Origin of the sequence: Burkholderia thailandensis E264, assembly GCF_000012365.1 — a bacterium.
Taxonomy (GTDB): domain Bacteria; phylum Pseudomonadota; class Gammaproteobacteria; order Burkholderiales; family Burkholderiaceae; genus Burkholderia; species Burkholderia thailandensis.
The window spans coordinates 3,196,026-3,252,362 of record NC_007651.1 but is presented as its reverse complement, the minus strand read 5'-3'; the positions used below and the strand labels follow the sequence as shown (position 1 = coordinate 3,252,362).

Below are 56,337 nucleotides of genomic sequence, written 5' to 3'. Positions count from 1 at the left end.
GCCGTGTCGACGCGCCGGTATGCGAGCGCGCCCGGCCGCTTGATGTGCAGATCGCTGATGTGGGCAAGCAGCATCGTCGTTCCTCGTTGTAATCGTATGGGGTTCGTGTCGTATTCGTGTCTTGTGTCGCCGGTGCCGCGCTTCGCGCATCATGCGCCGCACGGCGCACGGCGCACGGCGCACGACGTACGCCGCACGAGTCGTGCGGCGCGCACCGCGCGCCATGCATCACGCGAGCGCGATGAGTCCCTCGGCCGAGATCGCGATGCCGACCGCCGTTCCGCGCGCGAGATCGACGCGGCCCGGCACGTCGATCACGAGCGCGTCGGGCGCCGCGTGCTCGACCGTCACCCGCGTGCGCTCGCCGAGGAACGCGCAGTTCGCGACCGCGCCGCGCAGCGGCGCGCCCGACGGATCGACGAGGCGCGCGTCCTCCGGTCGAAAGAATAGCTCGCTTGCCGGCGACGCGACGGCGAGCGCGCCGCCCTCGGTCACGAGCGCGCCGTCGCGCCACACGCCTTCGAGCCGGTTCAGCGTGCCGATGAAGCGCGCGACCGCGCGGGACGCCGGCCGATAGTAGACGTCGCGCGGCGTGCCGATCTGCTCGATCTTGCCCGCGCTCATCACGACGATCCGGTCGCCGAGCTCCATCGCCTCGGCCTGGTCGTGCGTCACGTAGACCGTCGTCACGCCGAGCTCGCGCAAGAGCGCGTTCATCTCGCGGCGCAGCGCGTCGCGCAGCTGCGCATCGAGCGCGGTCAGCGGCTCGTCGAGCAGCAGCACGCGCGGGCGAACCGCGAGCGCGCGCGCGAGCGCGACGCGCTGGCGCTGGCCGCCCGACAGCGCATCAACTGGCTTGTCCGCGTGCGCCGTGAGCCGCATCATCGCGAGCAGTTCGTCGACGCGCTCGCGCAGCACGCGCGGCTCGGTCCGGCGGATTCGCAGCCCATAGCCGACGTTGCCGCGCACCGACAGGTTCGGAAACAGCGCGTAGTTCTGAAACACCATGCCGACGCCGCGCTGTTCGATCGGCAGCGCGGTCACGTCGTCGGCGCCGAACGCGATCGCGCCGCCCGCATCGGGGACGTCGAGCCCGGCGATCAGACGCAGCGTCGTCGTCTTGCCGCAGCCGGACGGGCCGAGCAGCACGAGCGTCTCGCCCGCGCCGATCGCGAGATCGAGCGGCTCCAGCACGCGCGTGCCGTGGAAGGTCTTCGCGCAACGGGTCAGGGTGATCGGAACGGGTTCGAGTTTCATCGGCGTGGCGGCGGAAAGAAGCGGCAATAAAGGCAACGATGGAGGCGGCGACGGAACGAAAGAGCGGCGAAGGCGCGGCGTGAGAGCGGCGTGAGAGCGGCGAGACGACGCCGGAAAATCAGCGGCGCTGGCGCGCGCCGTCGCGTGCGCCCGGCGCCTCGACGCCGAGCCGCTGCATCGCGACGAGCAGCGGCAGCGTCATCAGCAGGAACAGGATCGTGTACGCGCTGCCGATTTCGAGGCGCAGCGACGCGTACGTGTCGGCGAGGCCGACGGGCAGCGTCTTCGTGTCGGGCGTGTGCAGCATCCACGTGAGGTTGAATTCGCCGATCGACAGCGTGAGCACCGCGAGCGCGCCCGCGACGATGCCGGGGCGCAGGTTCGGCAGCACGATCGTCGCAAAGCGCGTGACGAACGATGCGCCGAGGCTCGCCGCGCCTTCTTCGAGCGTGCGCAGATCGGCGCGCGCGGCGACGGCCGCGACCGCGCGGACCATGAACGGCAGCGTGAACACGACGTGGCCGACGACGATGAACCACATGCTCGTGCGGAACGCGGCGAAGCCGCCGTACACGCAGAGCAGCGCGAGCGCGGACGCGAGGCCCGGCAGCGCGACGGGCAGCACGAGCGCCTCTTCGATCAGCCGCGAGACGCGGCTGCGGCCGCGCGCGAGCGCGTAGCCGGCGGGCACGCCCGCGACGAGCGTGACGGCGAGCGTCGCGAGCGCGACTTCGAGCGACAGGAACACCGAGCCGTGATATTGCGCCCACACTTCGCCGAGCCAGCGCAGCGTGAGGCCACTCGACGGGCCTCGGAAATAGTTGACCGTGAGCCCGGCGAGCACCGACATCGCGACGGGCACGATCAGGAATGCGCACAGCGCGAGCGTGACCGCCCATTGCGCGGCGGCGAGCCAGTCGAGCGGCGCGCGGCGTGCGCGGCGGACCGCGGGCGGCCCGTCCGGGCCGGCCGAGGCGGCGGGGCGGGCGAGTGCGGCGGCATCCTTCGGGATGGGCGTCATGAGCATGCGCAAAGCGATGTAAACGTTTTCGTCGAAGGGAATTATCGACGGCGTCGATGAAGAACTGATGACGGCGCCGCGCGCGGCGACGGGCCGGGCAGAGCGTGGCGCCAAGCGCGGCGCGGGGTGACGTCGCTTTGGCGGCGCGCACGCGCGTCGATCGCGCTGCGCATCGTCGAATGCTTGCGCAGCGCGATCCCGTGGTTTTAAACGTTTGAATGAAGTGCGCGAGACGGCTTGCGCGGCGATTGCGTCGATGCGCGTCGCGCCGGCGCGGCCGCGAATCGCGCGCATGCAACGGCGGCGCGCTTGCGCACGCGTGCGCCGCATGCGCGCCGCGTCGGCGAAACGGCGGCGAACCCCGGCTTTGAGCGACGGCCGCGGCCGCATGCGCGTCGGCGGGCATCGACGTTCGTCGCGCCATCCGTATCGAGCGCGGCGATCGCCGAGCAATTCGTCTAATTGCCGGTACTCCGGATGTCGCCACGCATGCCGTTACGCTATATTGAGTCGCCGAATGGCGTTCAGGTGTCCGGGAAAAACGGGCCGAACGCCGGGCGCGCCGCACGAAGACGGGTTTGAACACGGCGCGTCGCGCGGCACGTTGCGGGGCGATTGTTGATGGCCAGGCACGAGAGTGGCAACCCCGCTCTTTTTTGTTGTCTACGAGGAGGGAGTGATCGATGCAAGCGATAACGATGGAGCAGTGCAAGCGCATTCACGGCGGCGACAACCTGATCGACGGGACGTTCAACCTGTTGGGTGGCACGTTCACGATCAACAGCAGCTCGCTCAGCACGCTGCTCAACAACGCCAATACGCTCGTCGTCAACGCGAACAACTGGTTGACGAATCCGAAGGGAACGTTGTCGTCGACGAAGAAGTAACCGCCGGCGCGACGCGCGGCCCGTGCCCGGCCCTGGGCTCGCGGCCGCGGCGAGTCGATCCGGCGAGGTGGCCGAGGCGCGCCGTTCCGGCGTCTCGTCCTGACCGAGCCCTGATCGAATCCTGACCGAACCCAGCAACCCAGCCCAGACCCAGCCCAGATCGAGCCGACCCGCATCGGCCCGCATCGGCCGGACGTCACATGCCTCTTCCTTCGCAATGGCGACGATTCTTCCGTCGCTGCATCGTCCTCACGCGGATGCGGCCGTCGCCTGGCCCGTCAGGTTCCGCGCGAGCGCCAGCGCCGCCCACGTGACAATCCCGAGCACGATCGACAAGCCGGCCGCCGTCGCGATGTTGGCGTTCAGCGTGAACTCTGTGTAGATCGTCATCGGCAGCACGTCGAGATCGGTCGCGAGCGTGAATGCCGTGCCGAACGCGCCCATCGCGGTCGCGAAGCAGATCGCGCCCGCGGCGACGAGGCCCGGTGCGAGCGCGGGCAGCACGATGTCGCGCAGCACGTGCCAGCGCGACGCGCCGAGCGAGCGCGCGGCTTCCTCGAGCGACGGATCGAGCTTCGACGCCGCCGCGATCACCGTGACGATCACGCGCGGGATCGAGAAATACAGGTAGCCGACGAACAGGCCCGCGACCGAATACGCGAACACCCAGCGATCGCCGACGAGCTTCTGTGACAGCATGCCGATCAAGCCCTGCCGCCCCGCGAGCATGATCACCATGAAGCCGACGACGACGCCCGGAAACGCGAGCGGAAATGTGAGGAGCGCGATCAGCGCGCGCTTGCCCGCGAACGCGCGGCGCGCGAGCAGGAGGCCAGCGATCGTCGACAGCGCGAGCGTCGCGAGCGTGACGGCGGCGGACAGCGCGAGCGTCGACGCGAGGCTCTTCATGTAGCGCGCGTTCGACAGCAGCGCGAGATAGGCGTCGACGAACACGCCGTTTGCCGACACCCGCACGAGCGAGACCATCGGCAGCAGCCAGAACGCGACGAACACGGCGAGCGCGGGCGCGAGAAGCGCGATGCGCCAGCGCGACGGGAACGTGAGATCGGACATCGTGAAAGCGACTCGTGCGAATGACGAATGACGAATGACGGGCGGCGAGCGACGGCGCGCGCGCCCGTCGCGCGACTTATTGCATCACTTGCAGATACTGCCTGCCGAACGCCGGCTGGCCGGCCGCGAGCTTGCCGAAGTCGACGCTCTTCGCGCGCGCGTACTCGCTCGCGGGCAGGAACTTCGCGGCGACGTCCGCGCTGAGCGCCTGCGCGCGCACCGGCCGCAGATACGCGTTCGCCCACAGCTTCTGGCCTTCGTCGGACAGCACGAAGTCGAGCACCTTCTTGCCGTTCGCGTCGTGCGGCGCGCCCTTCACGAGGCTCATCACGTACGGCACCGAGATCGTGCCTTCCTTCGGAATCACGAATTCGACGTTCGCATGGTCCTTGTACTTCGCGCGATACGCGTCGAAATCGTAGTCGAGCAGGATCGGAATTTCGCCGGACAGCACGCGCGCGTACGCGGTCTGCTTCGGCACGATCGGCGCATTGGCCTTCAGCTTGCGGAACCAGTCGAGCGCCGGCTGGAAATTGTCGAAGCTGCCGCCGAGCGCCTGGTTCACCGCGACGGCGCCCGCATAGCCGACGAACGCGCTCGACGGATCGAGATAGCCGACCATTCCCTTGTACTCGGGCTTCAGCAGATCGGCCCACGAGCGCGGCACCGGCTTGCCGTCGAGCGCGTCCTTGTTGACGAAGAAGCCGAGCGTGCCCGAGTGGATCGCGAACCAGTAGCCTTGCGGGTCCTTCAGGTTCGCCGGGATGTCGTTCCAGTGCGCGGGCTTGTACGGCGCGACGACGCCCTTGTCCTTCGCCTGGACCGCCGACGACACGCCGAGATAGACGACGTCCGCGACGGGGCTTTTCTGCTCGGCGATCAGTTGCGCGATCGCCTGGCCCGAGTTCTTGTTGTCGAACGGCACGCGGATGCCGGTCTTCTGCTTGATCGCCGCGATCTGCGTGGCCCAGTCGGCCCATTCGGGCGGGCAGTTGTAGCAGATCGCGGCGTCGTCCGCGTGCGCGGCGGATGCGCCGAGCGACAGCGCGAGCGACGCGACGGGGAGCAGCACGGCGGCGCACGCGCGACGCACGGCGGCGAGCGGCGAGCGCGAGAGAGGCGAACGGCGGACAGTCACGACAGGTCTCCTTGAATGGGCGAAGCGAGTGGATGCGACGGGAAGCGAAGGCGGGTGTCAGGCGACGCGCGGCGCGCGCGCATCGTGCGCGTCGTGCGCATCGTGCGCCTCGCGAGGCGGCGCGACGGTCGCGCCATCGCGCACCGCGTGCGGCAAGGTGAGCGCGGGATGCGCATGACGCGTGCCGGCGATGCGCTCGGCAAGACGCCGCCATGCGGCGCGGCCGATCTCGCGATTCGGCGTCGCGACGCTCGCGAGCGGCGGCGCGAGCAGCTCGCCGACCGCGAGGCCGTCGAAGCCGAGCACCGACATGTCATCGGGCACCGCGAGGCGCGCGTCGCGCAGGCCGCGGATCACGACCATCGCGAGCCAGTCGTTGCTGCAGAAGAGCGCGGTGGGCCGCGTCGCGCGCGCGCTCAGATGCGCGAGCATCGCGTGCGGCAGCGCCGGCGCGTTGAAGTCGAGCTCGAGCGCGGGCAGCGGATCGAGCCCGTGCTCGTCGAGCGCCTGCGCATAGCCTCGCACGCGCAGCCGCGCGCGGTCCGACGCGTCGAGCGAGCCCGCGAGCATCAGCACGCGCCGATGGCCGCGCTCGATCAGCATCCGCACGCCGTCGTACGCGGCGCGGCGATTGTCGACCGCGACCGACGGGCGATGCGGCGTGTCGTTGTGCATCAGCACGTAGAGCGGGCCGTTGTGGTCCAGCTCGTCGAGGAGCGGGTGCGCGTCGGCATCGGCGACGGTCAGCATCAGCCCTTCGACGCGCTGCGCGCGCAGCGTCTCGATCGCATGGCGCTCGCGCGCCGAGTCGTATTCGGTCGACATCACGATCAGCTTGAAGCCGGCTTGCGCCGCGAGCTCGTCGACGCCTTGCAGGCATTCGGCGAACACGGGATTCGCGAGCGTCGGCAGCACGACGCCGATCAATTGCGTGCGGTCGCTGCGCAGTTGCCGGCCGAGCGGATTCGGGCGGAAGCGCAGCGCATCGATCGCCGCGCGGATCTTCTCGAGCGTCGCGGGATGGACCGTGTGCGGCGCGTTGATCGCGCGCGACACGGTGGCGATCGAAAAGCCGGCGAGCGCGGCGACGTCTTTGATGGTCGGCGTCATGAGCGGGAGGCGGATGCGTGTAAACGTTTTCGTCGACGGGATTATCGGCGGCGTCGATGAAGAACTGATGACGGCGGCAAAGGCGGGTGACGGCGGCGACGTCGGAAGCATGAGTGGCGGCGGGCACGCGATGCGGCAAGGGCGCGGCGATCGGCGACATGCAGCGGCATCGGTATTCGGACGATGCCGATGAGCGAAAGCGATGCGAGGACACGGTCGAGTACATGCGCTCGTTCCGTCGGCGACGCGCACGCGAGCAACGCGGAAAATCCGCCGCTCATCGTGACGTCGCCGGCTCGACCGGCGAGCGTCCTCGGCGCGAGCAGCGGCGCGACATCTCCGGTTTTGGAGCGTGCATGCATCGGCACGCTGGCGCTCGCGGCCGCGTTGCGCGGGGGGCTATGCGATCGTGGCCGAGGCGGCATGCGGCGATACCTCGATAGCGGCGAAGCGGTGAACAGGTCCGGATTGCGCTCGACAGGCCGGTTGCGTGGCCGCAGCTCCATGCCGCGTATCCGCAGTGACGGCACATGCCGGCCGAGGTGCGCGCGTTTGTCGACTTACCTGATCGATGCGGCGAGCGCGCGGCGCAGACGCGGACGGCGCCGGATCGCGCGTGATCGGGCTGCATTTTCGGGGGCGAATCGGAAAGGCGCGCGCGAGCAGTGGTAGAATCGCGTCCGCCCTTGCCGGGGTGATGAAATTGGTAAACATAGCGGACTTAAACGATTGAGTGCCCGGCCGGAAACGGCCGGTGCAGAACCCTTCAAATTCGGCGAAACCCCTGGCGCGCGATGCGCCGAGGCAACGCCGAGCCAAGCCCCGAAGCGGACGGAAGAGCGGCGGCGGGGAAGGTGTAGAGACTAGACGGGGGGCGCCTAACGCGCATGAGCGGCAGCAAGGCTTGTGCGCAATGGCGAAGGCATAGTCCAGCGCACGAACGGCGCCGCGCGGCGCCGGCTTCGAAAGAAGCAGTGTGACGAAAATCCGCCGCCTTAATTGGCTTGCCGGTTCGAGTCCGGTCCCCGGCACCACGAGATTGTGCGGCTCGGTCATTCAAAAAGGCGGAAGCCAGCCGGAAGCCGCCGGGGCTTGAACGTCTCCGCTAATCGGTCGATCTCGACCGCGGCTCCGCTGTCCAGGGCGTCATGCTTGCACGGTTCGTGCCGCGTCGCTGAAATCTCGAAGGTCATTCCCACATTTGCTAGTGCTTGGCACGCGGAAAGGTCGCGTGCCTGAGCGTAGCCATCCCCAAGCGCCCCATCGCCCAAGCGGTGCCGGATGCGAGTCGTCCGCCGAATTCAGGCCGCACGCTGCCGACGGAGTTGCTGGCCGACCGAACCGTGCGGGACTGGGCAACGCCGGTCGGCGTAACCACCGTCGATCGCGCGGCCGTTGATCGCCGCGCGGCCGCCGGACGTTTCGCCAACGCTCGAGCCCGGCGCCCGAATCGCCCGGCGATCGGGCGAATCCTCTTCCTGACCGCCATGGCGCGGCCGAACCTGCGTTGGAGACGCAGGCGCAACGTCAGAACCGATGCCGGATTCCGACCGTCGCCGCGACCTGCGTGTTCGTCGACGATGCCCCCAGGCCGTTGATCGACGCGAAGCCGAGCGCGGCATCGGACGGCACGCCGAATTGATGCTGGTACACGCCCTGCGCGTACACGTCCGTGCGCTTGCTCAATGCGTAATCGGCCATCAGCGTGACCTGATGCCATTTGGGACGGCCGGTGGCCGCGCCGTCGTAGCGGCCGTCGGTGAACGTATAGGCGCCGGCGAACGAAACGGCGGGCGTCAGTGCGTAGCGCGCGTTGATCTCGTAGTTGTCGAACCGCAACGCGCGCATCGCACCGGGCAGCGAAGCGGCGGCGGTATCGTCGAGCATCGTGTGCGTCCAGAGCGCGCCGAGCGTCGCGCGGCCGAACGTATAGCTGCCGCCCGCGCCCATCACGCGCTGGCGCGCGGCGGGAAAGTTCGGCGCGTCGTTGGTCGACAGCGCGCCGTTCGCCGTCGTGCCGCCGCGATTCAACTGCAGATAGGCGGCGGCGAGATTGACCGGCCCGTTGCCGTACGACAGGCCGACGCTGTACGCGCGGTTGCCCGAAAAGCCCGCCTGGTTGCTGAACCCGTACACCGCGCCGAGCTGCATGCCGGCGATCGTCGGACTCGCGTATTTGACTGCATTGTCGATGTAGAACGAATCGTCGATGTTGTCGTTGTCGAACGGATGCGCGGCCAGATTGTTGCCGTCGCCGTTGTTCGCGAGCGCGATCGGCCCGAGGCAGTCGACGACCGAATCGTATTGGCGGCCGAACGTCAGCGTGCCGTAGTCGTCCTGTCGCAGGCCGACATAGGCGCGGCGTCCGAATACGGTGTTCTTGTAGGAAGACGAACCGTTGTTGACGTTGACTCCGCTCTCGAGGCGGAACAGCGCGTGCCATGCGCCGCCTAGGTCTTCGTTGCCGCTCAGGCCGAACACGGTGTTCGACAGCAGGCCGCTGCCTTGCTGCCACGCGCTCTTGCCCGATTGATTGTTCGTGTATGCGATGCTCGCGTCGAGCAGGCCGTAGAGCGCGACGCTGCTTTGCGCGTGCGCCGTCGCGGTTGCGCCGAGCAGGGCGGCGCAAGCCGCGCCGATGACGGGTTTCTTCATGTTGGAATCTTCGAAAGGCTCGATCAAAAAAGAGAACGACGACTGCCAAGCGCGGCCGGCATCCGGTGCGCCGTGTCGAGGTGCGAAACGGCCTGCCGGTTGCCGGCAATGCTTGTCCGGAAAAACGCGCGGATCGAGTGCCCGGCTCAGGCGGCTCGATGGCCGCCGGGCCGTGCGGGGCTCACGCGTCGAATGGCTGGTGCGTGACGCGTGCGTTGCGTTGCGATTCGGCGCGCTCAGCCGGCGGTGAGCCGGATGTCCGCATGCGCGTTGCGCGAGGGGCGAGCGCTTGCGGCGCGCGACGGATCGGGCCGAACTCCGCTTCGGGCAGCGCGTGCATGATCGACGACATCGCATCCGGCACGGACGTCCTCGCCAATTCGAGCTGGAGGCACGCTTGTCCGGTCTTGGTGTCGATGACCGCCGTGTAGATGTCGAGCGCGGCGCCGAGCACCTGATGCAGCAGGCGCCGTACGCGCGGCAGATTGTCGGTGCCGACGCGTATCGACATCAACACGCGATAGTCGGCCGGGGCCGCGCGCACGCGATTCGGCGCCGATCGTTCGCGAGCGGCCGCTCGCGGCGTGTGGAAGGACGGCAGGGCGATCGGATCGAGATGGAAACTGAGCGGCTTCATGTGCGGTTTTTCGCGCGGCGGTGCAGCCCGAGCCACGGAGATTTCGTCTGGAACATGACGGGCATTCTAGGAATCGCCGCGAAGATTCGGTGTATAGAGTGCTTCGTCCGATGAAAAAATCGTGTAAACCGCGCGGGCTTCGATCGTGATCGAAGCCGGCTGGAGGCGAGATGCGAGAGGCGAGACGATCCTCGCGAAACCGGGTCGGCTGTCGCGCCTCTCAAACGAACTCGAACGTGCGCACGCGGCGTTGCCGGGTGCGAGCGAGCGACGCGTCGGCCTGCACGCAGCCGATCGAATCGTCGACGATGCGCGCATCGCGTCCGTTCCGCGTTTTAAGCAATACCGATCCATGCCGAATGACGCGCTCGGATTCGGGCAGCCAGAACGGAACGCCGGGATCGGACTGCTCGGACTGCTCGGGCGTCGCCTTCGCGTCGTGCAGCGAGCCGCTCGCGTAGCCTCTTGCTCGCCATTTGCGCAACACGCGATCGATTTGCGCGTCGAGCGAGCGCTGCTGCTTGTCGGATCGATGGTCTTGATCGAGGCTCAATGCAATCGCGATGGCGATGTCGTCGGCGTCGTGCGACACGAAGATGCTCTGTCCGCACATGCCTCCCGCGGCGTCCGCGATCGCGAACACGTCGTCCTGCAGTTCGGCGTGCGCATCGCGCCACGCGCCGATGCCGACGGCGGGCGCGCCGCTTGTTTCAACCGCGTGCGCGGCGGCCTCGCGCGGACGATGAAACGAAAGACTGACGATCGCGGGCGGCCGCACTTCGTCGTACAGCAGGAAGTAATAGGCGGCGGAGAGGATGGCGATCGGCGCCGCGATGGGGGCGATCGCGCCCATCGCCCCTTCCGACGCATAGGCCGCGACCGCGACCGCGAGCGCCGGAACCGCGAAGGCGAGCAGCTTGCCGGCGAGGAAGCCGAGTGTGAACGGCAGCGAATGGATCACGGGGCGCTTGCGGCGGTTCAGCCATCTGCCGCGAACCGGCCGCCTCAGATATCGCTGGAACAGCAGCGCGACGAGTATCGCGACGAGCGCGATGCCGGTGTAGGCAAAGAGCCTCGAATTGGCGAGCGACATCAATTCGGACATGACGTCGAGCGCAACGTCGTGCCCGGCGTTCGTCGGCGTGACGGACCGGTAATGCGCGACGAACGCGCCGGCGAGATGATAGGCCGCCCAGGCGGATGCGCCCGTCGGCACGAGCCAGTCGAGGAACCAGCGCTTGGCCCAACCGAATCGGCTGGTCTCCAGCTTAGGCAACGGCGTGCGCAGATGGCGATATCTGAAAGCCGACAGCTTGTCGCGCCACGTCGGCGGGGCAGTTTTTTTCATGGTTGGAAGCGGGCGTTGTCGCGATCGTTGGCCGATGTGACGGCGCGGCGGGGACGTGTCGTTTCTCTCGAGCGGCCCATCGAGGTTATCGGCGCCGATCGGAAAAACTGAAATGAGCTTCCGCCCGTGCGAGCGGGCAGTCGGCAAGCGGCCCGCACGCACGCGCGGCGGCACGCTTCGCCGGTGCGACGCCGGTTTGGGGCGCGGCGCGCGTGCCCGTCGCCCGGTCCGCGCCCGCACAACCGCCGATGCGGCCATCCGGTCCGACCGTCCGTGCCGCCGCCTACGACGCGACGACGCGATTGCGCCCCTCGTTTTTCGCGCGATAGAGCAGCTTGTCGGCGGCGCTCAGGATTTCGTCGACGGTGTCGCCGTCGCGCCCGTACTGCGACACGCCGATGCTCACGGTCACGGGCGTATGCGTGCCGTCGATGCCGAACGACGCGTTCGCGATCGTGGTCCGCACGCGCTCCGCGATTCCGCTCGCCGTGTCGGCGAGCATGCGCGGCAGCAGCACCATGAACTCCTCGCCGCCGACGCGCGCGATGTGGTCGTAAGGACGGATCGCGGCAAGGCACTGACGCACGAAGTTGCGCAGCACGACGTCGCCGACCTGATGGCCATAGTTGTCGTTGATCGTCTTGAAGTTGTCGAGATCGAGCGCGAGCAGCGAGAACGCAGTGCCGTCGCGCTTCGCGCGCGCGATTTCCGCCTGCATCTGCTCGATGAACTTGCGCCGGTTCGACGCGCCCGTCAGCGGATCGGTGGTCGCGAGATGCTCGAGCTTCTGGTTGGTGCGCTTGAGCTCCTGCAGCGCGCCCTCGGTGCGCGCCATCGATTCGGCGAGCCGCGCCATCAGATCCTGCTGGCTGTAGACGGTCGCGAACGAGCGGGTCGTGATCAATGCCTGAACGACGCCGAAGCTCAGCATGAAGAATCCGGCCGCGAAGATCGCATGCGCGAGCCACCACATGTGGTTCCACGGCTTGCCGAGAATGAATGCGATCGACGACAGCGCGAACGACATCACCGAGATGCCGTAGACGAGCATCAACGGCGTGCGGATGCGACGCGCGAGCAGCAGCGCGACGTTGACGAGCGACACGATCATCGCGCCGCCCTCCATCGACGCGCGCGTCCACAGATGGCCGGCGATCGGCGAGTACGCAATGGCGGCGACCGCGACGCAGACGAGCACGAAGCCGGCGATCCACGGCAGCCATGTCGACAGCAGCGTGCGACGCTCGGGCGGATCGGCGTTCCTGAAGTACGACAGTTGCCCGACGAGCAGCAGGATCGACATCACGAGGCGCGATGCGGGGCCGTACAGCAGGAACAGCCAGATGTTCTGGTGCGCCATGCCGGTGAACGCGCCGTGCAGCGAGTAGATCAGCGCGAAGCCGAAGAAGCCGAGCGTGAGCCAGCGCAGCAGCGGCTCGCCCGACGACAGATAGCAGCGCCACGTCACGTAGGTGACGAAGAGGCCCTCGAGCGTCGCGGCGGCGATCGCCAGCTCGTGGAACTGATGGTTCTCGAAGACGAGCCGCGGATCGATGAAGAACCGCACGTAGACGATCAGGTACGCCGGCACGAGCGCGAAGCCGATCAGCAGGCATGCGGTGTAGAGCCGGGCGATGATGTTGATTACACGCGGCGATTCATGGGCTGTGAAGACAGTGCTCACGGTAGCCTCCGCAACGCTGTTTCTGGATCGAGATGGGAAATCGGCGCGCAACGCCGGGGGGCGAACGTTGTTGCGTCGGGGCCCGCGCCGCTTGGTTTCGCTATGCGTCTTGTGTGTCGTCTGACGAGAGTATAGGCGTCGCCTTTCGTTTGACAATACGCTCGGATCGGTTCCATGCACCCGGACGGGTAGCCGAAGCGGCCGGCTGTTCAGCTTTGAACAGCACAGGCGAGCCGTGAAATTGGTGATGAAACATTCTCGCGCGGCCTGCCGGGAAGAAGGCGCGCACGCTCGTTCAGGGCGATCGGGGGCGATCGGGACATGCGCCGGGCATGACCGGCGCGGTGCGAAGCGTTGATGCAGCCCGGCGGCGAAATCGGGCCGGCGTGCGCCGAGCCGCGTGCCGGGTCGCGCGCCGATGGCAGGGCGGCCGCATCGCTTCTGTGGGGCGTTCGATCGCGCAAGCGTTCGACGCAGTCGACGCAAACGTGATGTCCCGCCGTTTCGTCTGCGTAGGGTTTTCATAGGTCGCGAAAGGGCCGCTACGCGGAGTCGGCGTGAATATAGTTAATCGATGGACCGGCTCGAATCCGGTGTGTTGGTCGCGGTGGAGGTCATCATGAGCTACAGCCTGGAGGGACGCATACTCGAAGTGTGCGATTGCAAGGTGCTTTGCCCGTGCTGGATCGGCGAGGACCCCGACAATGGCACGTGCCGGGCGACGGTCGCCTACCACTACGACAAAGGCATGATCGACGACGTCGATGTGTCGGGGCTGACAGTTGCGTTTGCCGCGTTCGTGCCGGGCAACATCCTGCAGGGCGACTGGCGCGTGATCATCTTCATCGACGAACGTGCGGGCGATGCGCAATTCGAGGCGCTCGCCGCCGTCTATCGCGGCGAACGCGGCGGGCCGCTCGCGGATTTCTCGAAGCTCTTCGGCGACATTGTCGCGATCGAGCGCGCGCCGATCGATTTCGACGTGCGCGACGGCCGGGGCTCGCTGAAGGTGGGCAGTACCGCCTACGCCGAGCTCGAACCGTACCTGGGGCCGACGGGCGAACCGACGAAGCTCGTCGAGAGCATTTTCTCGACGATTCCCGGATCGCCCGCGTTTGTCGGCAAGGCCGGCACGTTCCGCATGCACGAACAGAAGCTCGGCATCGATCTCGACCTGAGCGGACGGAACGCGATCCAGGGTTTCTTCACGTTCAGTTCGTGATGCGTATTGGCGCGAAGCGCCGTTGTGCATCCACGAAGCGCGCATCGTCATGAACGCGACTTCGTCGCGCCGCGTGTTCGTGCCGCTCGCGATCGCGTCGATCGCCGCGGCATGGGGCGCATTGTGGATATGGGGTAGCAGCCCGTATGCGCGCTTTCTCCATCCTGTCGACTGGTCCGCAACGAATCTCGCCGGGTTGTGCCGGCTGATTCCGGCGGGAGGCGCGATCGTGCCGGCGGCGCTGCACGTTGCGGCGTGGCTGCTGATGATCGTCGCGATGATGCTGCCGACCGTGCTGCCGCTGCTGCGAACGTTCGAGCGCCTGACGGCCGCGCGGCCGGACCGCAACCGGCTGATGCTGCTCGTCGCGCTCGGCTATCTCGCAGCATGGAGTGCGTTCGGGCTCGTCGTTCACGCCGGCGACGCCGGCCTGCACGCGTTCGCGCGACGCACGCCGTGGCTCGCGTGGCATGGATGGCTCGTCGCCGCGATCGTGCTGGCGCTGGCGGGCGCCTATCAATTCAGCCCGCTCAAGTATCGCTGCCTCGACAAATGCCGCTCGCCTCTGATGTTCGTGAGCGAGCAGTGGCGGGGTAAGCATCCGCGGCGGGACAGCTTCACGCTCGGCATGCGGCACGGTCTTTATTGCGTCGGGTGCTGCTGGATGCTGATGTGCCTGATGTTCGCGGTGGGCGCGGGCAGCGTCGGCTGGATGCTCGTGATCGGCGCGGCGATGTCGGCCGAGAAGAACCTGCCGCATGGCCGGCGGCTGAGCGCACCGCTCGGCGTCGCGCTGCTCGGATGGGCGGCGTCGATCGCCGTGGCGGGCGTGGGCGCGACGTGATGCACGGCGCCGGCGCATCCGGTCATGCAAGCCGGCGGCCGGTTGACGCGGTGGACAACGCATGTTCGACCGCGCTCCCCCGTTGTCTCGATTTCGGGTAGCCGCTGCCGGCGATCGAGGCCGGGCATCGACGAACGGCACGGCGGCTCGATGCTCGATGCGCCGACGTGCCGACGTGCCGCAGCAGCGGCCGCCCCCGTCGGAAGCCCCATCGGCGAGGGCGCGATCCGGCACGCGGTTCGTCCGGCGAAGAAGACGGCCCGCGGCATCGCGCGCAACGCAGATGCTCGGGGAGCCGAACGAAGCGAATCCGCGCCGCCGTCGCGTCTATTCCGGCTTCTCGGCGGCCTTCGCGAGCATCAGGTCGCCGATCGCGTCGCCGCCGCACGCCTTCAACGCTTCGCCCGCGCCGCGAATGTCGCGCGCCTCCTTGTTCTGGCCAAGCTTGCATTTGCCGGCGAGCCGCGTGATGTCGATCTGCAGGCCGACGATCGACTGCAGCATCGCGTCGATGTAGTCGGTCGGCGCGTCGCCGATTCTCCACGGCGCGGGCTGCGCCGCTTCGTGCGTGCGCGTGAGGCGCGCGACCACGCCGCGCACGAACGGCTCGTCGTCGCGAACGGCGATTCGTCCGTGCGCGTGAACGACGACGTAGTTCCACGTCGGCACTTGCCGGTGGGATTCGTGCTTGCTCGGATACCAGTTCGGCGAGATATAGGCGTCGCCCGCGCGGAACACGACGAGGACTTCGTCGCCGCTCGACACCTGTTGCCAGACGGGATTCGCGCGCGCGACGTGCGCGCGCAGCACGCCGAGCGTTCCGTCGCCCGGCGCGAGGTCGAACGGAATGTGATTCGCATCGAGCCCGCCGGCGCCATGCGTGATCAGGATGCCAAACGGGTGCTGCGCGATCAGCGCGTGCAGGACGTCGGTGCGGTTTTCTTCGAAATGGGCGGGAACGTACATGGCGGCTCCGCGGTCGGGCTGCGTTCGCGCAGCGCATCGAGGTTAGACGATGCGGCTATTGTCGCCTCGAACGGGTTTATTCTGCAGAGCCGGTTGAGCCGGTTGAGCCGGTTGAGCCGGTTGAGCCGGTTGAGCCGGTTGAGCCGGTTGAGCCGGTTGAGCGGTTTCCGGTGATCCGGAATGATCCCGAGATGCGCCCGCATCGTCGGAATGCCGTCGCTCGGTGACGTTCGGATTCGTGTCGACGAGCGACGGCGCCCGCGCCGGATCGTGCACGCGCGCCCAGCGCTGCGTGCGCGCCCAGCGTTGCGGTAGCGTGTCGCGCGGCCGTGGTCGAACGATATCGCGTGCAGCATTGCGTCCTCCGGCCACCAGGACAGCACGTCGCTGCCGTCGAAGCGGCCGCGCAGCGGATTGGGCCCGTTGCGCACGAGCACGCCGTTCGGCTCGCGCGGAATCGCGCCGCTCACCCGCAGGTCGACGGCGTCGATCTCGTCGGCCACGGGCGCCAAGGCGCCCGCATTCAAGTCGATGGTCGTCATGGTGTCGTGCGCCGGGGCGGGTCAGCGGGCGTCGGGCGACGGGGCATCGGCGTCGGGCGACGCGAGCGCGAGCGCGTGTTCGCGCACGTCGGCGGGCCATCCGGCGGTCAGCTCGCGCAGCCGCGCGTCGTCGTTCGCGAAGAGCGCGCGCGACGCTTCCTCGAAGCCGGGCATGTCGCCCGCGATCGCCGACATGAAGTGGTACGCGCGCTCCTGCGCGCGGCGGCTGCGGTCCTTGTGCGCGTGCGAGCGGCGCGCTTCGTCGACGAGGCGGCGCAGCGCGACCGACGCGCCGCCCGGCTGCGTCGCGAGCCACGTCCAATGGCGCGGCAGCAGCGTGACCTCGCGCGCGACGACGCCGAGCCTCGGGCGGCCGCGTCCGCGCGGTTCGTTCGCGAGCGAAGCGACATCGGCGGCGTGGTCGGGGTCGGGCGCGGTTTCGCGGTTCGCGTCGTCCGGCTCGACGGGCGTCGCGGCCGGTGCGTAGCGGGCGGCGACTTCGTCGTCCGAGCCGCGCGTGTCGATGTCGATCGGGCGGCCGGTTGCATTGTCGAAAATCAGAATCGCGCCGCCGACCGCGTCGCTTGCGACGGCCCGCTTGATCGCGAGCGCGACCGCGGGCAACGGACCGGCCGCGTGCCGCCGGTAGCCGTCGAACGCGGTGTGGGAGGGAAGGGGAAGGTTCGTCATCGCATGGGGCCCTTTGATCGCATCCATGCGGCATTTATACCCGGATATAAATTGATGGTCAATAACATCCGGGTAATATTTGTCGATCGGCCGCCACGCCGGCCGGGCGAGGCGCGGCGATCGAGGCGGGCGCGCCTCGATGCCTGCAACGCCTACAGCACCTTTGCCCGCAGCAGCGCCTCCAGCCATTGCGCGAACACCTGAAAACGCCGCGACAGATGCTGGCGGTGCGGATACAGCAGCGTCATCGGCATCGGCGCCGCGCGATGGTTCGGCAGCACTTCGACGAGTTCGCCCGCGCGCAGGTGAGCGTCGACGTCGTACGCGGGAATCTGGATGAGGCCGAGTCCCGACAGGCAGCACGCGATGTACGCCTCCGCGCTGTTGACGGTCACGCGCCCGCGCAGCGCGACGCGCTTCACCGCATCGCCTTCGACCCATTCCCACGGCGCGATGCGCCCGTTCGTCGGCGACGCGTAGTTGACGGGCTGATGGCGCTCGAGATCGGCGGGCGTGCGCGGCACGCCGTGGCGCGCGAGATACGCGGGGCTCGCGACGTTGATGAGCGGCAGGTCGCCGATCGCGCGCGCGACGAGGCCGGAGTCGCTCAGCGTGCCGACGCGCAGCACGCAGTCGACGCGCTCCTCGATCAGGTTCACCGCGCGGTCGGTGAGGCCGAGCTCGACGCTGATCTGCGGGTAGCGGTCGAGAAACTCGGGCAGCGCGGGCGCGACGATCAGGCGTCCGATGCGCCCCGGCATGTCGACGCGCAATGTGCCGCTCGGCCCGACGGTCGAATGGCGGAACAGATTCTCGGTTTCCTCGACGTCCGCGATGAGGCGCAGGCAGCGTTCGTAGAGCGCGGCGCCGTCCTGCGTCGGCGTCACCTTGCGGGTCGTGCGGTACAAGAGCCGCGCGCCGACGCGGCCCTCCAGCTCCTGGATCGCCGCCGATACCGACGAGCGCGGCATGCCGAGCGTATCGGCCGCGCGGGTGAAGTTCGCGCATTCGACGACGCGCGCGAACACGCGAAAGAGGTCAATGCGGTCCATCGACGGCTCCGTGACGATGCGCGACGCGCAACTCGCCCACCGTATCGGATGCGGCGGGCGGCGCGAGCGCGGGGGCGGGCGGAAGGGCGAGCAAGGTCATCGTGGCGGTGAGAGGGGCGCTAAGCGACAATTGGTCGGATTTTATGACGGGTGATGTCAGAATCGATGGCTTTATAAGGATTTTTTGGACTATATCATCCGAAGGCATGCAAGGCCGTATCGGACGGCCTCGCGCGTCGAAACGGAGAGCAAACATGGCAGATCACGGCATCAAGGGCAAAACCGTCATCATCGCGGGCGGCGCGAAGAACCTCGGCGGGCTGATCGCGCGCGATCTCGCCGCGCAAGGCGCGAAGGCGGTCGTGATCCACTACAACAGCCCGGGTACGCGGGCAGACGCGGAAGCGACCGTCGCCGCGGTGAAGGCGGCGGGCGCGCACGCGGTCGCGCTGCAGGCGGACCTGACGACGGCAGGCGCTGTCGAGAAGCTGTTCGCCGACGCGGTGGCCGCGGTCGGCCGCCCGGACATCGCAATCAATACCGTCGGCAAGGTGCTGAAGAAGCCGTTCGTCGAGATCACCGAGGCCGAATACGACGAGATGGCGGCCGTCAATTCGAAGACGGCGTTCTTCTTCCTGAAGGAGGCGGGCAAGCACGTGAACGACAACGGCAAGATCGTCACGCTCGTCACGTCGCTGCTCGGCGCGTTCACGCCGTTCTATGCGGCCTATGCGGGGATGAAGGCGCCTGTCGAGCACTTCACGCGCGCGGCCGCGAAGGAGTTCGGCGCGCGCGGCGTCTCGGTGACGGCGGTGGGGCCGGGCCCGATGGATACGCCGTTCTTCTATCCGGCCGAAGGCGCGGACGCGGTCGCGTACCACAAGACGGCCGCGGCGCTGTCGCCGTTCTCGAAGACGGGCCTGACCGACATCGAGGACGTCGTGCCGTTCATCCGCCATCTCGTCAGCGACGGCTGGTGGATCACCGGCCAGACGATCCTGATCAACGGCGGTTATACGACGAAGTAGGCGGAGCCCCCGGTGGCGGGGGCGGCGAAGCTCGTGGCGGAGTTTGCGCCGAAGCGGACGCCGCCCCGCGTCCGTTGCGAACTCCGCCGCGCCGATCGATGGCGATGGCGCTCGCGGCCCGACGCGGCGCGAGCGCCGGGGCGGCCGATCAGTTCGCGTTGACGTCGTGGGTGGCGGATGGCGCCGCGTCGGCGGTTGCCGTGGCGTTCGCCGAGGCAGGCGCGGGGCCGGCCGCCGGCGCGGCGGCCGGCGTTGCCGCTGGCGGCGGCGTCTGCGCGGCGTCCGCCGGGAACGGCGCGTCGGGCGATATCGGTGACGGCGCGGCGGTCGCTACGGGCGTCGATGCCGGCGCCGGCGCTGGCGTAGATGTCGAAGCGGACATCGCCGCCGCCGATGTCGAGACGGATGTGTTCGCCCGCGCCGGTTGAGTCTGCGATGCGACGGGCGCAGCCGGCGGCGCGATCGACGACGTCGCGCTCGTCGAGGGGGCCGGGGCGAGTTCGGATGCGGGTGCGGGCATCGGCGCCGATGCGGGCGTCGGTACCGACGCCGCCGTGGGCGCCGACGCGGTGGCCGGGGCCGATGCCGGCGCGGCATGCGTCACGGGCGCGGCCGCCGCCGCAGGCGTCGATGCGGCAGAGGGCGAGGCCGCCGGAGCCGATGCCGCCGCCGATGCCGCGGCGGACGCGGGCGCTGCCGTGCCGGCCGACGCCGCTTCGGGCGCGGCAGCGGACGCAGGCGCGGGCTCCGCCGGCGGCGTCGGTGCGGCAGGCGTCCTCAGTTTCATCGGCGCGCCTTCGGCCGTCTCCGCCGGTTCGGGCAGCGGCGCGACGCGTTCCTTCTCGGCCGCCTTGACGGCCGCTTTGTCGCGGCGCGTCGGGTCGATCTTCAGGAAATGGTCGACGAGATTGAAGAAGCGCTCGTAGAACACGCCGGCGGGAATGGTCTCGCTCGCGATCTTGACCATCGCGTCGTCGCTCGAGCCGATCGGCAGCGACAGCGAGCCGAACACGCTCAGGCCGACGCTTGCCGACGTGTTGCTCTTCTTCAGCGAGTAGCGGTCCTGCACCGCGTTCACATAAGCGATGCTCGACGCGCCGTCGACATCCGCGTCCGCGCAGACGACATGAAATTCGATGACGACGTGCGAGTCGTTGCTCGGCTGGAAGTTCTTGCTGCCGTCGACCGCATCCGGGCGCGTCGCGCTCGCCATGTAGCCCTGGCTCAGCAGTGCGCGGCGCGCGGCTTCGCACGTCGCGGCCGATTTTTCGTGGAACGTGCGCGCGTACGGGCTCGCGGTCGCGTCGAACTGTTCCTGCTGATAAAGCGGCTTGGGCGCCGACGTGCAGGCGGACAGCACGGTCGCGATCGCAACGGCGGATGGGGCGAGAAACGGTCGGAATCGGTTGTGCATGACGTCATTCAAAGTGGCGGGCCACGCGCGGCGCAGTCCGGCCCGGGCCGACCCGCGGGCTCGACGCGGCCGATCGGCGCGGCCTCGCGCATGCGGCGTCGGCCGATGCGATGTGGCATGGCGAGCCGGCTATTATAGTTTTTCTTGGTGCGCAGCAGCAGGAACACGCGTCGCGAGCATGACCGGCCAAGACATCGCGGGCGTGCTGGCAGCGCGGCAGACGGGTAAGGGGCGTCGGCCGGGTATTGATGTCGCGACGGGACGTCGCGACGGCGCACACGACGATGCGCCGGCCAGAACCCAGCTCGAAAGGACGACGTCCGCTGAAGCATCGCGAAAGGAGGGCCGCTGGAGGTCTTCGTGCCGGATGCCCTTGACGACGTCGCCGCTGCGGTCGCGATCCCCGAAAGACTCGGAGCGGACGCCCCCCGGCAATTTCGACCGCCGCTCGTGCAACGGGCCGTTCGATTCCGCATTGCACGTGCGGAATCCGTGCGGGAATTCGATGGGCCGATCGAGCGGCCGGGCATGAATGCGCCGCCTGAGGATCAGCGCCATTTGCCGTTGACGGCTTGACGAGCCGCACTGCGAACACGTTCCCGATTCGCGCAGCTGTTTCGCGAATTTCGCGAAGCTGGCTTCGTAGTCGCGGACGGAACGGATGCCGCGCAGCTCTTCGGCGGGCGGCACGTTTTGCGGATCGATGTACTCCTGCACGGGACCTGCACGGGATGGAGCCGGCGGGATGCCGTCTGCATCAAGCGCACGCGGGCGCGAAGCGGCGAACCCGGCTGCTGCGCGAAATCCGCACGGAACTGCTGCTTTCATCGCTCGCGGCGCGACGCTATCGTGAGGCGCACGAGATGTGGCTCGCCGTGTTGACGAGCCGCGATGGCGGAGAATGGCGATAGGTCTGACGAGAATGATGCGAATGGTGTTGTGGAGCTTCTTCGGCGTGCGCAAGGGGGCCGAGCATCAGGCCGATCTCGCGTCGGTGAAGCTGCCGTGGGTGCCGGTGATGGCGATCCTGCTCGCCGCGTGCTTCGGTGGCGTCCTGTTCGCGATCGCGAGGATCGCGACCGCCGTGATGCGCTGAGCGGCGCCCGCCGTCCGCGCACCGGCCGGCGGGCGCGCCGTCGCAGGCGGCGGCGCGCGGCCCGTCAGCGCCGCTTGCGCACGGACGGCTGCGCGACGAGCTCGCCGACGATGCGGATCGCGTCGTCGACGGCGGCGCTCCACGGGTGGCCGAAGTTGATCCGCACAGGCTGGGAGGGCGGTGCGCCGGCGCGGCTGCACATTGTCTTACGCGAGGCGGTAAAAGAAAAGTCGCGCCGGCCGCGCACGCAAGCGGCGCGCTTACAGCCCATGCCTCATCGCGACGCGCAGACGGCGCTCCTCGCTCGCGTGGAGCTTCTTGACGAAATCGCGGCGCGAGCACGTGCCGCCGTCGAGCGCGGCGAGATCGATCTCGAGGAAGAACGCCTCGGGCTCGCGAAACAGAATCTCGCGATACGCGATATCGACGAATGCGCGATTGGATTGGTCGGCCGCCGCGTCGGCCAGCTTCGTCCAGTCCGTCTGCTTGATCGCGTGCACCGCGAAGCGCCGGTGGTCGACGAGTTCGAAGCTCGCGATCTCGAAGCCGGCCGCAATCAACTGGGCCTTCAGCGTCGATTCGGTGAACGCCGTGTAATGAAATTCACCGGCGTGAGCCTGATTGCCGAACAGTTCGTCGGCATAGTTCGCCTGGTCCGCGTAATTCGAATGCTGCTCCATCAGCCGCGCGATACCGAGGAGGCTGGTCGTGCGCAGTTCGAGCGCGCCGCCCGGCGACAGCAGGTCCGCCCATTCGAGCACCACGTTCGCCGTTTCACAGCGCGGGATGTGCTCGAGCACGTCTTTCGCGAGCACTTCGGAGAAATGCCGCCGCGGCAGCTCGCCGTAACCGTTGTCGGAAATCAGGATGTCGGGCTGACAGGCGGGGTCCGTGTCGACGTTCAGAAAATCCGGCCGCTTGTCATACCCGCAACCGATATTGATTTTGTTATGCGATGCAATACCTCGATCGCGGCCGTCCATTTTTCTCCCGATGGGCATGAAATTGGTTGCGGCATTCTACGCCGAAGCGGCAGATATTTGTCATTCTTACGAAATCCGTTCGCAAACATGCGTCGGCGCGCCGGATTACCGTCTCGCAAGGAAGCGGGGGCAAGCATATTTGTCCGCTCTTTTGTCAAGCAGCTCGCCGCCCGCGTTGCATGCCAGCAGCAAAAGAGGGAAACGTCGAATTCACGGGCGAATGGATGCACGAGCGTGAATCGAGGTCTGCATCGGTGGATTTTTCGCTGGACGTGAAATAATCGGGCCGAATGATATGTAATTCGTGCATTGACGCATTGCGATGCAGTCTGAAAAACAAGAAAGTCATGCAATCAAACGTTGGGTATACTAATTTTCTTGAAAAATAGATAAGTCTCCTTCGGGGTAAGGTGGGTGCAGGAAGGCAGATTCCCGTCAACAGTATTTCAATAGAGAGGCGCCGTGAAAGAAAAGTGGCTGGTTATATCGAATTGCCAGACTACTGGGATGATGCTGTCGCTGGCCATGATGTGCCCGGACGTCAAGGTCGACGCGTGCGATTATTGGGGGTTCCAAGCCAATTCGGAATTCTGGCGGCAGCAGATCCCGACCTACGATCATATCGTTGTCAACCCCGAAATTCAGCAATTGGGCATTGTCGATTTTGCGACGATGCCCAACGCGACAATGCTGCCGGCAATCCGGTTTCGCGCTTATCACCCGGATCTGCAAAATGTCTTTCACGATGGAAAGTCGGTAAAAACGCCGCTCGACGACTATCATTCGACGATCGTTTTTGCCGCCTACAAGCTCGGCTGCACGATCGGGCAGACCCGGGCGCTCTTCAACGAGGCGATTTACGACGCGCTTCAGTATTTCTCGCTCTGGGACATCGAGCGCAAGCTCTTTCTCGACATGTACGCGGAGTACGGCTGGGATCTGTCGTCCGAATTGAGCCGGTGGACGCGCGGCAGCGCGTTCATGCACACGATGAACCATCCGAAGGCGCACGCGCTGTACGACGTTGCGCTAATGGTCGCGAGAAAGGTCGCGGGCGATCGCGTCGTCGAATCCGGCATCGTTCCGCACGACACGCTGGTGCAGGCGCCCGTCTACCCGATCTATCCCGAGCTGGCCGAGCGCTTCGGCGCCGGGCGCGGCAGCTACCTGTTCAAGGGGATGAACTATCAGTTGCTGACGCTCGACGCGTTCATCGAAGGATCGTTCGACGCGTACGCGGCTTTCGACAAGAATCAACTGCACGGCAACAGCCCGCATCTCGCGAGCGCGCTGCACATCATCGAGGCCGCACTGTGACGAATCCCTACAGGCATCTTCCGCCGCACCAGTTCTGGCGCAAGGCGGTCGCGAACGTCGACATGCACGCGTTCGATCCGGTCGTCGAGCCGAAATTCAGGATCAGCGCGCAGCAGCGGGTGAGCACCGCGGGCAGTTGCTTCGCGCAGCACCTCTCGCGGCGGTTGTCGGACATCGGCTTCAATTACTTCGTGCCGGAAGCCGGCGCGCATCTGCCGGCCGACGAGCGCAAGCGGCTCGGCTACGGCGTGTTTTCCGCGCGCTTCGGCAATCTGTATACGGTGCGCCAGTTGCTGCAACTGTTCGAGGAGGCGATGGGGCGGCGCACGAAAATGGAACTCGCATGGCTGCGCGCGGACGGGCGCTACGTCGACGCGTTCCGGCCGACGGTCACGCCGGAAGGCTACGACGATGCGGGCGCGGTGGCCGATGCGCGCGCCGAGCATCTGCGGCACGTGAGGGCGATGTTCGTCGAGTCCGACGTCTTCGTGTTCACGCTGGGGCTGACCGAAAGCTGGTCGAATCGCGCTTATGGCGAAGTGTTTCCGTTGGCGCCGGGCGTCGCGGGCGGCGTCTACGACGACGCGGCGTACCGCTTCACGAACCTGAGCGTGTTCGACGTCGCGGGCGACCTGCGCGCGTTCCTCGTCCAGCTGAAGGCGGTGAATCCGCGCGTCAACGTGCTGCTGACGGTGTCGCCCGTGCCGCTCGTCGCGACCTACGAGAACAAGAACGTGCTCGTCGCGACGACGTACAGCAAATCGGTGCTGAGGGTTGCCGCGGAAATGGCCTGCAACGAATTCGACTGGGTCGACTATTTCCCGTCGTACGAGATCATCACGGGCAACTTCAACGCGGGCCGCTACTACGAGGACGACTTGCGCGAGATCAACAGCATGGGCGTGAGCCATGCGATGCGATGCTTCCTCAAGCACTACACGGCGGCGGCGCCGGCCGTGGCGGGCGCCGCGCGGGCGGCGGCGGTTTCAAGCGCCGAAGCATCGTTTGCCGCGAATCCGGAACCCGCCGCGCCGGCGCTCGGCAGCGTCGTCTGCGACGAGGAATTGATCGAGCGCGTGTCGCGCTAGGCGCTTGCGCCATCGCGACACGCGGGAAAATCGCGCGGGCCGCGCGAGGCTTGTCGTCCGACGCGCCCGGCGCCGCGCCGTCGCGCATCGTCCCGTGTCGACGGCGCGCGAGGACGCGGCGCGGCTTGCGTCACATCACTTCGATACGCCGCGGGCGCGCTTCGTCGCGTCGCGGAATCGTCAGCTTCAATACGCCATCCTGAAGATTGGCCTCGATCTTCGACGTGTCGAAGTCCGGGCTCAACTGGAACGTGCGCATGAAATGCGGCTCGCGCACCTCGACGTGCTGCGCGCGCAGGCCCGCCGGCATCGGCAGTACCGCGTGCGCGTCGATCGACAGATGGCCGTCGTGGATTTTCACTTCGAGGCGCTCCTTCGGCACGCCGGGCAGGTCGGCCCATAGCGTCACGCCGTGCTTGTCTTCGTACACGTCGACGGCCGGCGTGAGCGCGCGCGGCGCATCGCCCGCGTCGCGGCGCGCCGGCGTGGCGGATTGACGTTCTGCGGCTGGATTGCTGGTGTTCACGGTCGACTCCTTGTTTCGGGACTGACGGGGCTCATTGCACGGTGATCGCGCGCGGCTTCGACGCTTCGCGCTTGCCGACGCTGATCAGCAGGCAGCCGTTTTCGTAGCGTGCGCGGATCTTGTCGGGATCGGCGTTCTGCGGCAACTCGACGACGCGCCGGAATGCGCCGCTATAGCGCTCCTGCGCATAGGCGCGCACATCGTCGCCTTCCGCGCGCGGCGCGGCCTTGCGCTCGCCGCCGATCGCGAGCAGCCCCTTGTCGATCGACACGTCGAAGTCGGCCGCGCGCATGCCGGGCGCGAACACGACGATCTCGATCGAATCCTCGGTCGTGCCGATGTTCAGTGGCGGGAATGCGCCGAGCCGGCTTGCGCGAATGCTGGAAGGGATGCCGCCGAACAGGTTCGTCATCTGCCGATGCAGACGATCGAACTCGCTGAAGAGATCGGCGCCGAAATAGAGATCGCTCATGGTCGTGTCCTCCTGGAACAAGGCCCGGCGAACGCACCGGCGGTATACGCATACGGACCGGTTCGTTTGCCTGGCCGCGACAAATCGGTCGAAATAGGCCGCGCGCGAGGAGCGGCTGCGTCAGCGTCTCGAAGATAGGTGCGGCGGAGGCGATTTCAAGAGGCGTTCGACATCGGGCGTCGGACGGCATGCGGCGGGCGCATGTTCGGCGCGCTGCGCCGCGGCGGGCATCGGCGGCGCGCGGTCGGTACCGGTTTCGCTTGCCGGCGCGGCGTCGAAGCGAGGCCGTCGAAGCGAGGCCGTCGAAGCGAAGTCGTCGAAGCGATGCAGCGGGCATGCGGATTGCGCGGGGCGCGAGTCCCGCTGTCGGATCAGCATGGCGCGGACGATGTGCGCGCGACATGACGCGCGAGCGACAGGAACCCGGCCTGTCCTCGCGCGACGCGTGCGTGCGGCCGGCCGCGCAGTCGCGTGCCTTCAGGAGTTTGAGGCATCGCTTCTTGCCGCCTGCGCGAGGCTCGATGTCCGATGCGCGCCGACGGGCACGCTCGCGTCTCGCGTCCGCGCGATCGCTTCACGTGCGGCCCGCCGCACATGCGGCGATTCCGCGCGCCCGGCATGCATCGCGGCCGCTTCCCGATGCGCGGAGCAACGCGCGCGGCCGTCGGTGAAAACCCGTGTCCGCGCCCGTCTTCAGCATGCTGGATTGCTCCAATTGCGTTCGGCGCGCGGCCCGGCGCGCGTCCGTCGCGACGCGCCTCGCGCCGGGCGCGCGCGGGCCGCGCGTTGTTGCAGCGCAATGCCGCCGCCCGCATCGCGATGGTATGCTGGCTTTCACCTTGATCGTATGGCAGGTGCATGAGCAAGCTCGGCGATTCAGTCGTTCCCAACCCTAAAATAACGAACGCTCCGCCGTTTTCGGAGTCGGAACGTGGAACGCGACGATCACGATGCGCGAGACGCGCGTGCGCCGCCCCCAGCCATCGCGTAGCGCCGCCATGCCCGTCGCCGCGCGCGTCGTCGCGCGGCGCACGCACGGATTTCTGCTTCTACAACACGGAGACACTCTCATGACCCGAAGCAACGTGGTCGCGGCGACGCGCACCATTCCGATCGACGTTCCCGAATACGTGAAGCACCGCGGCCTGATCGACTGGGTCGCGCGTATCGCGGAACTGACCGAGCCGGATCGCGTCGTCTGGTGCGACGGTTCGCAAGAGGAGTACGACCGCCTTTGCGACGCGATGGTCGAGCAGCGCACGATGGTGCGCCTGAATCCGGCGAAGCGGCCGAACTCGTTTCTCGCGCTGTCCGATCCTTCGGACGTCGCGCGCGTCGAAGACCGCACGTTCATCTGCAGCGAGCATCGCGACGACGCGGGCCCGACCAATCACTGGATCGCGCCCGCCGAAATGCGCGCGACGCTCAACGGTCTGTTTCGCGGCGCGATGCGCGGCCGCACGCTGTACGTCGTGCCGTTCTCGATGGGGCCGCTCGGCTCGCCCATCGCGCATATCGGCGTCGAGCTGTCGGACAGCCCGTACGTCGTCGCCAACATGCGGATCATGACGCGCATGGGGCGCGCCGTGCTCGACGCGCTCGGCGAGCGCGGCGATTACGTGCCGTGCGTGCACAGCGTCGGGCGTCCGCTCGCCGCGGGCGAGCGGGACGTTCCGTGGCCGTGCAATCCGACCAAGTACATCGTGCATTTCCCCGAGTCGCGCGAGATCTGGAGCTTCGGCTCGGGCTACGGCGGCAACGCGCTGCTCGGCAAGAAGTGCTTCGCGCTGCGGATCGCGTCGACGATGGGGCGCGACGAGGGCTGGCTCGCCGAGCACATGTTGATTCTCGGCGTGACGTCGCCGCAAGGGCGCAAGTATCACATCGCCGCGGCGTTTCCGTCCGCGTGCGGCAAGACCAACTTCGCGATGCTGATTCCGCCGAAGGGCTTCGACGGCTGGCGCGTGACGACGATCGGCGACGACATCGCATGGCTCAAGCCGGGCCGCGACGGGCGCCTGTACGCGATCAACCCGGAGGCGGGCTACTTCGGCGTCGCGCCGGGTACGGGCGAGAAGACGAACCCGAACGCGCTTGCGACGCTCACGGAAAACGTGATCTTCACGAACGTCGCGTTGACGGAAGACGGCGACGTCTGGTGGGAAGGGCTCACCGATACGCCGCCCGCGCGGCTCACCGACTGGCAGGGCAACGCATGGACGCCCGAGATCGGCCGCGAGACGGGCCGCAAGGCCGCGCATCCGAATTCGCGCTTCACGGCGCCCGCGTCGCAGTGCCCGTCGATCGACGGCGACTGGGAGAACCCGGCCGGCGTGCCGATCGATGCGTTCATCTTCGGCGGCCGCCGCTCGACGACGGTGCCGCTCGTCACCGAGGCGCGCGACTGGGTCGAAGGCGTCTACATGGCGGCGACGATGGGCTCCGAGACGACGGCGGCGGCGGCGGGGCAGCAGGGCATCGTGCGGCGCGATCCGTTCGCGATGCTGCCGTTCTGCGGCTACAACATGAGCGACTACTTCGCGCACTGGCTCGCGCTCGGCGAGAAGCTCGCGGCGGCGGGCGCGACGCTGCCGAAGATCTACTGCGTGAACTGGTTCCGCAAGGATGCGGACGGCCGCTTCGCGTGGCCGGGCTTCGGCGAGAACATGCGCGTGCTGAAGTGGATGCTCGACCGGATCGACGGCCACGGCGAGGGCGTCGAGCATGCGTTCGGCGTGACGCCGCGCTACGAGGATCTGCATTGGTCGGGGCTCGCGTTCTCGCCCGAGCAGTTCGCGCAGGTCACGTCGATGAATCCCGCAGAATGGCGCGCCGAGCTCGCGCTGCACGCGGAGCTGTTCGACAGGCTGAGCGCGCGGCTGCCGGGCGCGCTCGCCGAAACGAAGGCGAAGATCGAAGCCAGGCTCGGCGACTGAGCGACGCGGCAACCCGGCAACTCGGCGGCGACGCGGCCGAGCCGGCGCGCGCCGTGTCCGGCGCGCGCCGGGACGCACGCGATGCGTGCCGCTCGCGCCGCCGCTCGCCTGCGCGGTCGGGCCGCGCGAATCGAAACAGCCGCATGACGCTTCGGCACTCATGCGGTTTTTTTGCGCCGGGCGGATGCGCGCGAGCGGCCTCGCGCATCCGGCGGCGGCCGACGGACTCGGCCGCGCAGCGCAACCATGGCGGTTCGATGCGACAATCGTTCGCACATTCGAACACCTTGGAGACCCCGCCCATGGAGATTCAACGGATCGCCGTCGTCGGCGCCGGCGTGATCGGCGCGAGCTGGACCGCGTTCTATTTGTCGAAGGGCTTCGACGTCGCCGTGACCGATCCGGCGCCCGACGCGCGCACGCGCCTCGACGCCTCGCTCGCGAATTTCCTCGGCGAGCGCGCCGGGACGCTCGCGCCACGCGTCGCATTCGAGCCGACGCTCGACGCGGCGCTCGACGGCGCGGACTTCGTGCAGGAGAGCGGCCCCGAGCGCCTCGACTTCAAGCGCGAGCTGTATCGCCGGATCGACGCGCGGCTGCCCGCGCACGTGCTCGTCGCATCGAGCTCGTCCGGGCTCAAGATGTCGGACATCCAGACCGCGTGCGACGCGCATCCCGAGCGCTGCCTGATCGCGCATCCGTTCAATCCGCCGCATCTGATCCCGCTCGTCGAACTCGTCGGCGGCGCGGCGACGTCCGCCGGCGCGATCGCGCAGGCGAAGCGCTTCTACGACGGCCTCGGCAAGGTGACGATCGTGCTCAACAAGGAGATGGCGGGCCATGTCGCGAACCGGCTCGCGGCCGCGCTATTTCGCGAGGTGTATCACCTGGTCGGCGAAGGCGTCGTGAGCGTCGAGGACGCGGACAAGGCGGTGTCGTGGGGGCCGGGCCTGCGCTGGGGGCTGATGGGGCAGAGCCTCATCTACCATCTCGGCGGCGGCGAAGGCGGCATCGCGCATTTTCTCGAACACCTGTCGGGCCCGATGGCGGAGTGGTGGCGCGATCTTGGCTCGCCGTCGTTCTCGCCCGACGTCGATCGCCAACTGATCGACGCGCTGCGCGAGATCCAGGGCGCGCATTCGATGCGCGAACTCGGCGCGGAGCGCGACCGCCTGCTCGTCGAGCTGATCGACGCGCGGCGCGACAGCTTCCTGCCGTGAGCGTCGCGCGCAGGCGGTCGTGCGACGCCGGCGGCGTGTCGGGAGCCGGCATCGATCGCGCGCGCCTTCTTTGATTCCACGGTTGCTGCTCGCGCGCCCACGCGGCGCTCGCCGCCTTGCCGCCGCGTTCCGTCAGAACTCGTGCGCCGCGGCGACGAGCGTCGCCTCGAGCGCGAGCGCCGGGCGCGACGCGTTCGCGGGCCGGTCGATCACGTATTCGAGATCGCCGAGCGGCGGCAGATCGGCTTCGAGCTTCGCGAGCCCGTGCGGGATCACGTAGCCGGCGAACGCGCTGATGCCGAGCCCCGCGCTCGCCGCCGCGCGCAGCACCGCGATGCTGGTGCTCGCGACCGCGATCCGGTAGGGCCGGCCGATCGCGTCGAGCGTCTCGAGCACGCGCTTGCGCGACACGCTCGGCTGCGGATGCAGCGCGAGCGGCAGCACGGGCTCGCGCCCCGTGAGCGGCGACTCGGTGCCCGTGCACCAGTAGAGCGGCTCGGTCCGGATCACGCGGCCGCGTCGGCTGCCGGCGATCCGCTTCGCGAACACGAGATCGTGGCGCCCCGCGTCGAGCGCGTCGAACAGGTCGCCGGACAGGCCCGTCGCGATCTCGAGCTCGACTTCCGGGTTGCGCTGCAGGAAGCTCGCGAGCGCGGCCGTCAGGTGCGTCAGCGCGAAATCCTCCGACAAGCCGAGCCGCACCTTGCCCGACAGCGGCGGCCCGCATACCGACGCGACCGCTTCGTCCATCAGCTCGAGGATGCGCACCGCGTAGCGAAAGAGCGCCTCGCCGTTGGCCGCGAGCCGCACGTTGCGGGTGTCGCGCTCGAACAGCGGCCGGTCGAGCAGTTCTTCGAGGCGGCGGATGTGCTGGCTGACCGTCGATTGCGACAGGTTCACGCGCTCGGACGCGGCGGTGAAGCTGCCCGTCTGCGCGACGGCGACGAAACTGCGCAGCAGTTCAGGCGGTAACGGACGCATTGCTAAACCCACTGAATCGAATTCGACAACTTCATAAATGGCCGAGGGCGGTGGGACTACGATGTGCGAGGCGCGAGCTGCGCGCGCCGCCCGCCTGGCCGGGCGCGCGCCGGCGGCGCCTCGTCGCCGCCAGTCTACGGCAAGCCGGCGCGGCGGGCTGTCGGGTTTTCACGCTATTGCCGGTGTGTTGCCATTGCCGCCCGAGAACGCGCTTCGCACGACGAGCCGCCGGGCCGCGGCGCTCGCGCCGCGACGATCCGTCATCAGGACTCAGGAGACAAGCATGATCATCTACGGAACCGCGCTGCTCGCGTTCTGCCATCTGGCCGGGCTCTTCCTCGGCGATCTGCTGGGCGCCGCGATCGGCGCGAAGACCAACGTGGGCGGCGTCGGCATCGCGATGCTGCTCCTCATCGGCCTGCGGCTCGCGCTGCATCGCCGCGGCTGGCTGCCGAAGGAGACCGAGTCCGGCATCGCGTTCTGGGGCGCGATGTACATCCCGGTCGTCGTCGCGATGGCGGCCAATCAGAACGTCGTCGCCGCGCTCAAGGGCGGGCCCGTCGCGCTCCTGTCGGCGGTGGGCGCGGTCGCCGTGTGCGCGGCCTGCATCGCGGTGCTCGCGCGCGTCGGCCGCGACGCGACCACGCTCGCGGCGCTGCCGCAGCCCGAAGAGAACTGAAGGGGAGGCGGCCATGATCGACATGCTCGGAAAGGTCGTCGCGCACAACGGACTCGTCGCGTCGTTCGCGCTCGTCGGCTGCGTCATGTTCGCGTCGGCGGCGCTGTCGAAGAAGCTCACGCTCGGCCGCGTGCACGGCTCGGCGATCGCGATCGTGATCGGCCTTGCGCTCGCGTACCTCGGCGGCGCGTACACGGGCGGCGAGAAAGGCATCGCCGACGTGCCGCTGTTCGCGGGCGTCGGCCTGATGGGCGGCGCGATGCTGCGCGACTTCGCGATCGTCGCGACCGCGTTCGAGGTGCAGCCCGCGGAGGCGCGCAAGGCGGGGCTCGTCGGCGTCGTGTCGCTGCTGCTCGGCACGGTGCTGCCGTTCATCGTCGGCGCGAGCGTCGCGCGCGCGTTCGGCTATTCGGACGCGGTCAGCATGACGACGATCGGCGCGGGCGCCGTCACGTACATCGTCGGCCCCGTGACGGGCGCGGCGATCGGCGCGAGCTCCGACGTGATCGCGCTCAGCATCGCGACGGGCCTCGTGAAGGCGATCATCGTGATGGTCGGCACGCCGTTCGCGGCGAGCTTCATGGGGCTGCGCACGCCGCGCGCGGCGATGATCTTCGGCGGGCTCGCGGGCACCGTGAGCGGCGTGAGCGCCGGGCTCGCGGCGACCGACCGCAGGCTCGTGCCGTACGGCGCGCTGATCGCGACGTTCCATACGGGCGTCGGGTGCCTGCTCGGGCCGTCGGTGCTGTTTTTCGCGACGAAGGCGGTGCTCGGGGCGTGAAGTCGCCCATCGCGCGCGGCGGGCCGGTCGATCGGCACGCGCGAGGCGGCGGTGAGTGCGGCGCGATGCCGCGAAGGCGGCGCGCGTCGCGTCCGGCGCATGCGCTGCCGCGTCCGCCGATCCATCGCGCCTGCCACTGAGTTGCATCGCGCAACTTCATCAATCGCCGCGGCGGCGCGGCTTACAATGCCGCAGAACCAACCGGGACGGATTTCGCAGGAGACGACTCTATGACGGGATGGAACGACGCCCGCGCCGCGCGAGCGGCGCGCCTCGCCGCCGCCGCGCCGCTCGCGCGGCGCAAGCGGGTGGCCGCGCGCGACGCGACCGCGCTGCTCGAAGCGGTGCTGCGCCCGGGCGATCGCGTCTGCATCGAGGGCGACAACCAGAAGCAGGCGGACCTGCTCGCCGCGGCGCTCGCCGCCGTCGACAGCGCGAAGGTGCACGACCTGCACATGGTGCAATCGGGCGTCGTGCTGCCCGAGCATCTCGACGTGTTCGAGCGCGGGATCGCGAAGCGGCTCGACTACGCGTATTCGGGCCCGCAGTCGCAGCGGATCGCGAAGCTGCTGTTCGGCGGCAAGATCGAGCTGGGCGCGGTGCATACGTATCTCGAGCTCTTCGCGCGCTACTTCATCGATCTGACGCCGCACGTCGCGCTCGTCGCGGCGGTGAGCGCCGATGCCGACGGCAACCTGTACACCGGCCCGAACACCGAGGACACGCCGACCGTCGTCGAGGCGACCGCGTTCAAGGACGGCATCGTGATCGCGCAAGTCGAGAAGATCGTCGATCGCGTGCCGCGCGTCGACATACCCGGCGACCGCGTGCATTTCGTCGTCGAGGCCGGGCGGCCGTTCTACGTCGAGCCGCTCTTCACGCGCGATCCGGCGGGCATCACCGAGACGCAGATCCTCACCGCGATGCTCGCGATCAAGGGCATCTACGCGCGCTACGGCGTGAAGCGGCTCAACCACGGGATCGGCTTCAACACCGCGGCGATCGAGCTGCTGCTGCCGACCTACGGCGAGCGGCTCGGCCTGAAAGGGCGGGTCTGCACGCACTGGGCGCTGAACCCGCATCCGACGCTCATCCCCGCGATCGAATCCGGCTGGGTCGAGCAGATCCACTGCTTCGGCTCCGAAGTCGGGATGGACGACTACATCCGCGCGCGCTCGGACATCTTCTTCACGGGCGCGGACGGGGCGCTGCGCTCGAACCGCGCGTTCTGCCAGACGGCGGGCCTCTACGCGTGCGACATGTTCATCGGCTCGACGCTGCAGATCGATCTCGCGGGCCATTCGTCGACGGTGACGGCCGAGCGGATCGCGGGCTTCGGCGGCGCGCCGAACATGGGCAGCGACGCGCGCGGCCGGCGTCACCCGAGCGAGCCGTGGATCAAGGCGGGCGAGGAGGCCGATCCGGCGACGCCCGCGGCGCTGCGGCGCGGGCGCAAGCTCGTCGTGCAGATCGGCGAGACGTTCGGCGAGAAGAACGCGCCGATGTTCGTCGAGAAGCTCGATGCGCTGCGTCTGGCCGACAAGCTCGCGCTCGATCTCGCGCCCGTGATGGTGTACGGCGACGACGTCACGCACGTCGTCACCGAGGAAGGGATCGCGAACCTGCTGATGTGCCGCGACGCCGACGAGCGCGAGCACGCGATTCGCGGCGTGGCCGGCTACACGGAGATCGGCCGCGGCCGCGACCGCCGGCTCGTCGAGCGGCTGCGCGAGCGCGGCGTGATCCGGCGCCCGGAGGATCTCGGCATCGATCCGCTCGACGCGGACCGGCGGCTCCTCGCCGCGCGGTCGATCAAGGATCTCGTGCACTGGTCGGCGGGCCTCTACGCGCCGCCCGCCCGATTCCGCAATTGGTGAGGAGCGTTTCGCAATGGAACAGTTGAACTATCGCCACACCGCGCGCGAACGCGCGAAGGGCGACGCCGCGTGGGCGCTCGTCGGCGTCGTCGCGTCGGGCAATCTCGAAGTGCTCGTCGAGCGCGTGCTGCCCGGCACCGAATGCGAAGTCGACATCCGCACGGCGGCCGCGGGCTTCGGCGATGTCTGGCAGGCGGTCGTCGCCGATTTCGTCGAGCGCCGCTCGCCGGGCGGGCTGCGGCTGTCCGTCAACGACGGCGGCGCGCGGCCCGACATGGTGTCGCTGCGGCTCGCGCAGGCGGTGCGCGCGATCGAGGCAGACGCGCGATGAACGCGGCCGCCACGACCCTGCATCCGAAGGTCGCGCCGGCGGGCGCGAGCTGGTTCGAGGCGTCGGCGCGGCAGCGGCTCGCGGGGCTCGTCGACGCCGGTTCGTTCGACGAGTTCGCGGGCCCGCCCGCGCGGCTCGCGAGCCCGCATCTGCCGCTGTTCGATTTGCCGCAGCAGTTCGACGACGGGATGATCGTCGGCCGCGCGACGCTCGCCAGCGAGCCCGTGTTCGTCGCCGCGCAGGAAGGGCGTTTCATGGGCGGCGCGTTCGGCGAGGTGCACGGCGCGAAGCTCGTGGGCCTGCTGCGCGCGGCGCGCGAGCTGCGCTCGACGCCCGTGCTGATCCTGTTCGACACGGGCGGCGTGCGGCTGCAGGAGGCGAACGCGGGCGAGATCGCGGTGTCCGAGATCGTCCGCGCGGTGATCGACGCGCGTGCGGCGGGCGTGCCCGTCGTCGGGCTCGTCGGCGGGCGCGCGGGCTGCTTCGGCGGCGGCGGGATCATCGCCGCGTGCTGCTCGGCGCTCGCGGTGTCGGAGCCGGGGCGCATCGGCGTGTCCGGGCCGGAGGTGATCGAAAGCCGGCGCGGCGTCGACGAGTTCGATTCGCGCGATCGCGCGCTCGTCTGGCGCACGATGGGCGGCAAGCATCGGCGGCTCGTCGGCGGCGCCGAGCGCTTCGTCGACGATGCGATCGACGCGTTTCGCGACGCGGCCGTCGCGCTTCTCGCGCGTGTGCGCGCGGGTGTGACGTTCGGCGCGGCGACGCTCGAAGCGGAGCACGCGCGGCTTGCCGGGCGCGTCGCGCGCTTTCGCGGATGCGACGACGCGCTCGACGTGTGGCGCGCGCTCGGCGCGCCCGAGGCGAACGCGATTCCCGCGCTCGACGCCGCCGCGTTCGCGGCGCTGGCCGACCGGCTGACGGAGGTGCGCGATGACGCTCGATGATGTGTTGGCTTCGCTGTTTCCGTCGGGGCACGACGTCACGGTCGATGCCGATGGCCTGCTCGCCGGGAGCGGACGGCTCGCGGGGCGCGCGGTCGACGTGATCGGCGTCGCGCATGGCGCGGCGCTCGGCGTCGACGGCGCGCTCGTGCTCGCCGAGCGCGTGCTCGCGACGATCCGGCGCGGCGGCGATACGCCGATTCTCGTGCTCGTCGACGGCGACAGCCAGCGGATGAGCAAGCGCGACGAACTGCTCGGCCTGAACGAGTGCCTCGCGCATCTCGCGAAGTGCCTGCTGCACGCGGATGCGCTCGGGCATCCGACGATCGGCGTGCTGTACGGGCATGCGGCGGCGGGCGCGTTCATCGCGACGGCGCTCGCGACGCGCACGCTCGTCGCGCTGCCGGGCGCGCAGCCGGAGGTGATGGATCTGCAGGCGATGTCGCGCGTGACGAAACTGCCCGTCGACGTGCTGCGCGAAAAGGCGCGGTCGACCGCGGTGTTCGCGCCGGGGCTCGAGAACTTCGCGAAGACGGGCGCCGTCGACGCGGTGCTCGATCCGGCGCGCTCGCTCGCCGAGCAACTGGCCGCGATCGTCGCGCGGCCGACCGATCGCGCCGACCGGCGCGACCGGCTCGGCGCCGAGCGCGGCGGCCGGCCCGTCGCGGCCGACGTCGCGCAACGCGTGTATGAGCTCGCGCGCGCCGGCCGCTGACGCGCCGCTCGTGCGGCACGCGCTCGCGCACGTGCGCGCGGATGCATGGCCCGCGCTGCTTGCCGCGCACGAGGGTATCGGCGCGCATCCGTTCGTGCGCGACTGGGCGGCGCGCGGCTGGCCGCTGATCGTGCGGCGGCGCTCGCCGTGCGATGCGGGCGTGCCGCTCGGTTTGCCGCTGCCGCCGTCGGCGGGGAAGCGGCGCGTCGCGCTCGCGGCCGCGCGCGAGCAGATCGAGGCCGTGCGCGCGCCGCCGGCGCTCGGCGACGTCATCGGGGGCGCGCCGCCCGCATGGCGGCCGACGCTCGCGCGGCTGCGCGCGCTCGCCGACGCGCATTGCGTCGATTGTCGCGTGTTCGGCAGTCTCGCATGGCAGACGCTGACGGGGCTGCGTTATCTGAGCGACGAGTCGGATCTCGATGTGTTGTTGATGCCGTCGAGGCCGCCGTCGTCTTCTTCCTGTTTCTCGTCGGCCACGTCGATTCCGCATTCGTCTTTTTCGTTGCCCGATTCGGCGTCTGTATCGTCGTTGACGGCGTCGGCGTCGGCGTCGGCGTCGGCGTCGGCATCGGTGCTCGTGTCGGATTTCGCGCGGGCGGAGGCGTCGGCCTCGCGTCGGTCGCCGTGGTCGGCTTGTTCTTCGAGGCCGTCGCGGCGTGACGCGATCGCATCGTTGCTCGCGGCGCTCGCCGAGATCGACGCGGATGCGCCGATGCGCATCGACGGCGAGTTGCTCTGCACGGACGGCACGGGCGTGAATTGGCGCGAGCTGCACGCGGGCGGGCGCGAGATTGCGATGAAAACGGCGACGGGCGTCGAGCTGGCCCCGCCGCAGACGTTTCTGGAGGCATGGCGATGAAGCGAGGCGCATGCGCAGCGGCGAAGGCGAGCCGGCGCGACATGATGCGCCGGGATCTGGCGCGCGCGCTTGACGGCGCGCGCGAGGCGGATACGCTGCTGCGTGCGTCGAGTGCGTCGAGTGCGTCGAGTGCGTCGAGTGCGTCGAGTGCGTCGAGTGCGTCGAGTGCGTCGAGTGCGTCGAGTGCGTCGAGTGCGTCGAGCATCGTTGCCGTATCGGACGTGCTCGTTTCCTCGCGCTTTTCGACTGGACAGAACGTTGCCGGTGGATCTGAAGCGCGGACAGGCCCGGAACGTCGCAGGCATCCGACGCTCGGTCCGCATCGACTCGCACTGCCGACACCGACACCGACACCGACACCGACACCGACACCGACCGCAGCCGCAATCGCCGCCGAAGCGACGCGCTGCCTGCGCGTCGAGATCGACACGTGGCCGAAGCCGGGTCTCGTGAGCCACGTCGACGCGGGCAGCCACGACGACATGACGGCCGCCACCTTTTACCGCAGCGCGGCGGCGCTTGCGCCGTTCTTCGCCGAACTCGCCGACGCCGGCGCGCACGATGCGGACATGCCGACGCTGCGCAAGATCGGCCTGCGTGCGGAGCGCGCGATGCTGGCGGCAACCGGCGGCGTGAACACGCATCGCGGCGCGATATTCGGGCTCGGCCTGCTGTGCGCGGCCGCGGGCCTGCGCGCGTCGCCGCAACACGCGCGATGTACGCCATCCGCCGGCGCGACGCTCGGCGCGCTCGTCGCCGCGCGCTGGGGCGACGAGATCCTCGGCGGTCCGCGCCTCGCCGACAGTCACGGCGAACGCGCCGGCCGCCGCTACGGGGCGGGCGGCGCGCGCGCGGAGGCGGCGGGCGGCTTTGCGCGCGTCTACGCGGTCGGCGTGCCGGCGTTGCGCGACGGCGCGCGGCGCGCGCCGCATGACGCCGAGGCGGCGCGCGTGCAAGCGTGCTTCGCGCTGATCGCCGTGCTCGACGACACGAACCTGCTGCATCGGGGCGGCCGCGACGGCCTCGACTTCGCGCAACGAGCCGCGCGCGAATTTCTCGCAACCGGCGGGGTGGGCGCGCTCGACTGGCGCGCGCGCGCGGCCGCCGCGCATCGCGCGTTCGTCGCGCGCCGGCTGAGCCCGGGCGGCGCGGCGGACCTGCTCGCGATGAGCCTCTTCGTCGCCGCGCTCGACGGCGCAAAGGAGCGGCCGTGACGATTGCGATTCTCTGTTCGGGGCAGGGCGGCCAGCGCGCCGGCATGTTCGAGTTGACGGCGGACGTGCCGGAAGCCGAGCCGCTTTTCGCGCACGCGGCGACGCTGCTCGGCGCGGATCCGCGCGATTGGGTGCGCGACGCCGGCTGCGACGCGCTGCACGGGAACTTCGCCGCGCAGCTCGTCTGCACGCTGCAGGCGCTGGCCGCGATGAGGCGGCTCGACGCGCTGCTGCCGCGCCGGCGCTGCGTCGCGGGCTACAGCGTCGGCGAGGTTGCCGCGTGGAGCGTAGCGGGGCTCGTCGATGCGCACGACGCGCTCGATCTCGTCGCGGCGCGTGCACGCGCGATGGACGCGGCGAGCGACGGCGACGCGCGGATGTTGTTCGTGCGCGGGCTCGCGCGGGACGTCGTCGACGCGGCGTGCGCCGCGCACGGCGCCGCAGTCGCCATCGTCAACCCGGGCGACGCATACGTGCTCGCGGGCCCGCAAGCGGCGCTCGATACGCTCGCGGCGGACGTGCGCGCGCGCGGCGCGATGCGCGTCGCGCCCGTCTGCGTGCGCGTCGCTTCGCATACGCACTGGCTCGATGCCGCCGTGCCCCGGTTCCGCGCGGCGCTCGCCGGCGTGCGCGTCGCACGCGCGCCGAGGCCCGGCACGCGGCTCGTGTCCGGCATCGACGGCGCGCCCGTGCTCGACGTTGCGGCGGGCGTCGACAAGCTCGCGCGCCAGATCGCCGAGCCGCTCGATTGGGCCGCGTGCGTCGCGGGCTGCGTCGAGGCGGGCGCGCGCGCGTTCGTCGAGCTTGGCCCGGGCCGCGCGCTCGCGGAGATGGCGGCCGCCGCGTATCCCGCGCTGCCGGCGCGCAGCCTGGCCGATTTCCGCTCTTGGGACGGCGTGCGCGCGTGGCTTTCCCGCGTCGATCTCGACGCATAGCGGGCATCGCGTGCACGCGCGGCGACGCGCCGCGCGCACGCATCTCGACGAAACGGTTTGCAACGAAATCGGACGTCGCTACAATTGCCGCCCCATGACATACCGCGTTCGTTTCGCTCCCGTTTTCTCCTTTTTCTGCGCATTGCTTTGCGCAGCTCCGGCGCTTGAATTTGCACGCGCCGCGCAGATGCCGTCGCGCGACGCGGTGCCCGGCGGCGCATACTTCGACGCCGACGTCGGCTCGACCGACATCGAGGTCGATCTGATCCGCCGCGCGCATGCGCGCGTGCTGGTCGCGGGCGGCGCGTCGGTGCCGGCCGCCGTCGCATCGGCGCTGTGCGCGGCGCGCGGGCGCGGCGTCGACGTGCGGGTCGTGCTCGACCGGACGGGGCGCGCGACGCGGTACAGCGGCGCGGCGTTCCTCGCGAGCGCGGGTGTCGATGTCGTGCTCAGCGATCGCGTGCCGAACGCGCACGGGCCGTTCGTCGTTGTCGACGACGCGGTCGTGCTCGGCAGCGCGAGCTTCGCTCAGATCCACGACGAGCGCGCGGCGGGCAACTTCAACGTGTTTTATCGCGCGCCGCAGCTCGCGCAGTCGTATGCGACGGAATTCTGGCGGCTTTACGGCCTGGCGCGCCGATAACGGGCGCGGGCCGCGGCGCGCGGGCGCCGCGACGTCCGCGCGGGCGCCGTCGCCGACCTCGCGGCGCCGGTCGGACCGGCGCGACCGATGAGGCCGGCAAGACTGGCAAGGCCGCCGCAACCGGTGGTTCGGGTTCGCCGTTTCCCCTGCGAGTCGGAGGGCGGCTGGCGGCCGGCCGCGTTCGCTTGCACAATAGCCGCTCGATAGTGAGGATGTCGATGCACGAACGACCGCCGATCACGGCCGAGACGACGCGGTTTGCCGCCCTGGACGGCCGCCTGCTGACGGGGACTTTCTATGCGCCGGGCGCGTCGTCGGCGAGCAACGGCCGCAGCGTGCTGATGAACGGCGCGCTTGGCGTGCCGCGCGGCTTCTATGAGCGCTACGCGCGCTTCTTGGCGAGCGACGGCTTCACCGTGCTGACCTACGACTATCGCGGCGTCGGCGATTCGCGCAAGCCGCCCGCCGAGGCCGACACCGCGACGCTGCGCGAATGGGGCGAAGCCGATCTGCCCGGCGCGCTCGATCATCTCGCCGCGCTCGCGCCGTCGCATCGGCTGCTCGCGGTCGCGCACAGCGTCGGCGGCCAGATGTTTGGCCTCGCGCGCAACAACGGCCGCGCCGCCGCGCTGCTGTCGATCTGCTGTCCGAGCGGCTATTGGCGGCTCTGGCCGTGGCCGCGCCGGCTGATGCTCGCGCCGCTGTGGTTCGGCATCGTGCCGGCGTTGGGCGGCGTGCTGTCGCGCTTGCCGGTGGGGCGCGTCGGCCTGGGGCGCGGCGCCGATCTGCCGTCGGGCGTGATGCGCGAATGGGCGCGCTGGTGCCGCAATCCGGATTATCTGGTCGACGGCGCAGGCCGTCCGCTGCGCGAGCACTTCCGCGACTACCGCGGCCGGATTCTCGCGTATACGGTCAGCGATGACTGGATGGCGCCGCCCGCCGCGGTGCTGGCGCTGCATCGCTTCTATTCGACCGCGCAGGTCGAGTATCGCGAGATCTCGCCGGATCGCCGGCGGCACGCGATCGGCCACTTCGGCTATTTCCGCGACGATAACCGCGCGCTGTGGCCGCTCGGCGCGGCGTGGCTGCGCGAGCAGTGAGCGGCCGGCCAGCGCGGTCTCGCGCCTCGCGCCTCGCTCGGAGTCCGGCGAAACCAGGTCGAGCCAACCGCACCGGCTCATGCCGTATCGCGTCATGCCGTCTCGCCTGGCGGCGCATGCGTTGATCGGCGCGTCGCGCCCGGCTGCCGGCCTCGCGCCGGGCAGTGGCGGGAACGGGCTCTAGCCGAAGCGTGCGCGACACGCTAAAGTCATCGGTCCCCACGTCACGCGGAGCGTTACCGATGAAGCTGATTGGCATGCTGGATTCCCCGTTCGTTCGCCGCGTCGCGATTTCGGCGAAGCTGCTCGGCCTGCCGTTCGAGCATCACTCGATATCGGTGTTTCGCCAGTTCGACGCATTCAAGGCGCTCAATCCGGTCGTGAAGGCGCCGACGTTCTTTACCGACGACGGCACGATGCTTGTCGATTCGTCGCTGATCGTCGATTACCTCGACCGGCTCGTCGCGCCTCAGCGGCGGCTGATGCCCGACGATCTGCCGACCCGCGTGCGCGTGCTGGAACTGACGGGCCTCGCGCTCGCGGCGGCCGAAAAGACGGTGCAGGTCGTCTACGAGCATGGCCTGCGGCCGGGCGAAAAGCAGCACCAGCCGTGGCTGGATCGCGTGCTCGGCCAGCTCGATGCCGCATACGGCGCGCTCGACGCGGGCATCGCGGGCGCGAGCGGCTGGCTCGTCGGCGAACGGATCACGCAGGCGGACGTGACGGTTGCGATCGCGTGGCGCTTCACGCAGTTCATGAAGGGCGACTATCCGGATCTCGAGCGCATCGATCCGGCGCGCTATCCGGCGCTCGCCGCGTTGTCCGCACGGGCGGAGGCGCTGCCGGAGTTCGAGGGCACGCCGCTCGATTGAGCGGGACGGTTCGGCCGTGCGGGTCTCTCTGCCGCCGGCCGTGCGATGCCGGGCAGATTGGCGCTCGGGGGCGAGCCTGGGCTCCGATTGACGATCGCTGGAAGTCGGAAGTCGGAAGTCGGAAGTCGGAAGTCGGAAGTCGGAAGTCGGAAGTCGGAAGTCGGAAGTCGGAAGTCGGAAGGCGGAAGGCGGAAGGCGGAAGGCGGAAGGCGGAAGGCGGAAGGCGGAAGGCGGAAGGCGGAAGGCGGAAGGCGCGGGCGGGTTGCCGCAGCCGAGCGAAACGCCGCGAGTGGCGGACGACGTTCGCCCGCCATCGCCGCGCGCAAAACGCGGGAGCGGCCCCGCGCCGCCCGTCGGGCATCGCAAGGCCGCCTCCGCGGTCCGTCATCGAACGACGCGCCTACGCGGCTGCGTCGCGGCGATCGAATTTCACGCGCGCAGCGCCGCAGCGCTCGCATAGCCGCCGTCGTCGCGCTCGGCCGCCTCGCGGCGCTTGATCTCGCGCGCGAGCGCATGCGCCTCGCGGTGCGACGCGACGGCGGGCGGCGAGCCCTTGAGCGGCTGGCGCGCGCTCTCGGGCAGCGCCATCACCGAGATCGCGCCGATCACGGCCGCGCCCATCAGATAGTACGCGGGCATCATCAGGTTGCCCGTCGCGTCGACGAGCCACGCGGCGGCGAGCGGCGTCGTGCCGCCGAACAGCGACACCGACACGTTGAAGCCGATCGCGAGCGCGCCGTAGCGGATCTCGGTCGGGAAGAGCGCCGGCAGCGCCGACGGCATCACGCCCGTGAAGCACGACAGCAGCGCGCCGAGGATCAGCAGGCCGCCGAACACGAGTGACGTCTCGCCCGTGCGGATCAGCAGCAGCGCGGGAATCGCGAGCGCGAACAGGCCGATGCAGCCGGCGAGCATCACCGGCTTGCGGCCGACGGCGTCCGACAGGCGGCCCGTGGCGAGCGTCATCGGCATCATCAGCACCATCACGATCAGGATCAGCACGAGGCCGTGCGCCTCGTCGAAATGCAGCGTCGACGATAGATAGCTCGGCAGGTACGACAGCGCCATGTAGTCGGTGACGTTGAAGATCAGCACGAGTCCGACGCACAGCAGCAGCGCGCGCCAGTGCCGTGCGAGCTGCCGACGGAAATGCGCTTTCGGCACCGCCTTGTCCTGCGCTTCGCGCGCCTCGGCCTGGCGCTTGAACGCGGGCGTTTCTTCGAGCTTCATCCGGATGTACAGGCCGATCAGGCCGAGCGGGCCGGCGATCAGGAACGGCACGCGCCAGCCCCACGACAGCAGCGCGTCGTGCGACAGCGAGGCGGTCAGCAGCGCGACGACGCCCGCGCCCATCACATAGCCGATCAGCGTGCCGAACTCTAGGAAGCTGCCCATGAAGCCGCGGCGCTTGTCGGTCGAGAACTCGGCGATGAAGGTCGCCGCGCCGCCGTATTCGCCGCCCGTCGAGAAGCCCTGCACGAGGCGCGCGACGAGGAGCAGCGCGGGCGCGAGCAGGCCGATCGAGTCGTAGCTCGGGATGAGGCCGATCGCGAACGTGCCGACGGCCATCATGATCATCGTCATCGCGAGCACGCGCTGGCGGCCGATGCGGTCGCCGAGCGGGCCGAACACCATTCCGCCGAGCGGGCGCACGAGGAATGCGGCGGCGAACGTGCCGAACGTCGCGAGCAACTGCGCGGACGGGCTGCTCGACGGGAAGAACACCTGGCCGAGCGTGACGGCGATGTAGCTGTAGACGCCGAAGTCGAACCATTCCATCGCGTTGCCGAGCGCCATCGCGCCGACGGCGCGTTTCAGGAGCCCCTGGTCGACGACGGTGATTTCGTGCGCGGCGGCGGGCGCCGCTTCGGCGGGCGCGATGGACGGGGTAGAGGGGGCGGGTGTTGCAGTCAAGGTCGAAAACTCCTGTGACGGCGGCCGAATCGCGCGACAGGGCGCGGTTCGCCACGGTTTGCCGGAGAGTGCGGCTCGCGATCGGACAAGGGTCGCGAGCGTGAGCGGGGCGCATGAAGCGCTTAATCCATGGCGGAAACCGATCGGCGCGGACCCGGTGGTCGTCGCGCACTTGCACTCGTGAGAAAAGACCGCCGCACGGGGACGGTCGGCGAACCGGCACGTCGCGTGGCGCGCGGCCGGTTGAATGCCCTTGGAGGGCGTCGAAACGAAAAAAGCTGCCCGAAGGCACGCTTCCTTGTGAGCGAAATTCCGGACGGCCAGTCGCGGCACAGGGCCGAACGGTCGGGTGACCGAAATAATTAAACAGGCGTAGGCCGTTGAACGAGACAACATGATAGCACGATGAATGAGGATCGCGCAAATTGCCGCTCGAGCGCCGGTTTTCGGGCGTCGCGTGGGGTATGATCGCGCCGATTGCCGCGGCGTCGCGCGGCGTTTCCGAGGCGCGTCCCGCGCGCTCCGACATGCTCTCACTCGCGAAGATCGCCGCGCTGTTTGTCTTGACCGCCGTCGCCGAAATCGTCGGCTGCTATCTGCCGTGGCTCGTGCTGAAGGCGGGCAAGCCGGTTTGGCTACTCGCGCCCGCTGCGCTGTCGCTCGCGCTCTTCGCATGGCTCCTGACGCTGCATCCGGCCGCCGCCGCGCGCACCTACGCGGCGTACGGCGGCGTGTACATCGCCGTCGCGCTCGCGTGGCTGCGGATCGTCGACGGCGTGCCGCTGTCGCGCTGGGATGCGGCGGGCGCGGCGCTCGCGCTCGCAGGGATGTCGGTGATCGCGCTCCAGCCGCGCGGGTGACATCGGCGCGATCAGGCGATGCGCGCCGCGCCGCCTGCGTGGCGCGGCGGCAATGCGGGCGGCGGCGCGCGGCGATCGTGGCCGGCGGGTGGCGCGAGCCGGCGCGAGCGAACCGAGCAACGGCCCGGCAACGCGAGCATCGATGGAACGCCGATGACGTGCGCCGCACATCCGCATCCGAACGCCCGCCGTTCGCCGTTCGCCGTCCGCGCGGCGCCGCGGTCAGGCTCCGTCGACCGCCGCTTCCTTACGCCATACGCACGCACCCTTGACGGACTTGTCGAGCGCGTCGAGTTGCGCCTCGTGATCGGCGAGTTCCTCGTCGGTCGCGGCGAGCACTGGCAGGTCGAGCCCGCTGAACGCCATTTGCGGCTCGTCGCCTTTGCGATGCGCGTCGCCGGCTTCGTCGAGCATGTCGATGACGAGGCTTTCCTGCCCGCGCGTCATCGCGAGATACACCTCGGCGAGCAACTCCGAGTCGAGCAGCGCGCCGTGCAGCGTCCGGTGCGCGTTGCTGATCCCGAAGCGATCGCACAGCGCGTCGAGCGAGTTGCGCTTGCCGGGGAACATCTGCTTGGCTTGCACGAGCGTGTCGATCACGCCCGCGCAGTGGTCGGAGAAGGCCGGCAGGCCGAGCAGCGCGAACTCGGCGTCGAGAAAGCCGAGGTCGAACGGCGCGTTATGGATGATGAGTTCCGCGTCGCGGACGAAGTCGCGCAACTGATCGACGATGTCGGCGAACTTCGGCTTGTCGCGCAGGAATTCGGTCGTGAGGCCGTGCACCGCGAGCGCGCCCGGATCGCTGTCGCGCTCGGGATTCACGTAGAAGTGCAGGTTGTTGCCGGTGAGCCGGCGGTTCAGCAGCTCGACGCAGCCGACTTCGATGATGCGGTCGCCCGCGCGGGCGTTCAGGCCGGTGGTTTCGGTATCGAGAATGATCTGGCGCATGTCGGAAGAATGGAGAATTCGAGTCAGTCGTGAAGTGGGACGGGGCGCGCGAGCCGGCTCATGCCTGCGCGAGCGATTCGACGCCGCGGTTCGCGAGCGCGTCAGCGCGTTCGTTCTCCGGATGGCCGGCGTGCCCCTTCACCCAGCGCCATTCGACGTCGTGCTGCGCGACGAGCGCGTCGAGTTTCTGCCAGAGGTCCGCGTTCTTCACGGGCGTCTTCGCGGCGGTGACCCAGCCTTTTTTCTTCCAGCCGTGGATCCATTCGCTGATGCCTTTCTGCACGTATTGCGAATCGGTGTGGACGACCACCTTGCACGGGCGCTTGAGCGCCTCGAGCGCGGCGATCACCGCGGTGAGCTCCATCCGGTTGTTGGTCGTGCCGGCTTCGCCGCCGAAGAGTTCTTTCTCCTGCGCGCCGTAGCGCAGCAGCGCGCCCCAGCCGCCGGGGCCCGGATTGCCCTTGCAGGCGCCGTCGGTATAGATGTCGATGGTTTGCAACGTCATGAATGTTCTTGGTGGGTGGTCGGGGTGGCGGCGGGCGTGAGGCCCGGCGCGAGCACCGGTTTTTTCATCTTGATCGGGCCGACGAGCCGCATCCCGCGCACGCGCTTGATCGCCGTCACCATGTAGACGGCGCCGAAGATCGGCCACCAGCGGTCGCCCGCGGCCTCCATGAACGCGTAGCGGGACAGCCACTTGTCGGTGGCGAGCGGCGGCCGGTAACAGCCGAAGCGGCCGCGCTCGAGATCGAAGCCGAGCAGCTTGATCCAGTCCTTCAGCCGGATGAACGTGATCTGGTCGCGCGTCGCCGGGACGAACGGCCGTTTCGCCATCTTGCCGACCGAATGCCGCGCGCCCCAGAGGCTCAGCGAATTGAAGCCCGTGATCACGAGCTGGCCTTCCGGCATCAGCACGCGCTCGGCCTCGCGCAACAGCCGGTGCGGATCGGACGTGAACTCGAGCGTGTGCGGCATCACGATCAGATCGACGCTTTGCGATTCGAACGGCAAATCGAGCAGGTCGCACCACACCGTGCTGCGCCCGGCGGGCGCGTGCTCGGCGCTGTGCGCCTCGCGCGCCCACGGATAGTGATACGGTGCGCTCGCGCCGCTCGCCGGATCGAGCACGAGGCCGCGGCAAGGCATGCGGTTTTCGCGCAGCGTGTCGAGCTGCGGCAGCCCAAGCTGCAGCGCGTGAAAGCCGAACACGTCGGACACGGTGCGGTCGAGCTGCGCCTGCTCCCAGCCGAGCACGTAGCGTCCGGGCGGGGAGTCGGTCCAGGCGGGCCAGTCTATAATCGAACGGTCAGACATATCTCGGTGATTGCGCGCCCATGAACGAGCTGGAATACGTGCCGGTGCCGGCATTCGACGACAACTACATCTGGCTCGTATCGGACGGCCGCCATGCGGTCGCCGTCGATCCGGGCGAAGCCGCGCCGGTGCGTCGCCATCTCGACGCGCGAGGCTGGCGACTGACCGCTATTTTACTCACGCACCACCACGGCGACCATGTCGGCGGAGTGGCCGAGCTGCTCGCGACCGCGCGCGAAGGCGAGCCGCTCGCGGTGTTCGGCCCCGCGCACGAGGCGATCGAGCACCTCACGCACCGCGTGACGGGCGGCGAGCGCGTGCGCATCGGTTCGCCCGCGTTCGAGTTCGACGTGATCGACGTGCCGGGCCACACGCGCGGCCACATCGCGTACTTCCAGCCGGCCGGGCCGGGCAACGCCGCGCCGCACCTCTTTTGCGGCGATACGCTGTTCTCGTGCGGCTGCGGGCGCCTCTTCGAGGGCACGCCCGCGCAGATGCTCGCGTCGCTCGACGCGCTCGCGGCGCTGCCGGGCGACACGCGCGTGCACTGCGCGCACGAGTACACGCTGTCGAACATCCGGTTCGCGCTCGCGTGCGAGCCGGACAACGCGGCGCTCGCCGCGTGGCGCGACGAAGCGCTCGCGCGCCGCGCGCGCCACGAGCCGACGCTGCCGACGACGATCGCGCACGAGCGCGCGGTGAACCCGTTCCTGCGCGCGGACAGCCCGTCGATCCGCGCGACGCTCGAAGCGCAACTGCACGAGGGGGCGCCCGACCGGCTCGCGGCGTTCACGCTGATGCGCGAGTGGAAAAACCGTTTTCGTTGAGCGCGCGAGAGCCGGGGCAAGCTCAACCGAAATCTGGAGAATCGGCCCCAAATACCCGATTTAGCAGGTTTTTTCGGCCTTTTTGTTGACGCGAAGCACGCACTTTCGTACTATCGCCTGCAATTTCCAGTTGTTGGAAGCCGAGATTTTCATGCGATTCCTTCTTAGTGCGCTGTTGGTCCTGACGCTCGCCGCCTGCGCGGGCACCGGGCCGACCGCCCAAAATTCCGCGGCCTCCGACCCGAACGCCGCTTCGGACTATTTGCGCAAGTCCGCCTCCGCGAAAGAAACCGTCGACGTCGACAAGCAATCGGTCGGCGACCTCACCACCGCCGACAGCGATCTCTGGGCGCGCATTCGCCGCGGCTTCCAGATGCCCGATCTGCGGAGCGACCTCGTCGACATGCAGGCGTCGTGGTACGCGCAGCGTCCCGACTACGTGCAGCGGATGACCGAGCGTTCGCAGAAGTACCTGTATCACATCGTCGAGGAACTCGAGTCGCGCCACATGCCGACCGAGCTCGCGCTGCTGCCGTTCATCGAATCGGCGTACAACCCGCAGGCGCTGTCCGTCGCGAAGGCGGCGGGGATGTGGCAGTTCATGCCGGCCACGGGGCGCACGTTCAACCTGAAGCGCAACATGTGGCAGGACGAGCGGCGCGACGTGCTCGCGTCGACGAGCGCCGCGCTCGATTACTTGTCGCGCCTGCATGACATGTTCGGCGACTGGTATCTCGCGCTCGCCGCGTACAACTGGGGCGAGGGCAACGTGCAGCGCGCGATCGCGCGCAACCAGGCGGCCGGCCTGCCGACCGACTACCAGAGCCTGCGGATGCCGAACGAGACGCGCAACTACGTGCCGAAGCTGCAGGCAGTCAAGAACATCGTGATGAACCCGCAGCAGTATGGCCTGACGCTGCCGGAGATTCCGAACCACCCGTATTTCGTGACGGTCACGACGTCGCGCGACATCGACGTGAAGGTCGCCGCGAAGCTCGCGAACCTGCCGCTCGACGAATTCAAGTCGCTCAACCCGTCGTTCTCGAAGCCGGTGATCCTCGGCGCGACGCAGCCGCAGATTCTGCTGCCGTTCGACAACGCGTCGGCGTTCGAGAAGGGGCTCAAGACGTACGACGGCCAACTGTCGTCGTGGACCGCGTATACGGTCACCGAGCGCGCGCGGCCCGCCGCGATCGCGGAGAAGATCGGCGTCGACGCGGACACGCTGATGCAGGTGAACAAGATTCCGGCGGGCATGCGGCTGAAGCCCGGTTCGACGATCGTCGTGCCGCGCACCGACGACGACGACGAGGACATCAGCGCCGACGTCGCCGAGAACGGCGTGCTCGCGATGGAGCCCGACGTGCCGGATACGCGCAAGATGCTGATCCGCGTGCGCCGCAAGCAGTCGATGGAGGCGCTCGCGAACCGCTACGGCGTATCGGTCGCGCAGCTGCGTGGATGGAACCGCACGCGTCGCGCGGTCGTGATGCCCGGCCAGACGATGGTGCTGCACGTGCCCGTCGGCCGCGCGGTGCCGGCGGAGCCCGGGCCCGAGCGGATCGCGACGTCGGTTGGAGGCGGTCGCATCGAGCGCGCGAGCCTGCGCACGGGCGGCAAGGCGTCGAGCCGGGGCCGCAAGGCGGCGCCCGTCGCGTCGAAGGCGTCGCCGAAGGCCGCGGCGAAGAGCGGCGCGAAGCCCGCGCACGCGAAGACCGCGAGCCGCAAGACGACGAAGAAAAAGTAGGACGAAAGGGCGCGCACGCCGCGGGGGCTTTCCGGCCGTCGGCGCGCAATCGACTATCATCGCCGGACGCCGTCACCTGGGTGACGGCGTTTTCGTTTGTGCGCGCCGAAGTCGGTTGGTCGGCCGGCGCTTTACCGGTGATCGTGATGTCCCCCGTGCAATTTCGCGTGTTCGCGCTGTTCGCGATCGGCTATTTCGTTTCGTACGTCTTTCGCGGCGTGAATCTCGGCTTCGCGCCGCTCATCACGCGCGACCTCGGCCTGTCCGCCGCGGATCTCGGGCTGCTGACGAGCCTTTACTTCCTCGGCTTCGCGTGCGCGCAGATTCCGGCCGGCGTGCTGCTCGACCGCTACGGCCCGCGCCGCGTGAGCGCCGCGCTGCTGCTCGTCGCGGCGGCGGGCGCGTGGGTGTTCGGCGCCGCGCACGACATCGGGACGATGATGGTCGGGCGTCTGTTGATCGGCGTCGGCGTTTCGGTGTGCCTGGGCGGTGCGTTCAAGGCGCTCGCGCAGCATTTTCCGGTTGCCAGGCTGCCGCTTCTGAACGGCTTCGTGATGGCGGTGGGCGGCCTGGGCGGCGTCGTGGTCGGCTCGCCGCTCGAATGGCTGCTCGGCTTCGCCGGCTGGCGCGCGGTATGCGCGGGGCTCGGCGCGTTTACGGTGGCGGTTGCGGCCGCGTTGTGGGCGTTTGCCCCCGATGTGCGGCAGAGCCGCCACGATGCGAGCGTCGCCGCGCAATTCGCGGGCACCTGGCGGATCGTCACGAACCGGACGTTCTGGAAAATCGCGTCGTTCTCGGTCGTCACGCAGGGCGTGTTCTACGCGATGCAGTCGCTGTGGGTCGGCGCGTACCTGCGCGATGTCAGCGGCTTCGCGCCGCGCGACGCGGCGGCGCTCGTGTCGGTGCTCGGCTTCGCGATGATGGCGGGCTGCGTCGGCTTCGGCGCGGCGGCGCGCGGGCTCGAGCGGCGCGGGGTGTCGCTGTACGCGTTCTGCGGGCTCGGGATGGCGCTGTTCGTCGCCACCCAGCTCGCGATCATGCTGCGTGCGCCGCTGCCCGCCGCGGTGCTCTGGTCGGCGTACGGCGTATTCGGCGGCGTCGGCATCCTGAGCTACGCGGTATTGGCCGAGTACTTCCCCGTGCAGTTGATCGGCCGCGCGAACACGACGCTCACGCTCGTCATCTTCGTGCTGATCTTCGGCTTTCAGATCGGCGTGGGCGCGGTGCTGTCGCATTGGCCGATGCATGCCGGACATTATCCGGCTGCGGCGCACCTGAGCGCGTGGGGCGCGCTTGTCGCGCTGCAGATCGCGAGCGCGGTCTGGTACGCGCTGCCCGATCGTGCGCTCGACAAATCCGCCCGGCGCGCGGACTGACGCGCGTCTCGCCCGCCGCGAGCGGAGCGCGGGCATCGACCGGCGCCGCGCGTCGCCGTGGCAGGCGCGGCGATGCCGCGCCACATCGCGCATTTGCGCGCGCGTCGCCGCCGGCGTGCGGCGCGCTTCATCTGCGCCGATCGACGTACTCGATGTATCCACGCCCGTTCGCCGGGCGGCCGTCGCGCTCGCCTTCCCAGCGATAGCCGCCGACGTAGCCGGTGCCGATGCCGAACAGCATCGGCGTGTCGACCGTCGCGTCGATGGCGAACAGATCGCGGCCGTGCCGGTCGCGCACGCGCCACGCGAACGTCTCGGGCAATCTCATCTCGTTGCCGTCCGGCGCGACGGCCGGCCGAGCCTGCACGCTCAGCACGCGGAAATGGACATCGGCGTCGAGCCGGTGTGCGCATTGGCCGACGATGCGCAGATACGCGCTCGTCAGCGCCGTGTGGCCGTCGACTTGCACGTGCGCGAGCAGTAGTTGCGTATCGGCGTCGAGGTCGATCACGTGATAGCTGAACACGTCCCACGGCAGCTTCGCGGCTGACGGCAGGAAGCGGTTGTAGAGCAGGTACGGCGACGTGCCGCGCGCGTATTCGTAGGTGCAGAGGCCCGAAACGTCGGTCGTTGCGCCGCCGTGCTGGATCGTGCCCCGATAGTGGGTGACGAGCGCGATGTGTTCGTAGAAGAGGCCTTTCGCGAACCATGTGACGTCGCCCGTCGCGGTGAGCGTCAGATCGACCGCGAAGCCGTCTCGGCGGCTCTTGAGCCGGAATTCGGGGTGGCGGCCGCTCAGTTCCAGGTCGCCGCCGAGGCGCAGCAGGCTGCCGTCCGCGCGCCACTCCGTGTCGCGCGGTATCGAGTAGCGCGTGAAATGGCGATCGACGGCGGCCGCCGTGCCGTGCACGAGCGTCGCGGTCTGCAGCGGGCCGTCGCCCGGCGCGGCCGCGAAGTCGGCGTCGAATACGCGCATGCCGGCGCTGCCGAGGATGATCGCGGTGGCCATGAAGTGATGCGGCGCGGGCAGGTCCGGAATCATGATCCCGTAGTGCACGAGGCCGAAGCGGCGCGCGCCGCCGTCCGGCGGGAACGTCGTCGGCCTGGGCAGTTCGTGCTGCACGGACGGTTCGACTGGCCGCAGAATCTGCATGGCGACTTTGGCGAACAGATAGCCGCGCCATCGTCGCCAGCCGCGATGGCGATGCCTGCTGTCGATCAGGGGCAGCGCGGTTGCGGCGTTCGGCTGCGGGGCGAGGGTGGTGCTCATGTCGTCTCCTGGCTATCGTGTTCGTCGCGTGGGGCGTGCCGGTAAAGCATCGGGCGCGCGGGCGGCGCGACGTGTCGCCGGCGCCGCGGGCGTGCGCGGGCCGCCGATGTCACGGCGGATCATCTGGCCTTCCGGTCGCGGCAAGCCGGCGGCGATCGCCCATGATCCGGCGTGCGGGAAAGATCGCATTGAGCATTACATTGAGCAATGGCATATTGGGCGTGCTCCGAACATTTGAGGCCATCTTGATCGCCAAGCTCGCCCATTGGGATTTCGCCCGGCCCGTCGGCACGACGCGCGTGCTCGTCGAAGTCGGCGTCGAGCAGGGGTTGACCGTCGACCGATGCCTCGACGGCAGCGGCGTTGCCCCTGAACGGCTCGACGAGCCGGACGCCACCGTCGCCGCAGCGCAGGAACTGCGCATCATCCGCAACCTGATGCGGCTGCTGGGGCCGGCGTTTCCGCTCGGCATCGAAGTCGGCCGCCGCTACCACGCGACGACTTACGGAATCTGGGGATTCGCGCTCATGAGCAGCGCGACGTTCGGCGATGCCGTGTCGGTCGGATTGCGCTACCTTCAACTGACGTCGACCTTCTGCGACATCCGGCCGACCGTGCGCGGCGAGGACGCGACGCTCGTGATCGACGATCGCGACCTGCCCGGCGACGTGCGCGACGTGCTGGTCGAAATCACGGTGGCCGCGTTGATCACGCTGCAGTTCGATCTCGATTCTGCGAACTTGCCGGTCAAGCGTCTTGCGCTCAAGATGAAGCCGCCGGCGTACGCCGGCCGCTTTCGGACGCTGTTCGATGCGTCGCCCGAATTCGGCGCGGCGCACAATGCGCTGACGGTCGACGCGCATTGTTTGGCTCTGAAGTTGCCGCAGCGCAACGCGCTGACGCGGCGGCAATGCGAGGACGAGTGCCGCCGCGTGCTCGAGCGCCGCCGTCGCAGCGAAGGCTGGGCGGGGCGTGTGCGCCGGCATCTCGCCGGCGATCCGGCGCGCGGCCCGACGATGGACGTGCTCGCGGCCGAGTTGGGCGTGAGCGTGCGCACGTTGCGGCGGCGGCTTGCGGATGAGGGGACGGATTACGAGACGGTCGTCGACGAGATTCGCGAGGCGCTGGCCGAAGCGCTGCTTGCGACCACGACGCTGACCGTCGCGGAAGTGTCGGAGCGCCTCGGTTATTCGGAACCTTCCGCGTTCGCGCGCGCGTTCAGGCGCTGGAAGGCGATGTCGCCGAATGAATACCGGCGGTCCGCGTGACGCCGGGCGTGCGGGCGCGAAAGCGATGCGCGCGGTTCTCGGCGGGCGGATGTGCGGGCGGCGCCCCGGCCCGGCGCGAGTCCGCGCGAAATGCGCCGATCGATTGAAGATAAGGCCAATTTCACGCTATAATTTGAAAGTTTGTGCTAATCAACCTCGCACCCTAGCGCCTACCTCCTTCATCCCGTTCGTCCGCCGCACGCCGCTTGACGCAGGCGATGCCGCGAAACCCCGCGCCTGCGCGCGCCGTTTCGCGCTCGACCGCAAGCCCGCGCGCGAAAGCGCCCACGCGCGCGTGATGCGTCACGCGGCCCGTGAGCGCGCGGCAGGATAGACAGGTCGGCGGCAAGGGTGTCCCCCAAGGAGCCCCCCGTGTTGCCGTCTTTTTCTCCCGCTTTGCTCGCACTCGCCGACGGCACGGTCTTTCGTGGTTATTCGATCGGCGCGGCCGGCCATACGATCGGCGAAGTCGTGTTCAACACCGCCATCACCGGCTATCAGGAAATCCTCACGGATCCGAGCTATGCGCGCCAGATCGTCACGCTGACCTATCCGCACATCGGCAACGTCGGCGTGAACGCCGAGGACGTCGAGGCGACGAAAGTCCATGCCGCCGGCCTTATCGTGCGCGATCTGCCCGCGCTGGCGTCTAACTTCCGGATGGAGCGCACGCTCGGCGATTATCTGCGCGACGAAGGCGTCGTCGCGATCGCGGGCATCGACACCCGCAAGCTGACCCGCATCCTGCGCGACAAGGGCGCGCAAAACGGCTGCATCCTGACGGGTTCCGATGACGAAACGAAGGCGCTCGCGCTCGCGCGCTCGTTCCCGGGGCTCGCGGGGATGGATCTCGCGAAGGTCGTGTCGACGACGAAGCCGTTCGAGTGGAGGCAGACCGAGTGGCGCCTCGGTAGCGGCTACGGCATGCAGGAGGCGCCTCGCTACCGCGTCGTCGCGTTCGACTTCGGCGTCAAATACAACATCCTGCGCATGCTCGCCGAGCGCGGCTGCCACGTGACCGTGCTGCCCGCGCAATCGAGCGCGGCCGAAGCGCTCGCGCTCAATCCGGACGGCATCTTCCTGTCCAACGGCCCGGGCGATCCGGAGCCGTGCGACTACGCGATCGCCGCGACGAAGGAGTTCATCGAGCGCGGCGTGCCGACCTTCGGCATCTGCCTCGGCCACCAGATCATGGGCCTCGCGCTCGGGGCGAAGACGCTCAAGATGAAGACGGGCCACCACGGCGCGAACCATCCGGTGAAGGATCTCGCGAACGGCCGCGTCGTGATCACGTCGCAGAACCACGGTTTCGCGGTCGACGCCGATTCGCTGCCCGCGAACGCGCGCGCGACGCACGTGTCGCTGTTCGACGGCACGCTGCAAGGCTTCGAGCTGACCGACAAGCCCGCGTTCTGCTTCCAGGGGCACCCGGAAGCGTCTCCCGGCCCGCACGACATCGGCTATCTGTTCGACCGCTTCACCGCGCTGATGGACGCGGCGAAGGCGCGCAGCGCCTGAGTCCATCGCATCGATTAGGGGGGCTCGCATCATGTTCGGTCACGCACTCGGCATCACGGATCTCTGGACCTACGTGTTCGGCGTGGTGTTCATCATTCTGCTGCCGGGGCCGAACTCGATGTACGTGCTGTCGCTCGCCGCGCAGCGCGGTGTGAAGGCCGGCTACCGCGCCGCGTGCGGCGTGTTCGTGGGCGACACCGTGCTGATGGTGCTGTCCGCCGCGGGCGTCGCGTCGCTCCTGAAGGCGAACCCGTTGCTGTTCTCGGTCGTCAAGTACGGCGGCGCCGCATACCTGCTGTACATCGGCGCAGGCATGCTGCGCGGCGCGTGGCGAAAGCTCGCGCGGCCCGCGGACGCGGGCGCCGACGTGCGGCGCGCGGTCGACGGCGAGCGGCCGTTTCGCAAGGCGCTCGTCGTGAGCCTCCTGAATCCGAAGGCGATCCTGTTCTTCATCTCGTTCTTCATCCAGTTCGTCGATCCGTCCTACGCGCATCCGGCGCTGTCGTTCGTCGTGCTGGGCGCGATCGCGCAATTCGCGAGCTTCGTCTATCTGAGCACGCTGATCTTCACGGGCGCGCGCCTCGCCGATCATTTCCGTCGCCGCCGCAAGCTCGCGGCCGGCGCGTCGGGCGGCGTGGGCGGCCTGTTCGTCGGCTTTTCCGTGAAGCTCGCGCTCGCGACGATGAGCTGAACATCGCCCGCCGTTCGCGCATCAACGATTATTTTTTGAATCCCAATAGCCATGCCAAAACGCACAGACATCAACAGCATCCTCATCATCGGCGCCGGCCCGATCATCATCGGCCAGGCGTGCGAGTTCGACTATTCGGGCGCGCAGGCATGCAAGGCGTTGCGTGAGGAGGGCTACAAGGTCATCCTCGTCAACAGCAATCCGGCTACGATCATGACCGATCCGAGCACGGCGGACGTCACGTACATCGAGCCGATCACGTGGGAAGTCGTCGAGCGCATCATCGCGAAGGAGCGCCCCGACGCGATCCTGCCGACGATGGGCGGCCAGACCGCGCTCAACTGCGCGCTCGACCTGTTCCACCACGGCGTGCTCGAGAAGTACGGCGTCGAGCTGATCGGCGCGTCGCCTGAAGCGATCGACAAGGCGGAAGACCGCCAGAAGTTCAAGGACGCGATGACGAAGATCG

55 protein-coding genes and 2 pseudogenes (2 of these 57 running past the window's edge) are annotated in these 56,337 nt (G+C 68.9%); 30 read left to right on the top strand and 27 right to left on the bottom strand.

The annotated features are described in order from the left end of the window. The 3 genes from BTH_RS26665 to BTH_RS26655 form a co-directional block, all read right to left on the bottom strand. A protein-coding gene (locus tag BTH_RS26665; protein WP_009892018.1) for a phosphodiesterase crosses the window boundary here: on the bottom strand, positions 1-74 show its beginning. The gene continues 751 nt to the left of window position 1, outside the view; 74 of the gene's 825 nt are visible here — the first part of the coding sequence; the start codon lies at positions 72-74; its stop codon lies beyond the left edge, outside the window. A 154-nt stretch (positions 75-228) separates the two neighbouring features. After that, positions 229-1,257: an ABC transporter ATP-binding protein gene (locus tag BTH_RS26660; RefSeq protein WP_009909842.1), complete on the bottom strand. Its 1,029-nt coding sequence runs from the start codon at positions 1,255-1,257 to the stop codon at positions 229-231. Between the two features lie 118 nt (positions 1,258-1,375). Further along, positions 1,376-2,278, bottom strand: coding sequence for an ABC transporter permease (locus BTH_RS26655; RefSeq protein WP_025369464.1), 903 nt, complete (start codon positions 2,276-2,278; stop codon positions 1,376-1,378). Positions 2,279-2,961: 683 nt separating this feature from the next. On the opposite strand from BTH_RS26655, the gene BTH_RS34705 reads away from it, so the two are divergent. Next, positions 2,962-3,165 carry a hypothetical protein gene (locus BTH_RS34705; RefSeq protein ID WP_011402507.1) on the top strand — a complete coding sequence of 68 codons (204 nt, stop codon included), beginning with the start codon at positions 2,962-2,964 and terminating at the stop codon, positions 3,163-3,165. Positions 3,166-3,414: 249 nt separating this feature from the next. On the opposite strand, the gene BTH_RS26640 is transcribed toward BTH_RS34705, so the two are convergent. The 8 genes from BTH_RS26640 to BTH_RS26610 all read right to left on the bottom strand — a co-directional run bounded on the left by BTH_RS26640 (position 3,415) and on the right by BTH_RS26610 (position 12,811). Further along, a complete protein-coding gene (locus tag BTH_RS26640; RefSeq protein WP_009892010.1) occupies positions 3,415-4,239 on the bottom strand; it encodes an ABC transporter permease in 825 nt (274 codons plus the stop codon). 76 nt (positions 4,240-4,315) lie between these two features. Next, positions 4,316-5,377 (bottom strand): ABC transporter substrate-binding protein, encoded by a 1,062-nt coding sequence (locus tag BTH_RS26635; RefSeq protein ID WP_009892008.1) that lies wholly within the window; start codon positions 5,375-5,377, stop codon positions 4,316-4,318. A gap of 57 nt (positions 5,378-5,434) precedes the next feature. Then, the gene (locus BTH_RS26630; protein ID WP_009892006.1) at positions 5,435-6,487 is read right to left on the bottom strand and encodes a LacI family DNA-binding transcriptional regulator; all 1,053 of its coding nucleotides are present in this window, start codon (positions 6,485-6,487) and stop codon (positions 5,435-5,437) included. A 1,052-nt stretch (positions 6,488-7,539) separates the two neighbouring features. Next, positions 7,540-7,680, bottom strand: coding sequence for a hypothetical protein (locus tag BTH_RS34700; protein ID WP_009892004.1), 141 nt, complete (start codon positions 7,678-7,680; stop codon positions 7,540-7,542). Between the two features lie 334 nt (positions 7,681-8,014). Further along, positions 8,015-9,142 (bottom strand): porin, encoded by a 1,128-nt coding sequence (locus BTH_RS26625; protein ID WP_009892001.1) that lies wholly within the window; start codon positions 9,140-9,142, stop codon positions 8,015-8,017. 181 nt (positions 9,143-9,323) lie between these two features. Then, positions 9,324-9,779, bottom strand: a complete 456-nt coding sequence (locus tag BTH_RS26620) for a hypothetical protein (RefSeq protein WP_009892000.1) — start codon at positions 9,777-9,779, stop codon at positions 9,324-9,326. A 220-nt stretch (positions 9,780-9,999) separates the two neighbouring features. After that, on the bottom strand, positions 10,000-11,127 hold the full coding sequence (locus BTH_RS26615; RefSeq protein ID WP_009891999.1) for a hypothetical protein: 1,128 nt from the start codon (positions 11,125-11,127) through the stop codon (positions 10,000-10,002). 283 nt (positions 11,128-11,410) lie between these two features. Further along, positions 11,411-12,811, bottom strand: coding sequence for a sensor domain-containing diguanylate cyclase (locus tag BTH_RS26610; protein ID WP_009891998.1), 1,401 nt, complete (start codon positions 12,809-12,811; stop codon positions 11,411-11,413). A gap of 619 nt (positions 12,812-13,430) precedes the next feature. Here BTH_RS26610 and BTH_RS26605 point away from each other — a divergent pair. Together BTH_RS26605 and BTH_RS26600 are read left to right on the top strand one after the other, a co-directional pair. Then, positions 13,431-14,033: a DUF1326 domain-containing protein gene (locus BTH_RS26605; protein ID WP_009891996.1), complete on the top strand. Its 603-nt coding sequence runs from the start codon at positions 13,431-13,433 to the stop codon at positions 14,031-14,033. A 49-nt stretch (positions 14,034-14,082) separates the two neighbouring features. After that, entirely contained in the window at positions 14,083-14,877 is a 795-nt protein-coding gene (locus BTH_RS26600) for a DUF2182 domain-containing protein (protein ID WP_011402502.1), read from the top strand. A gap of 327 nt (positions 14,878-15,204) precedes the next feature. Here BTH_RS26600 and BTH_RS26595 read toward each other — a convergent pair whose 3' ends face one another. From BTH_RS26595 to BTH_RS26580, 4 genes and pseudogenes are all read right to left on the bottom strand, one after another. Further along, a complete protein-coding gene (locus BTH_RS26595; protein WP_009891993.1) occupies positions 15,205-15,843 on the bottom strand; it encodes an FMN-binding negative transcriptional regulator in 639 nt (212 codons plus the stop codon). A gap of 174 nt (positions 15,844-16,017) precedes the next feature. After that, positions 16,018-16,385 (bottom strand): annotated as a pseudogene (locus BTH_RS32345) (carotenoid oxygenase family protein); the annotation flags it as partial. Between the two features lie 21 nt (positions 16,386-16,406). Further along, on the bottom strand, positions 16,407-17,075 hold the full coding sequence (locus BTH_RS26585) for a DUF2239 family protein (protein WP_009909830.1): 669 nt from the start codon (positions 17,073-17,075) through the stop codon (positions 16,407-16,409). Positions 17,076-17,227: 152 nt separating this feature from the next. Next, a complete protein-coding gene (locus BTH_RS26580; protein ID WP_009891984.1) occupies positions 17,228-18,127 on the bottom strand; it encodes a LysR family transcriptional regulator in 900 nt (299 codons plus the stop codon). A gap of 254 nt (positions 18,128-18,381) precedes the next feature. On the opposite strand from BTH_RS26580, the gene BTH_RS26575 reads away from it, so the two are divergent. Beyond that, on the top strand, positions 18,382-19,155 hold the full coding sequence (locus tag BTH_RS26575) for an SDR family oxidoreductase (protein WP_009891983.1): 774 nt from the start codon (positions 18,382-18,384) through the stop codon (positions 19,153-19,155). A 148-nt stretch (positions 19,156-19,303) separates the two neighbouring features. Here BTH_RS26575 and BTH_RS26570 read toward each other — a convergent pair whose 3' ends face one another. Continuing rightward, positions 19,304-20,569 (bottom strand): DUF2242 domain-containing protein, encoded by a 1,266-nt coding sequence (locus BTH_RS26570; protein WP_009891981.1) that lies wholly within the window; start codon positions 20,567-20,569, stop codon positions 19,304-19,306. A gap of 132 nt (positions 20,570-20,701) precedes the next feature. After that, complete coding sequence (locus tag BTH_RS32340) at positions 20,702-21,286, bottom strand: class I SAM-dependent methyltransferase (RefSeq protein ID WP_223297066.1); 585 nt, start codon at positions 21,284-21,286, stop codon at positions 20,702-20,704. 190 nt (positions 21,287-21,476) lie between these two features. Here BTH_RS32340 and BTH_RS26560 point away from each other — a divergent pair, with 190 nt between their 5' ends. Further along, the gene (locus BTH_RS26560) at positions 21,477-21,665 is read left to right on the top strand and encodes a DUF2970 domain-containing protein (RefSeq protein WP_025369461.1); all 189 of its coding nucleotides are present in this window, start codon (positions 21,477-21,479) and stop codon (positions 21,663-21,665) included. Positions 21,666-21,729: 64 nt separating this feature from the next. On the opposite strand, the gene BTH_RS26555 is transcribed toward BTH_RS26560, so the two are convergent. Both BTH_RS26555 and BTH_RS26550 read right to left on the bottom strand, forming a co-directional pair. Next, the gene (locus tag BTH_RS26555) at positions 21,730-21,867 is read right to left on the bottom strand and encodes a GntR family transcriptional regulator (protein WP_156530041.1); all 138 of its coding nucleotides are present in this window, start codon (positions 21,865-21,867) and stop codon (positions 21,730-21,732) included. Between the two features lie 58 nt (positions 21,868-21,925). Further along, positions 21,926-22,648: a DUF4214 domain-containing protein gene (locus tag BTH_RS26550; RefSeq protein WP_009891975.1), complete on the bottom strand. Its 723-nt coding sequence runs from the start codon at positions 22,646-22,648 to the stop codon at positions 21,926-21,928. Positions 22,649-23,110: 462 nt separating this feature from the next. Here BTH_RS26550 and BTH_RS26545 point away from each other — a divergent pair, with 462 nt between their 5' ends. Together BTH_RS26545 and BTH_RS26540 are read left to right on the top strand one after the other, a co-directional pair. Continuing rightward, complete coding sequence (locus BTH_RS26545) at positions 23,111-23,965, top strand: WcbI family polysaccharide biosynthesis putative acetyltransferase (protein ID WP_011402496.1); 855 nt, start codon at positions 23,111-23,113, stop codon at positions 23,963-23,965. Further along, a complete protein-coding gene (locus tag BTH_RS26540) occupies positions 23,962-25,053 on the top strand; it encodes a GSCFA domain-containing protein (RefSeq protein WP_009891973.1) in 1,092 nt (363 codons plus the stop codon). The genes BTH_RS26545 and BTH_RS26540 overlap by 4 nt, the downstream gene beginning before the upstream one ends. Positions 25,054-25,183: 130 nt before the next feature. Here BTH_RS26540 and BTH_RS26535 read toward each other — a convergent pair whose 3' ends face one another. Together BTH_RS26535 and BTH_RS26530 are read right to left on the bottom strand one after the other, a co-directional pair. Next, positions 25,184-25,579: an Hsp20/alpha crystallin family protein gene (locus BTH_RS26535; protein ID WP_009891972.1), complete on the bottom strand. Its 396-nt coding sequence runs from the start codon at positions 25,577-25,579 to the stop codon at positions 25,184-25,186. Between the two features lie 31 nt (positions 25,580-25,610). Next, positions 25,611-26,051, bottom strand: coding sequence for an Hsp20/alpha crystallin family protein (locus BTH_RS26530; protein WP_009891971.1), 441 nt, complete (start codon positions 26,049-26,051; stop codon positions 25,611-25,613). Between the two features lie 1,070 nt (positions 26,052-27,121). Between BTH_RS26530 and BTH_RS26520 the strand changes: the two genes are divergently transcribed. Continuing rightward, entirely contained in the window at positions 27,122-28,987 is a 1,866-nt protein-coding gene (locus tag BTH_RS26520; RefSeq protein WP_009891965.1) for a phosphoenolpyruvate carboxykinase (GTP), read from the top strand. Positions 28,988-29,289: 302 nt separating this feature from the next. Further along, positions 29,290-30,207, top strand: a complete 918-nt coding sequence (locus BTH_RS26515; RefSeq protein WP_009891962.1) for a 3-hydroxyacyl-CoA dehydrogenase NAD-binding domain-containing protein — start codon at positions 29,290-29,292, stop codon at positions 30,205-30,207. A gap of 132 nt (positions 30,208-30,339) precedes the next feature. Here the strand turns inward: BTH_RS26515 and BTH_RS26510 are convergent, their stop codons facing one another. Beyond that, entirely contained in the window at positions 30,340-31,200 is an 861-nt protein-coding gene (locus tag BTH_RS26510; protein WP_009891961.1) for a LysR family transcriptional regulator, read from the bottom strand. A gap of 271 nt (positions 31,201-31,471) precedes the next feature. Here BTH_RS26510 and madL point away from each other — a divergent pair, with 271 nt between their 5' ends. From madL to BTH_RS26450, 13 genes and pseudogenes are all read left to right on the top strand, one after another. Continuing rightward, positions 31,472-31,867: a malonate transporter subunit MadL gene (gene madL / locus BTH_RS26505; protein ID WP_009909818.1), complete on the top strand. Its 396-nt coding sequence runs from the start codon at positions 31,472-31,474 to the stop codon at positions 31,865-31,867. Between the two features lie 13 nt (positions 31,868-31,880). After that, positions 31,881-32,648: a malonate transporter subunit MadM gene (gene madM / locus BTH_RS26500; protein ID WP_009891959.1), complete on the top strand. Its 768-nt coding sequence runs from the start codon at positions 31,881-31,883 to the stop codon at positions 32,646-32,648. Further along, positions 32,591-32,882, top strand: a pseudogene (locus tag BTH_RS35925) (hypothetical protein). The gene madM and the pseudogene BTH_RS35925 overlap by 58 nt, the downstream one beginning before the upstream one ends. Further along, positions 32,879-34,525 carry a malonate decarboxylase subunit alpha gene (gene mdcA / locus BTH_RS26495; RefSeq protein ID WP_009891956.1) on the top strand — a complete coding sequence of 549 codons (1,647 nt, stop codon included), beginning with the start codon at positions 32,879-32,881 and terminating at the stop codon, positions 34,523-34,525. Before BTH_RS35925 ends, mdcA begins: the two are co-directional and overlap by 4 nt. 13 nt (positions 34,526-34,538) lie before the next feature. After that, complete coding sequence (mdcC, locus tag BTH_RS26490) at positions 34,539-34,856, top strand: malonate decarboxylase acyl carrier protein (protein ID WP_009891955.1); 318 nt, start codon at positions 34,539-34,541, stop codon at positions 34,854-34,856. Next, positions 34,853-35,800, top strand: coding sequence for a biotin-independent malonate decarboxylase subunit beta (locus BTH_RS26485; RefSeq protein ID WP_009891953.1), 948 nt, complete (start codon positions 34,853-34,855; stop codon positions 35,798-35,800). The genes mdcC and BTH_RS26485 overlap by 4 nt, the downstream gene beginning before the upstream one ends. Then, the gene (gene mdcE / locus BTH_RS26480) at positions 35,787-36,512 is read left to right on the top strand and encodes a biotin-independent malonate decarboxylase subunit gamma (RefSeq protein WP_009891952.1); all 726 of its coding nucleotides are present in this window, start codon (positions 35,787-35,789) and stop codon (positions 36,510-36,512) included. Before BTH_RS26485 ends, mdcE begins: the two co-directional genes overlap by 14 nt. After that, the gene (gene mdcG, locus BTH_RS26475; protein ID WP_009891950.1) at positions 36,487-37,371 is read left to right on the top strand and encodes a malonate decarboxylase holo-[acyl-carrier-protein] synthase; all 885 of its coding nucleotides are present in this window, start codon (positions 36,487-36,489) and stop codon (positions 37,369-37,371) included. Before mdcE ends, mdcG begins: the two co-directional genes overlap by 26 nt. Beyond that, entirely contained in the window at positions 37,362-38,585 is a 1,224-nt protein-coding gene (gene mdcB, locus BTH_RS26470; RefSeq protein WP_009891948.1) for a triphosphoribosyl-dephospho-CoA synthase MdcB, read from the top strand. Before mdcG ends, mdcB begins: the two co-directional genes overlap by 10 nt. After that, on the top strand, positions 38,582-39,520 hold the full coding sequence (gene mdcH, locus BTH_RS26465; protein ID WP_009891945.1) for a malonate decarboxylase subunit epsilon: 939 nt from the start codon (positions 38,582-38,584) through the stop codon (positions 39,518-39,520). The genes mdcB and mdcH overlap by 4 nt, the downstream gene beginning before the upstream one ends. Before the next feature lie 187 nt (positions 39,521-39,707). Further along, positions 39,708-40,163 carry a phospholipase D-like domain-containing protein gene (locus BTH_RS26460; RefSeq protein WP_009891943.1) on the top strand — a complete coding sequence of 152 codons (456 nt, stop codon included), beginning with the start codon at positions 39,708-39,710 and terminating at the stop codon, positions 40,161-40,163. A 218-nt stretch (positions 40,164-40,381) separates the two neighbouring features. Beyond that, positions 40,382-41,263: an alpha/beta hydrolase family protein gene (locus BTH_RS26455; RefSeq protein WP_009891941.1), complete on the top strand. Its 882-nt coding sequence runs from the start codon at positions 40,382-40,384 to the stop codon at positions 41,261-41,263. Between the two features lie 242 nt (positions 41,264-41,505). Then, the gene (locus BTH_RS26450) at positions 41,506-42,135 is read left to right on the top strand and encodes a glutathione S-transferase family protein (protein ID WP_009891936.1); all 630 of its coding nucleotides are present in this window, start codon (positions 41,506-41,508) and stop codon (positions 42,133-42,135) included. Between the two features lie 429 nt (positions 42,136-42,564). Here the strand turns inward: BTH_RS26450 and proP are convergent, their stop codons facing one another. Further along, positions 42,565-44,049, bottom strand: a complete 1,485-nt coding sequence (proP, locus tag BTH_RS26445) for a glycine betaine/L-proline transporter ProP (protein ID WP_025369455.1) — start codon at positions 44,047-44,049, stop codon at positions 42,565-42,567. Positions 44,050-44,576: 527 nt separating this feature from the next. Between proP and BTH_RS26440 the strand changes: the two genes are divergently transcribed. After that, the gene (locus BTH_RS26440; protein ID WP_011402490.1) at positions 44,577-44,909 is read left to right on the top strand and encodes a YnfA family protein; all 333 of its coding nucleotides are present in this window, start codon (positions 44,577-44,579) and stop codon (positions 44,907-44,909) included. A gap of 222 nt (positions 44,910-45,131) precedes the next feature. Here the strand turns inward: BTH_RS26440 and dnaQ are convergent, their stop codons facing one another. Genes dnaQ through BTH_RS26425 form a run of 3 tightly spaced genes read right to left on the bottom strand, consistent with a single transcriptional unit; the run spans position 45,132 to position 47,171 of the window. After that, positions 45,132-45,857, bottom strand: coding sequence for a DNA polymerase III subunit epsilon (dnaQ, locus tag BTH_RS26435; RefSeq protein ID WP_009891927.1), 726 nt, complete (start codon positions 45,855-45,857; stop codon positions 45,132-45,134). Between the two features lie 58 nt (positions 45,858-45,915). Next, positions 45,916-46,362: a ribonuclease HI gene (gene rnhA / locus BTH_RS26430; RefSeq protein WP_009891926.1), complete on the bottom strand. Its 447-nt coding sequence runs from the start codon at positions 46,360-46,362 to the stop codon at positions 45,916-45,918. Continuing rightward, positions 46,359-47,171 (bottom strand): class I SAM-dependent methyltransferase, encoded by an 813-nt coding sequence (locus BTH_RS26425; RefSeq protein WP_009906041.1) that lies wholly within the window; start codon positions 47,169-47,171, stop codon positions 46,359-46,361. The genes rnhA and BTH_RS26425 overlap by 4 nt, the downstream gene beginning before the upstream one ends. A gap of 20 nt (positions 47,172-47,191) precedes the next feature. On the opposite strand from BTH_RS26425, the gene gloB reads away from it, so the two are divergent. The 3 genes from gloB to BTH_RS26410 all read left to right on the top strand — a co-directional run bounded on the left by gloB (position 47,192) and on the right by BTH_RS26410 (position 51,121). Then, positions 47,192-47,998, top strand: a complete 807-nt coding sequence (gene gloB / locus BTH_RS26420) for a hydroxyacylglutathione hydrolase (RefSeq protein ID WP_009909790.1) — start codon at positions 47,192-47,194, stop codon at positions 47,996-47,998. 151 nt (positions 47,999-48,149) lie between these two features. Next, positions 48,150-49,745 carry a transglycosylase SLT domain-containing protein gene (locus BTH_RS26415; RefSeq protein ID WP_011402489.1) on the top strand — a complete coding sequence of 532 codons (1,596 nt, stop codon included), beginning with the start codon at positions 48,150-48,152 and terminating at the stop codon, positions 49,743-49,745. A 137-nt stretch (positions 49,746-49,882) separates the two neighbouring features. After that, a complete protein-coding gene (locus BTH_RS26410; protein WP_011402488.1) occupies positions 49,883-51,121 on the top strand; it encodes an MFS transporter in 1,239 nt (412 codons plus the stop codon). A 127-nt stretch (positions 51,122-51,248) separates the two neighbouring features. Here the strand turns inward: BTH_RS26410 and BTH_RS26405 are convergent, their stop codons facing one another. Continuing rightward, a complete protein-coding gene (locus tag BTH_RS26405; RefSeq protein ID WP_009891920.1) occupies positions 51,249-52,391 on the bottom strand; it encodes a DUF6670 family protein in 1,143 nt (380 codons plus the stop codon). Between the two features lie 245 nt (positions 52,392-52,636). Between BTH_RS26405 and BTH_RS26400 the strand changes: the two genes are divergently transcribed. From BTH_RS26400 to carB, 4 genes are all read left to right on the top strand, one after another. After that, positions 52,637-53,659 (top strand): AraC family transcriptional regulator, encoded by a 1,023-nt coding sequence (locus BTH_RS26400; RefSeq protein ID WP_009891919.1) that lies wholly within the window; start codon positions 52,637-52,639, stop codon positions 53,657-53,659. A 372-nt stretch (positions 53,660-54,031) separates the two neighbouring features. Then, positions 54,032-55,177: a glutamine-hydrolyzing carbamoyl-phosphate synthase small subunit gene (gene carA / locus BTH_RS26395; RefSeq protein ID WP_009891917.1), complete on the top strand. Its 1,146-nt coding sequence runs from the start codon at positions 54,032-54,034 to the stop codon at positions 55,175-55,177. 31 nt (positions 55,178-55,208) lie between these two features. Further along, positions 55,209-55,868 carry a leucine efflux protein LeuE gene (leuE, locus tag BTH_RS26390; RefSeq protein ID WP_009891916.1) on the top strand — a complete coding sequence of 220 codons (660 nt, stop codon included), beginning with the start codon at positions 55,209-55,211 and terminating at the stop codon, positions 55,866-55,868. Positions 55,869-55,919: 51 nt separating this feature from the next. Then, on the top strand, positions 55,920-56,337 hold the beginning of the coding sequence (gene carB, locus BTH_RS26385; protein WP_009891914.1) for a carbamoyl-phosphate synthase large subunit. 2,837 nt of this gene lie beyond the right edge of the window; the window shows 418 of its 3,255 coding nt (coding positions 1-418); the start codon lies at positions 55,920-55,922; the stop codon falls past the right edge of the window.

Coding starts and splice junctions, on each gene's coding strand:
- BTH_RS26550 (WP_009891975.1), bottom strand. CDS start 22,648: ATGGACGGCCGCGATCGAGGTATTGCATCGCATAACAAAATCAATATC.
- BTH_RS34705 (WP_011402507.1), top strand. CDS start 2,962: ATGCAAGCGATAACGATGGAGCAGTGCAAGCGCATTCACGGCGGCGAC.
- BTH_RS26585 (WP_009909830.1), bottom strand. CDS start 17,075: ATGACGAACCTTCCCCTTCCCTCCCACACCGCGTTCGACGGCTACCGG.
- BTH_RS26615 (WP_009891999.1), bottom strand. CDS start 11,127: ATGAAAAAAACTGCCCCGCCGACGTGGCGCGACAAGCTGTCGGCTTTC.
- mdcG (WP_009891950.1), top strand. CDS start 36,487: ATGAGCTCGCGCGCGCCGGCCGCTGACGCGCCGCTCGTGCGGCACGCG.
- BTH_RS26570 (WP_009891981.1), bottom strand. CDS start 20,569: ATGCACAACCGATTCCGACCGTTTCTCGCCCCATCCGCCGTTGCGATC.
- BTH_RS26575 (WP_009891983.1), top strand. CDS start 18,382: ATGGCAGATCACGGCATCAAGGGCAAAACCGTCATCATCGCGGGCGGC.
- BTH_RS26605 (WP_009891996.1), top strand. CDS start 13,431: ATGAGCTACAGCCTGGAGGGACGCATACTCGAAGTGTGCGATTGCAAG.
- BTH_RS26640 (WP_009892010.1), bottom strand. CDS start 4,239: ATGTCCGATCTCACGTTCCCGTCGCGCTGGCGCATCGCGCTTCTCGCG.
- BTH_RS26555 (WP_156530041.1), bottom strand. CDS start 21,867: ATGTGCAGCCGCGCCGGCGCACCGCCCTCCCAGCCTGTGCGGATCAAC.
- BTH_RS26485 (WP_009891953.1), top strand. CDS start 34,853: ATGAACGCGGCCGCCACGACCCTGCATCCGAAGGTCGCGCCGGCGGGC.
- BTH_RS26450 (WP_009891936.1), top strand. CDS start 41,506: ATGAAGCTGATTGGCATGCTGGATTCCCCGTTCGTTCGCCGCGTCGCG.
- dnaQ (WP_009891927.1), bottom strand. CDS start 45,857: ATGCGCCAGATCATTCTCGATACCGAAACCACCGGCCTGAACGCCCGC.
- mdcA (WP_009891956.1), top strand. CDS start 32,879: ATGACGGGATGGAACGACGCCCGCGCCGCGCGAGCGGCGCGCCTCGCC.
- mdcC (WP_009891955.1), top strand. CDS start 34,539: ATGGAACAGTTGAACTATCGCCACACCGCGCGCGAACGCGCGAAGGGC.
- BTH_RS26515 (WP_009891962.1), top strand. CDS start 29,290: ATGGAGATTCAACGGATCGCCGTCGTCGGCGCCGGCGTGATCGGCGCG.
- BTH_RS26655 (WP_025369464.1), bottom strand. CDS start 2,278: ATGACGCCCATCCCGAAGGATGCCGCCGCACTCGCCCGCCCCGCCGCC.
- BTH_RS26530 (WP_009891971.1), bottom strand. CDS start 26,051: ATGAGCGATCTCTATTTCGGCGCCGATCTCTTCAGCGAGTTCGATCGT.
- rnhA (WP_009891926.1), bottom strand. CDS start 46,362: ATGACGTTGCAAACCATCGACATCTATACCGACGGCGCCTGCAAGGGC.
- madM (WP_009891959.1), top strand. CDS start 31,881: ATGATCGACATGCTCGGAAAGGTCGTCGCGCACAACGGACTCGTCGCG.
- BTH_RS26440 (WP_011402490.1), top strand. CDS start 44,577: ATGCTCTCACTCGCGAAGATCGCCGCGCTGTTTGTCTTGACCGCCGTC.
- BTH_RS26520 (WP_009891965.1), top strand. CDS start 27,122: ATGACCCGAAGCAACGTGGTCGCGGCGACGCGCACCATTCCGATCGAC.
- leuE (WP_009891916.1), top strand. CDS start 55,209: ATGTTCGGTCACGCACTCGGCATCACGGATCTCTGGACCTACGTGTTC.
- BTH_RS26630 (WP_009892006.1), bottom strand. CDS start 6,487: ATGACGCCGACCATCAAAGACGTCGCCGCGCTCGCCGGCTTTTCGATC.
- BTH_RS26425 (WP_009906041.1), bottom strand. CDS start 47,171: ATGTCTGACCGTTCGATTATAGACTGGCCCGCCTGGACCGACTCCCCG.
- BTH_RS34700 (WP_009892004.1), bottom strand. CDS start 7,680: ATGACCTTCGAGATTTCAGCGACGCGGCACGAACCGTGCAAGCATGAC.
- mdcB (WP_009891948.1), top strand. CDS start 37,362: ATGGCGATGAAGCGAGGCGCATGCGCAGCGGCGAAGGCGAGCCGGCGC.
- BTH_RS26625 (WP_009892001.1), bottom strand. CDS start 9,142: ATGAAGAAACCCGTCATCGGCGCGGCTTGCGCCGCCCTGCTCGGCGCA.
- BTH_RS26595 (WP_009891993.1), bottom strand. CDS start 15,843: ATGTACGTTCCCGCCCATTTCGAAGAAAACCGCACCGACGTCCTGCAC.
- BTH_RS26455 (WP_009891941.1), top strand. CDS start 40,382: ATGCACGAACGACCGCCGATCACGGCCGAGACGACGCGGTTTGCCGCC.
- mdcE (WP_009891952.1), top strand. CDS start 35,787: ATGACGCTCGATGATGTGTTGGCTTCGCTGTTTCCGTCGGGGCACGAC.
- BTH_RS26415 (WP_011402489.1), top strand. CDS start 48,150: ATGCGATTCCTTCTTAGTGCGCTGTTGGTCCTGACGCTCGCCGCCTGC.
- gloB (WP_009909790.1), top strand. CDS start 47,192: ATGAACGAGCTGGAATACGTGCCGGTGCCGGCATTCGACGACAACTAC.
- BTH_RS26460 (WP_009891943.1), top strand. CDS start 39,708: ATGCCGTCGCGCGACGCGGTGCCCGGCGGCGCATACTTCGACGCCGAC.
- BTH_RS26660 (WP_009909842.1), bottom strand. CDS start 1,257: ATGAAACTCGAACCCGTTCCGATCACCCTGACCCGTTGCGCGAAGACC.
- BTH_RS26620 (WP_009892000.1), bottom strand. CDS start 9,779: ATGAAGCCGCTCAGTTTCCATCTCGATCCGATCGCCCTGCCGTCCTTC.
- BTH_RS26600 (WP_011402502.1), top strand. CDS start 14,083: ATGAACGCGACTTCGTCGCGCCGCGTGTTCGTGCCGCTCGCGATCGCG.
- BTH_RS26580 (WP_009891984.1), bottom strand. CDS start 18,127: ATGGACCGCATTGACCTCTTTCGCGTGTTCGCGCGCGTCGTCGAATGC.
- BTH_RS26405 (WP_009891920.1), bottom strand. CDS start 52,391: ATGAGCACCACCCTCGCCCCGCAGCCGAACGCCGCAACCGCGCTGCCC.
- madL (WP_009909818.1), top strand. CDS start 31,472: ATGATCATCTACGGAACCGCGCTGCTCGCGTTCTGCCATCTGGCCGGG.